Genomic DNA, 57,671 nt, shown 5'->3' with positions numbered 1-57,671 from the left:
GGCATCGTTGAAACAAGCAGAAATTGCAACAAGCAAAGGACTATTTGTATCAAATAAAATATCTTTAACACTACCAACTGGAGGCAGGTTCTTTGGTGATACTGAAAATGATTGGTATCAATACATTGAAAACTACTCACTGAAAAATTCTAATACTAAAAATGAAGAAGAGTACTGGAATTGTATACCTGGTAAAACAAGTTGGTGTTTAGATAATAGTATTGATAATAATGATTTAGTTGCAGTTCGAGGAAGTTATATAACAAGTAAGGGTGAATCGTATGGTGAGGACGAACATTATTGGCATGCTAGTTTGAAAACGAATTTTTCTATTTCAAATGGATTTAGGCCAGCTGCAGAATTTTGACATATAGTCTAGATTCAACATAAGTTGATTTCAATTACTTGTAAATTTAGGGGAATATAAAAAAAGAAAATAAGATAGAAAATAGATTAAATGAGGTGCTTTTATGAAGGAGTATTATATTTTCGGAGCTTCTAAATTAGGAGGAATTGCATTAAGCCTTTTGGAAAATAGGTATAGTATAGCGGGTTTTTTAGATAATGATAGAAATAAGCATAATAAAGAATTCTGTGGAAAAAATGTTTATAATCCAGAGTTTATTTTTAAAGCAGAGCCTAACATCATTATTGCAAGTGAGCAATATAAAGAAATTGAAAAACAACTCATTTTAAATAATGTAAAACAATACAAAATATTTAGGTTTTCAATTGAAGATGTAGATATTGATTTTGACAGCAAAAAATATTGGGAAGAAAGATACAAAAGTGGCGGTAATTCGGGCGGGGGGTCATATAATCACTTAGCAGAATTTAAATCTAAGATCATAAATGAATTTGTGCGCTCAAATAATATTAATAATGTGTGTGAGTGGGGTGGAGGAGATGGTAACCAATTATCGTTAATGAATTATCCAAACTATATCGGTTATGATGTTTCTAAAACTGCTATTGAGATATGTAAAGATAAATTTAAAAACGACTTAACAAAGCAATTTATTTTATACGATGGAAAAAAAGTTTCATTTGAAAGATTAGAGAAAAACGATTTGGCGTTGTCATTAGATGTAATTTATCATCTCATTGAAGATGAAATATATGATACATATATGAAAAACTTATTCGATTCAAGTAGTAAATATGTTTGTATTTATTCTACTAACTACAATGACCATCATACAAGTCATGTTAAGGATAGAGAATTTCTTAGTCATGTGGAAAATAAATTCCCTGAATGGAAACTTATAGACTATATTGAGAATGAATATCTATCCCATAAAGTAAAAAATAGAAAGCTGGAATTTTCTAATTCAAATTTCTATTTTTTTGAAAAGTTTAGTGAAGAGAGGTAATTATTAATTGAATACTTTAGATGAAATTAATATTGTTTTTGCACCAGATGATAATTATGTAGATTATTGTTGTATTGCTATAAAATCAATTGAAGAAAATTATATAGGTAAAAACAAGATAAACATTTATATATTATGTTCGGAATTACTGGAAAAAAACAAAAAAAAAATTAAAAGTACTGTTGAACAGAATAATGCCTTTCAAATACATTTTAGAGAAATTGAAAACAGTGAAATAATAGAAAAGTTCCGAATTAAAGATCATTTCACAACTGCTATGTATTATAGAATATTAATACCAAATTTGTTAAGTGAACAAATTAATAAGGCCATATATTTAGATTGTGACGTACTAGTAAGGAAAAATATTAAAGAACTGTGGGATATTGAAATAGATAATTATGCTTTAGGTGCGGTTTCTACTTTGGATTTTAATAATTGCGGAAAGTTGGGTATAGACCTTAATTATGGTTATTTTAATTCTGGAGTATTGATTTTTAATCTGAAAAAATGGAGAGAAAAAAATTATGTTTCAATTATAATGGATTATTTAATCAATAACTCAACTCAATTAAGCTTACCTGATCAAGATGCTTTAAATTTTGTATTATTTCAGGATTGGATAGAAGTTCCGCTAAAATGGAATGTAAGAACAACCTTATATAATTTTAAAGAATTACAAAACGATTTTAAACAATATTTGTATGATCCAGCTATTGTTCACTTCACAACATATAGTAAACCTTGGCATTTATTCAATAATCACATTTTTAAAGAAGAATATAATAATGTAGCAAAAAAATCTGGTTACAGTTTAATAATATCAGACGAAATAAAGAATATCTTGTCTAAGAATATTGTTATTTTCGGTGCTGGAAGTTCAGGTGATAAAACTATGAAATTTTTAAAGGCATTCCAACTTGATTTGAAATGTTTCTCTGATAATGATAAGTCAAAATGGAACGATAAACTTAAAGGAATAGAAGTTATTAATCCGTTGGAACTTATAGAAACTAAAGATGAAAATGTAGTGATAATTTCAAGTATTTATGAACAAGAAATAAAAGAACAATTACTTTCATATGGCTTATTCGAAAATCAGCATTTTTATTGTGAAAAAAATCTCTTTTTAATTTGTTATAATTACAAAATAATTTAGTAGATAATTAGAGTTTGAATTTTAAAGAAGTATTTTTTAAAAAGATATAATACATTTTAAGTGAAAAAGGGGATGAACAAATGTGTAGTTTGGTACTATTCGGTGCTTCGAAATTAGGGTCTTTAGCGTATCAATTTATAGGGGACAGGGAAAACATAGTAGGTTTTATAGATAATGATCCCCAAAAATGGGGGACCACCTTTTTGGATTTGCCAGTCTATCCACCTATGGAGTTACTAAATAATGAATATAAAATAATCATAGCAAGTAGTTATAAAGATGAAATAATAATTCAACTAGAGGAAATGGATATTTTTTCATACAGTATTTTTGAAATATCGTATCAGAATTTGAATAGTACAAACAGAATGAAGATGAATAAGACAAACTTAAAGTATGAAGATACATTTTTATTTTATTACAGAGATAATATAATTAAATTTTATTTGCCTAATTTAAGGGATTATTTACAAAAAAAAATCTATGATAATTCTAACTTTTATGAAAATGTGATGTTAGAGGATATTCGAAACCGAGTTAAAGATTCCTCTGAAATCATAGATATAGGAGCTAATATAGGTAATCATACTATTTTTTTCAGTTCTGTATGTCAATGTAAAGTTCATGCATTTGAACCACAAACAAGTGTATTTAATCACTTAAAAAAGAATGTGCAGCTAAATAATCAGGGGAATAGAGTTGAATTATATAATATAGCCTTAGGAGAAAAAGAAGATAAAGGTAACATTAAAATTGTTGATAAAAATAATTTAGGTAGTTCGGAAGTTGAATATAATAATAATGGTGAAGTTACAATTAATACACTAGACAGCTTTATTAGTTTGTTCAAAAATATTGCTATAATTAAAATAGATGTTGAAGGTATGGAATTAAGTGTTCTAAAAGGGGCATTTAAAACTATAAAAAAATTTAAACCATTACTATATATCGAAACAAAGACTCAAGAGGAATTTGAAATTATTGAAAATTTCCTTAGCCCATTAGGTTATGAAGTAAATCAAAGGTTTAATGCTACTCCAACGATATTGTTTCTACCTATCAATTAAGATTATTAAATTCTTTTAGTCTCAGTTATTCTGGTGTTAGATTAAATTGCTAATAATTTAATTGGAATGAAGCACATTGAGAAAGAGCATTTTAATAAAATATCTTATTTAAGTTCATAAGAAGATAAGTAAGTACGAAATAGACAATGGGTGACAATTTCGTACAGGGATTTGAATTAAGATGACGAAACTAACTAGAAGTTTTAATGAGTGAATAATTATTTCTAATATACTAGGAGATATAAATATGAAAGATACCGTATTATTTGGCGCCTCTAAATTTGGGGAAAGTGCCCTTAAGATATTACAGGAAAGTAAAAAAATTATTGGTTTTATTGATAATGATGAGAATAAATGGAATACGATTTTTAACGGATTACCTGTATATGGACCAACTTTTATTAAAGAACATGATATAGAAGTTATCATTACAAGTACCTATGCTAATGAAATTGTAAATCAGCTTCAGGAACTGAATTTTTTCGATTTCTCAACCTATTCTATTCAACTACAAAAATCGAATTTAATAAATAGTAAGTTTGTAAATCATTCATTGCCAATTATATCAATTGGTAAATTACTCCAAGATATAGGGAGAGATGTATCGATCAACGATTTAACTTTTTTATCAGGTGGTTCGTCTGTAATGGATTATTTCTTTCTAAAAGCAGTAATGCAAAGATGCAACTTTCGAACTTATCTTGAAATTGGAACATGGACAGGTGAAAGCATTGCAGCTGTGGCGGAAATTGCAGATAAATGTTACAGCATCTCCCTTCCTGATGACAATGAAGCATTATTCACGACATTTAAAAGCTATTGCAATAAGGCTAATTTCAGTAGATATTTTTCAAATAATAAAGATAATATTGTACATTTCTATGGTGATTCTTTGGAATTCGATTATAGCCAAATAAAAGATGAAATTAATCTTGTTTTTATCGATGGAGACCATTCATATGATGCAATCAAACAAGATACTAAAAATATATTTGAGTTAGTTGGTTATGAAAATTCGATTATTGTATGGCATGATTTTAAAACGATTAGAAATCAGGTCATTCAAACTACATATGAAGCTATTCGAGCTGTATTACCACAAGAATACGTTAAAAATTTATTTGTAGTTCATAGTAGTATTTGTGGTGTCTATATTCCAGAAAAACTACAGAGCAAGTTTACTTTAGAAAGTGATTCTGAATCTCTTTACTCATTTGAAGTTAGTGTAAAGCCAAAACAAAATAAACTTTGAATTGGAGGAGTTGAGGATACAATATAAAATACTATTTCTAGTGAAATTGCATTACTATGTTTATATACAGTTTTGTATTCAAAAACGTATTATGAAATGAAACATCTATATCTTTTTTTTGAATAAAATGGTTGGCTGTGTACATTGGTTAGGATCATCTATAACTGTTAATGAGTATTTTATTGAAGAGAAGTTATAATAAAAAAATTTTTGAATAAATTGATTTTTCGGGGAGATCAGCAATCCAATTTTAAATTAAATTGTTACCGTATTGGTAATAAAAGATTTCCTCTATTTTTGGGGAATGGGTGGTGAAAAAGTGAGAATTATACACTTAACAAGTGGAAATATCGCGGGTGGGGCTGCAAGAGGAGCATATTTTCTTCATACATCATTAAAAGAACAGGGAATAGATTCTCGCTTTTTTGTAGTGGATAAGCTATTTGAAGATGAGTTTGAAGAAGTAGAGTATTTATTAACTAGTGTAAAGGATGATCTAGAACGATACCGAAATAGAAAGTTTGAGCAATTTGTATTAAGTGAATATCCTCAAAAAAACGGTTTTTTTAGTTTAGGTGAGGGAATTTTTGACGAGAAAATACTTGAACTTTCTCAAGAAGCTGATATTGTTCACCTACATTGGATTAATGACCAAATGTTGAGTTTAGAAGCGCTGTCAAAAATTAACACACCAATTGTTTGGACTTTCCGTGATATGTGGCCCTTTACAGGAGGATGTCATTATTCTCGTAGTTGTGAAAAATATAAAGTTAGTTGTGGTTCATGCAATATTCTTAATAGTTACATTAAACATGACGTTTCAAATTGGATTTACTCTAGAAAAATGAAAAATTATCACAATGTTCATCCTGTGGCAATTAGTAGTTGGTTAGCTGAGTGTGCGATTTCGAGCAGTTTATTGAATAATAAGAAGGTTCACATGATCCCAAATAGTATTGATTCAAATGTGTTTAAGGCATATGATAAAGTATCTATTCGTAAAAAGAATAATTTGCCGCTAGATAAAAAAATAATAGCATTTGGAGCTATTAATGCATATGCGGATGAAAGAAAAGGATTTAAGTTATTAATTGATGCACTGCAATTATTGGAAAATAAAAAAGACTATTATTTGATTACATTTGGCGGAAGCGATTCAGCGGTTTTAAAAGATGTAGGTTTTTCTTATACTGATTTTGGTATTGTAAATGATAACAATATTTTAGCTCAAATATATTCTTCAGCGCATGTTTTTGTTGCTCCTTCGATTGAAGAAGCATTTGGAAAAACAATAGTAGAGTCTATGTCGTGTGGAACACCAGTAGTAGCTTTCAATGCGACAGGTCCTGCTGATATTATTAAACATGGAGAAACTGGTTATTTATCTCATGCTTATGAAGTAGACGATATGGCCAAAGGGATAGAATTTATTGCACATCATCCAGACTATGAGCTTTTATCAGGAAAGTCTCGTCAAGAAGCAGTAGTGAATTATAGTCCAAAGAAAATGGCTAATTTATATAAAGACTTGTATCAAGAGGTACTTCAAATACCATTAAGTAAGAAAAAAGAAGAATCTTTAGAGGAAGAAATGGAACTTTTTAATATTCAAATGTACATTAAAAGATTCCAAAAATCCGTTGAAGTTCAATGGAATGAACAACAAAAATGGTATGTTTTTGATAATAAAAAAAATCAATTGTTAGCGAAAATAGGTGACAGGAAAGTAGCTATTTACGGTACGGGGGAATTCGGTAAGGAAGTATTAACTATATTGAAATTTTATAATATTCCTGTTGATGTGTTTATAGATAGTGATAAAGCCTTACAAGGTAAAATCGTAGAATCTTATCGAATTAACACCATTGAGGAATCTAAAAATTATTTTGTTTTTGTTGCTTCAACATGGTATACAGAAATTGAACAAGTACTTTGGAAGAATGCTTTTACACTTAATGATTATGCCATTTGTATGAAATAAATGAAGTTAGAGGTAAACTATTTATGAAAAAAGCATTGATCACAGGCATCACAGGCCAAGATGGTGCCTATTTAACAAAATTCCTTTTAGAAAAAGGATATAAGGTACATGGACTTGTTCGACGTGTATCTATTGAACGTTATGATCGAATTCAAGAGTTTCTAAATGATGATCGATTAACTTTGCATTATGGAGACATGACTGATTCAGCAAATATAATCCGTTTAATGTCCGAAATTAGACCGGGTGAGGTATATAATTTAGCTGCGATGAGTCATGTACATGTATCATTTGAAACACCTGAATATACAGCGAATGCTGATGGTATTGGCACATTACGATTATTAGAAGCTATTCGTATTTTAGGACTTGAGCAAAAAACTAGAATATATCAAGCTTCAACTAGTGAGTTGTATGGCAAAGTACAGGAAACACCACAGTCTGAGACAACACCGTTTTATCCTCGTAGTCCGTATGCAGCAGCAAAAATGTATGCATATTGGATTACAGTGAACTATCGTGAAGCATATAATATTTTTGCATGTAACGGAATATTATTTAATCATGAATCTCCCCTTCGTGGGGAAACATTTGTGACGCGAAAAATTACGATTGCTGTTGCTAATATTAAGCATAGTAATCAGGAGTGTTTATATTTAGGTAACCTTGATGCAAAGCGTGATTGGGGATTTGCAGGAGATTATGTTGAAGCAATGTGGTTAATGCTACAACAAGAAAAGCCAGAAGACTTTGTTATAGCAACAGGGGAAACTAGAACTGTTCGTGAATTTGTGGAATGCGCATTTAATGAAGCGGGTATTGATATTGAATGGCAAGGGGAAGGCATTAATGAAAAGGGAATTAATCGTGCAACTGGTCAAATTATTGTAGCCGTTGATCCACAATTTTTCCGCCCAACTGAAGTAGAATTATTACTTGGAAACCCAACAAAGGCAAAAGAAAAACTTGGTTGGGAACGGAAGACTTCTTTCCAACAATTAGTACAGATGATGGTTCAGGAAGATTTGAAAAGAATAAAAAACTAAAGCGAAGCGATGAAGGGGGAAAATAGTAGATACCTTTGTCGCTTTTTAATGTAGTTTGATGGTAGTTTGCCGATAATAATAATAGATTGAAATAAAAGGTGAGTATGCAATGGATAAACATTCAAAAATCTATGTAGCCGGGCATAGGGGATTAGTTGGATCTGCAATAACTCGAAAACTAAAAGCAGATGGGCATACAAATATTATAACTAGAACAAGCAAAGAATTAGATTTACGTAAACAGGTAGAAGTAGAAACATTTTTTACAGAGGAAGAGCCAGAGTATGTATTTTTAGCGGCAGCAAAAGTTGGTGGGATTTTAGCCAATTCTACATTTCCTGGTCAATTTTTATATGAAAATTTAATGATTCAAACGAATGTTATTGAAGCAGCTCGTAAAGTTGAGGTGAAAAAGCTTCTATTTTTAGGGAGTACATGTATTTATCCAAAAATGGCACCTCAGCCGCTTAAAGAAGACTATTTACTAACAGGTGAATTAGAATCTACAAACGAGGCTTACGCGATAGCTAAAATTGCTGGCATTAAAATGTGTAATGCTTATAACAAAGAATATGGAACTAATTTTATTAGTGTGATGCCAACGAATTTATATGGACCAAATGATAATTTTGATTTGCAAAGTTCACATGTATTACCTGCACTTATGAGGAAAATACATGAAGCTAAAGTGAATAAAGAGTCGACAGTTTCTGTTTGGGGATCAGGTGCTCCACTTCGTGAGTTTTTGCATGCGGATGATTTAGCTGATGCTTGTACTTATTTAATGGAACAATGTGATGCTGGACAGGTTGGAGAATTTGTTAATATTGGTATGGGAAAAGAAGTGTCTATAGAACAATTAGCGCTATTATTATGTGATGTAATTGGCTATGAAGGCAAGCTAGTATTTGACATAAGTAAGCCAGATGGTACACCGAGAAAGCTTACAGATGTATCTAAATTACATCGTCTAGGTTGGAAACATTCAATTGAATTGAAGGAAGGAGTTCAAGATGCATATAATTGGTATCTTGATAATGTCATAAAATGATGAGTAATCGACCGAAAATTAGTATCATAACAGCTTGTTATAATGCAGAAAACACAATTGAGCAAACGATTCAAAGCGTACTTGGACAAACCTATGAACATATCGAATATATTATTGTAGATGGGGCTTCTACTGATGGAACTATGGAGATTGTGGAGAAGTACCGAAACAAAATAGATGTAGTAGTCTCAGAGTCAGACAAAGGAGTATATGATGCGTTCAATAAAGGCGTACATATAGCTTCAGGCGAATATATTATGTTTTTAAATGCAGATGATTATTTCTTAGAAAATGATGTAATTAAACAGTTAGCTTGTTTCATAAAGAAAAAACAAGATGCTGTTTGTGTTTATGGAAATATTTATATGATAAATGAATCTACTGATTATAAAACTAAACATGGGCAAAATATTAGTCTAGATAAATTAAAAGAAGGAATTATGCCACCTCATCCAGCAACATTATTATTACGAGAAGTAATCTTAGCGCTTGGAGGATTTGATTTACAATACCGTATTGCGGCAGACTTCGATCTGATGGCAAAAGTTTTACAGAAGTATGAGAAGAAAGTGTATTATATTCCTATTTTCGTAACAATGTTTCGACTAGGGGGACTGTCTAGCAACGACAGCACGCAATCAATTGTACTAGACGAAACAAGAAGTATTATCAATAAGTATTTTCCAGTTAATAATACTTTAATTAATCAACAAGTCCCGGATACAAATGAGTCATTACTAAAAAAATGGCTTGAACAAATTACTTTTCATAATAAATCAATAAGCTATCCCTTAATGGAAAAGAAAATTAAATCTGTAGTTATCTTCGGTAGTGAGGGAATAGCTCTTTTAATAGCTCAGGATTTTAAAAATGCTGGTATACAAATTAAAGGGTATCTTGATAATAATGAACGTAGACATGGGATTATCATGAATAATATTGAGGTATATCACCCCGAGTGGCTTTTAAATACCGAAAATACAAAACAAATTGATGCTGTAATATTTGGATTTCAAGGGTTTCATGAAGAAGCAGGGAAAGAACAGCTCAATAGCTATAATCTAGAAAAAGAAATATATTGTGTAAGTTGGAGAGATCTAGTTCGTGATATTAATTAAGGGGTTATTTAGATGGATTATAATGTATTAGTAAAGAAACTAAAAGCTAAAAAAGTTATTTGTTTTGGTGCAAGTGACGCAGCGATAAAATTATTTGAATTAATGCCACTTTTAAAAGTTGAACTGTTTGTAGATAATGATATTAATAAACATGGTCAATTATTTTTAAATAAAGCAATTTGTCATCCAACTATTTTGAAAAGCATTCAAAAAGATGAGTATTTTATAGTTATTACAAGTTCTTATAGAAACGAAATCGCAATGCAGCTTAAAGAATTAGGATTTAGTGACGAACAGGATTTCTGCGATTATATGGATGTTAAAAATAGTCTTAATTTAAATCTTCATTTTGAAAATGGCCATTATTATTCTCCTATCCCTAATTTACATGAAATCAAAGAAAATGAACAAACCTTATTTTCAAAGAATAAGGAAATTGGCGGAGTTGAAATCAATGAAGAAGGTCAACTGCAGATGTTTTCTAGTTTTTTAGAGTCAATTGAATCATTTTATAAAATAATTCACGAAAAAGAAACGTTACGATATTATACGCCTAATGGATTTTTTGAATTTTTTGATGCGGCTACCCTGTATAGTACATTAAAAAGATTCAAACCCAAAAGAATCATTGAAGTAGGTTCGGGATTTTCTTCATCAGTAATGTTAGATACAAGAGATAAACTAAATTTAAACATGGAGTTAACTTTTATAGAGCCATTTCCAGATCGTTTAAATGGTTTGTTAACAGAAAAAGATAAAGAAAATTCAACAATTATTGTTTCAAAAGTTCAAGATGTTCATCTAGATATTTTTAGAAGTTTAGAGGCAGGAGATATATTATTTATCGACAGTTCTCATGTTTCGAAAATAGGTAGTGATGTCAACTATTTGATATTTGAAGTGCTACCTGAATTAAAAGAAGGAGTTATTATTCACTTTCACGATATTTTTTACCCTTTTGAATATCCTAAAGAATGGCTGGAAAAAGGATACTATTGGAATGAGGCATATGTTTTGAGAAGCTTTTTACAGTATAATAGAAGTTTTTCGATCATGTATTGGAATGACTTTATTTACGATAAGCAACAGGGAAAACTGAAAGATGAGTACTTATCAATGGGGGGCTCTTTCGGCGGAAGCTTGTGGTTAAAGAAATTGGACTAGACATTGCAAATTCCTCTGGAGGGAAGATACTATGAAAGTAGCGTTAGTATTAAAGCGTTTAGAGGTTGGCGGGATTGAAAATTTAGTTTTAAGAATTTCTGAACATCTTAGTAATGATCATGAAGTTTGTATTATTTGTACAGAGGGAAATGGAGAATGGGACCCAATTGCTGAAAATCTAGGATTACGACTAAAAAAGTTCTATATTTGGGATTTTAAAGATCCAGTAACTTTTATCGAAACTATTGCAGAGTTTATCATTGATGAATCTTTTGCAGCTATTTACATTAACGATACAATTATTGGAAGTGCAGTAGCAGGGCTAGTTGATTCTAAAACAAAAAAGATTACAGTGCTCCATGCGATAGATACAATCTCAATCTCTGTTGCAGTTTCTAATAGAGAAAACATGGATGGTTTTATTGCTATAAGTCCACGGATAAAAAGAATACTAGATAACGATGAGACGGAGAATTCGGTTCTAGTACCAAATGGGATTAGTAATGATTTCTTTGGAAAAATGAGTGACAGAGTGGAACAAGATAGTGAATTAAAATTACTCTACTGTGGACGCTTATCGCATAGTGATAAAGGTGTATTATTTTTACCTAAGCTTTTGGAGCTCTTTTCTTCCCATTCTGATGAAAAATTTAGCCTTACTATAGTCGGGGACGGCCCAGCACGTAGCGAATTGGAAAGAATGATTTATGAAAAAAAATTAAATGATTTTGTAACCATAAAAGGAAGTTTAAAGAAAGATAATATAATTCAAGAAATGAAAGAAGCCCATTTTTTAATCTTCCCATCTCTATCGGAAGGGTTTGGCCTTTCAATAATAGAGGCACAAGCTATGGGGTGTATTCCAGTAGCATTTTTAATAGATGGTGTAACGGATTATCTTATTAAAGATAATATAAATGGACTTTTATGTGAATATGGAAAAATTGAGAGTATGTATGAACGAGTAAGCGATACCTTTAAAAATAAGCAAAAAATGAATGAATTAAATAAAGCTGCGATAATGAATGCCAAACAATATAAAATTGAGAATACTGCTAATGAGTGGATAAAAAGAATCGATAAAATGCCTTTAAAAACAATTAAATATGATACAGAGAAAATTCAAGACAATATATTAGGAGTATTAAGCTTTGCGGCAGATTTTGAAACAAAGTGTGCTAAGCAAAAGTGGTTAAATAATTTTTATAATAAAGAAGAAGGAAATTTAGTTGTATTAAGAAAAAGAGAAATTCGAAATGTTGTGATTTTTGGGACCATGCATATGTCTTACTTTATTTATATTGACCTTTTAAAAGAAAACTATAATGTAGTTGGATTTATTGATAATAATAAAGTATTACCTGCTTCAATTAATCATATCCCAATATATGATGAAACATGGCTAGAAAAGGAAACTAGCTCATATGATTCAGTCATTGTCTCTATTGAGTCTTCATCAAGTAAAATTGTAAAACAACGTCTTAAAGAGAATTTTCCCGGGAAATATATATTTGAATGGAAAGAATTACGTTAGATAAATCACTCATAGGATTTAAATATTAGTTTTAGTTAAAGGGAGTTTGATTGAATTGCTTGCATCTGTGCTAATCAATAACTACAATTATGGTCGTTATTTAGAACATTGTATCGAATCAGTTCTCCATCAGACGTATAGAGACATAGAAATCATTGTCTATGATGATGGATCAACGGATGACTCGTTAGATATTCTTAAAGAATATAAGGATCAAATTACTATTATTCATCAAGTAAATTATGGGCAAACACCGAATATTAATCAAATGAACGCGGTACACCAAGCGTTTTTAAAATCTAATGGGGATGTAGTCTTTTTACTAGATAGTGATGATGTCTTTCATAATCAAAAAATAGAAGAAGTAATGAACGTTTTACATGAGTACCCAAATATTGATACGATCCAGCATCCTATGAGTGAGATGGATGGAGAAGGACAAGTTTTAGATATCGTTCGTCCAGTAATAAAACAAATCACTAACTATAAAAATTACATATCATCTACCAACAGTTTGTTTCATCTATTTGTACCAACAAGTGGTTTAGTTTTTAGACGTTCACTTTTAGAAAAATTGTTACCTTTAAAAGAAGACAATTTATCGACGATTTGTGTAGACACAAGACTCATGCTACATAGTGCATTAATCGGTCAAATTAAAACAATTAATGAACCTTATGCATATTATCGTATTCATGGTTCCAATGCTTTTAAAAAAATAAATGAAGTGAAGTTTTATCAACGGTATACAAATGAACTATATCAATTCTTTAATGCTATTTCTAAAGAATACGGGCATAAAGAAATTGAGTTTAATATGAATCAATATCTAGAGAACACTTTTTTCTATTCACTTATAGACGTGGAGAACAATATTCAATTTCTCCAAAATGATAGTTTAGTAGGTGAATGTTGGATATGGGGAGCGGGTGAAGCTGGCCAATCTATTTGCTATTCTCTAACAAACGAAGGACAAACTATTGAAGGGTTTATCGATGCTAACCCACAAAAGAAAAATACAACTGTATTGGGGAGAAAAGTGCTGTCACCCGAAGAAATGGTATTTTCAACAAAGACGAAAATTTTGATTTCACCGTATTATGCCTATGAACAAATAGCAAAATACTTAAAATCAATCGGTTTAATCGAAGGAATCAATTATAGATACCCGTATAAAAAAGAACATTCTTTTTAAAGAATGAAAGAGGAAATGTATGAAAAATATTTCAGTGGTTGTTCCTGCTTATAATGCGGAAAAGTATATATCAAAATCAATTGAGAGTGTTCTAAATCAAACATATTCTGTTCAAGAAATAATCGTAATTGATGATTGTAGCGTAGACCAAACATGCAAAGTAGTTAGAAAACTAATGGAAAAGCATAATCTAATTAAATTATTTGAGAATGAAGAGAATCAAGGGGTTTCTAGCACTAGAAATAGAGGAATTAACGAATCAACAGGTGATTGGATATTATTTTTAGATGCAGACGATGAATGTTCTCAAGAACTAGTTGAAACTTATTTATCTAAAATAAATGAAGTTACAGAAGATATTTCAGCAATTTATCCTGCTTATTATCAAATTGATGAAAATTCTCATGTGATTTCTCCAGTATTGAGTGGCAAGCGATTAAGCGGAGTTAAAGGATTTTGCGATATCTTAATAAGAAATCCTATTATTTCTCCTTCAGGTGTATTAGTAAAGAAAAGTAGATTAGTTGAAATGACTGGATTTAATTCATCTATAAAATATGATGAAGATGTTGATTTATGGGTACGTCTATTAGATAAGGATTGTTCAATCGAATATATTGATAGGCCTCTTTCTTTCATTCGACGTCATGCAAATAATACAACTTCTAGCATGAGTACTTCCCATAATGCAGAAAAGCTAATAATGGATCAATATGGTTTGGAATATATTAAGGAAAAACTTTATAAAAGAGATTATACAATAGAGAAAAATAGTTTAGATTTTGTGTTGTTTTTAATTCGTTATAAGCAGTGGGAACAATGTGAAGAACTATTAGAGAATACTCCAGTTTTAGAAGATTCATCATACTATATTACTTATTGTTTTCTGAAATCTATTGTTTATATTGAGAACAAACGATTCAATGATGCATTGGGCGAATATGAAAAAATACTTTTAGTAAATGTAGAGCATGGAGCAGCATTGAATAATTCGGCCGTTATTTATGCGATGAATGGTAATAAAGAAAAAGCAATTATTCATATGGAACAAGCTATGTTACTGTTTCCAGGGTATTTAGATGCTAGGCAAAATATGATGCTAATACAGAATGGCAAGACAGATGAATCCCAGTTTAGATTTACTTTACGTGAGCTAAGACCGGTATTGCTATCGTATAGTACAGATTAAAGAAATGTGGTGAAGTAAAAGTGAAGCTTATTCTCTTATCAGGTGGATCTGGCACAAGACTCTGGCCTTTATCGAACGATTCGCGTGCAAAACAATTTTTAAAAGTCTTGCGAAATGATGACACTGGTGAATTGGAGTCCATGGTACAGCGTGTGTATCGCCAATTGGCTGAGGTCGTTGCTGCTGAAGACATGATAGTTGCAACCAATGCTGCACAAGTAGACATGTTGCGCAATCAGCTTGGGGATATTCCAATTGTTATAGAGCCGGAAAGACGTGATACATTTCCAGCAATTGCTCTTGCGTGTACATATCTGCATTCAGCTTTAGGGATGAAGGAAGATGAAGTTGTAGGTGTCGTTTCAGTAGACGCTTTTGTTGATGTCGCTTTTTATCGACAAGTAAAGGAACTTGAAAAGCTTGTTACTTCAACAAAAGTGGAGATTGGTTTATTAGGGATAAAGCCAACATATCCTTCTTCTAAGTATGGCTACTTAATACCAACTCTATCAACAGAATATATGCAAGTAGATCGTTTTGTTGAGAAGCCATCAGAAGAAGCTGCAGAAGTATTAATTGAAAAAGGAGCTTATTGGAATAGTGGAGTATTTGCTTTTCCTTTAAGTTTAATATTAAATAGATTAATTGAAAAAGAACTTCCATGCTCATATGAAGAGCTATTGGACCAGTTTTCTAAATTGCCGAAAAATAGTTTCGATTATGAAGTAGTAGAGAATTTAACTAAAATTTCGGCATTAACTTATGACGGGTATTGGAAAGACTTAGGAACATGGAATACTTTGACAGAAGAAATGTCCGAGCAAGTTATTGGTAATGGAGGATTAAGTGAAGATAGCTTTAATACGCATATCGTGAATGAACTTGATTTACCTGTTATAGTACTTGGGATTTCAAATGCAGTAGTTGCTGTAAGTGCCGATGGTATTTTAGTAACGGATAAGCCTGCTAGCTCTCGAATGAAAGACATGCTGCATGATGGTTTATTTTCCAGACCGATGTATGAAGAACGTCGGTGGGGCTGGTATCGAGTGCTTGATTTTACGAAAAAAGAGGGACGCGAGGTTTTAACGAAAAGGCTTTGTGTTGAATCTGGTAAAAATTTAAGCTATCAATTTCATAACCATCGTTCAGAAGTTTGGACGATTATTTCGGGTGATGCGATTTTCATTCAAGATGGTGAAACAAAAATGGTTTTACCTGGAGATGTATTAACTATTCCACTGGGCTCGAAGCATTGTTTATATGCATTAACAGATACAGAGTTAATCGAGGTACAAATGGGGAGCTCGATCGTAGAAGAAGATATCATAAGGCTGGAAAAAGATTGGTCGACGATTGTTGAATCTATTCGTTGATAAAAAGAATACACAACTAGAACCAGTTAAGTGAAATTTAAAGTATGTACTGTTAAACGACTTTCAATCATCTGAAAGTCGTTTATTCTGTTATGCTTAACGTATAGAAAAAACGTTTATTTTACCGATAAAGTTAATATAAATATATATAAGAAAGCTACTATGTACGGAGGTTCTAAATGATTCGTTTTATTAAACTGCGGGAAGAGCATCTTGAGCAAGTTCTGGAATGGAGAACGCAGGAGGATGTCACTCGATTTATGAATACTGATATTGAAAAAGATATGAATAAGCAGAAAGAATGGTTTAAAAGAATCTCGCATTCTGAAACAAATGCTTATTGGATCATTGAAATAAAAGGACAGCTAGTTGGCGTCATTTGTTTAAATGGTATGGACCATGTGAACAAAAGAACAAGTTGGGGTTTTTATATTGGGGAAGAAAAGTATCGCTTATATGGAGGGATTATACCTCCTTATTTTTATAACTATGTGTTTTCAACTTATGGTTTTCACAAGATTACCGCGGAAGTAATGGAAGGTAATGACAATGTAATAAAGTTGAATTTATTGCATGGTTACCGAATGGTTGGAGTATATAAGGAACATATTTTTAAAAATGGTTCGTGTTACGACTTACATTTACTAGAGTTGTTAAAGGAAGATTGGATAAAGCTAAATAAGTTTCAAAAGTATAATGGTGTATTTGAACAATAAATCCCAAGATTGGAGAACAAATAAATGGAAAAATTATTAGCTATTATAAATGAAATAAGAGAAGAAGCGGGTAACAGTACTATTGAAACCCTAGCATCTTCTATGGATTTACGAGAAGATTTACATTTAGATTCTTTAATGTTAGCGGAATTGACGGTGCGACTTGAGGATGAATTTGATGTAGATATTTTCGAGGACGGCATTGTTCAAACGATTGGCGAAATTATTGTTAAATTAGAAGGCAAGTAATATGGAAAAAGCTTTTTTAGTACATAACGAGGTTGTATATACATATGAAAAGTTGTTAACTGATTTAAGTAATAGGGAAATTTGCTCTTCTTATTTATATGTGATGAACAACGAGCCATATGAAGTCTTTTTAACGATTGTTCATAGTTTATTATTTGATTATCCTATCGAATTGTTGGACGGAGATTTTTCTGAAAAAGAGATAGGTGAATTAGGTCTTCATGTTGAGGATGTATTAATGATAAGCGATGTAATGGAACGTATTCATTTTAATGATTTTGATGAAGTGGTGCAACGGATACAGGCAACGCAAAAGTGGAATGTAACTTTGTATACGTCTGGAACAACAGGCAGACCTAAAAAAGTGAGCCATTCTTTTCAATCCATTACAAGAAACGTAAAAAAGTATACTAAACTAGAAAATGATGTGTGGGCTTTTGCTTATAATCCTACTCATATGGCTGGATTACAAGTGTTCTTTCAAGCATTACTTAACCAAAATACATTGATTTATGTTTTTGATGAGTCAATGAAAAGGATACCTGAACTGATAGAGAAATACGGGGTCACTAATATTTCAGCTACATCAACATTTTATAGAAATGTTCTTCCTTATTTACAAGAGGATATATATTCTATGATTAAAAGAGTAACATTTGGTGGAGAAAAATTTGATGCCGTTTTAGAAGGGAAATTGAAAAATATTTTCCCAAATGCAAAAATGACAAATGTGTATGCATCAACAGAGGCTGGAAGTTTGTTTGCAGCACAAGGTGATACTTTTGAAATTAGAGAAGAACATTTGCTGTTAGTGAAAATTACAACTGAACAGGAATTATGTATACATAATTCTTTATTAGGATACTCAGATTCATTAGCTACAGATGATATGTGGTTTCATACGGGAGATCTCGTTGAAATGAGGGATGAAACGCATTTTACATTTCTATCACGCCAATCAGATATGATTAATGTTGGAGGATATAAAGTGAATCCACTTGAAGTGGAGGATTTACTAATTCAAGTGCCAGGTGTAGTTGATATTTTGGTAAAGTCTAAGAAGAATAGTGTTACAGGTGAGCTTCTTGTAGCGGATGTTATTAAAGCTGATGAGGTAGACGAAAAAGAGTTAAAAAAAGAAATAAAGCAATTTGCAGCTACTCATCTACAAGAGTGGAAAGTTCCTCGCATTATTAAGTTTGTAGATGAACTTCCTAGTACGAGAACTGGAAAGAAGGTCAGAAAATGAAGTGGATTATTGTGACTGGGGATTCAAGAGGTGTTGGGAGAGAAATTGTTCATCAAATACTGGATGAAACAGATTTTGGGGTTATTGGAGTTAGTCGATCAAGCGAAGAGTCAGCGGATGAGCTTTTGGCGAAATACCCGGATCGTTTTAGAGCGTTGTCTTATGATTTAACAAATGTAGATGGTATCAAGCAGTTATATATAGAAAAGATTCGTAAGATAGGCCATATATACGGGCTCGTTAATAATTCGGCGATGGCATATGACGATATCGTTTCTAATTTAAAAGTGGATCAATTGGAGGCGATGTTCCAAGTAAATGTCTTTTCAGCCATGCATTTATCCAAATATGCGATTAGAGATATGTTATTACATAAAACGCAAGGTTCGATTGTTCACATATCCTCTATTAGTGCGCATACGGGTTATAAAGGTTTGAGTATGTATGCAGCTACAAAGGGAGCAATGGAAGCATTTTCTAAAAATATTGCTAGAGAATGGGGAAGCAAGGGAATTCGTTCTAATTGTGTCGTTCCGGGCTTCATGGAAACTTCGATGAGCACGACATTGACGGAAGATCAAAAAGCACGAATTTATCAAAGAACATCTTTGAAAAAGGAAACGGATATTTCAAGCGTAGCAAGCACTGTACTATTTTTACTTTCAGAAAAAGCGAAGTCGATCACGGGAACAGTAGTGCATGTAGATAATGGCACGATATGAAGGTAGTGTGAGAGGTATGAAAACAATCGTCATTATTCAGGCTCGTATGGGTTCTACTCGTCTACCTGGGAAAATTCTAATGCCACTGGGAGAATTGGATGTCCTATCGTATGTAACGGCTCGTTGCAATAAAATTAAAGGTGTAACGGAAGTCATTGTGGCAACATCTACTTTGCCCCAAGATGATGCTGTGGAAAATTGGTGTAACGAGCATAATGTATCGTGTTTTAGAGGATCTGAGGATAATGTGTTGGATCGTTTTGTACAAAGTGCGAAGCGGTATGAACCTGATTATGTGATGCGCGTTACTTCTGATTGTCCCTTTGTTGATTTTGAAATGGCTAGTAACCTTATTGAATTAATGGAGCATGAAAGAAAAGATATTGTGTTAATTGATGGTCAGCTGCCCCGGGGACTAGCAGTGGAGTTGATTTCATATGAAGCATTACTTCGCATTTATAGAAGCGAGTTAGAAGAACGCCACCGGGAGCATGTAACCTATTATGCGTATGAATTTAGTGATCAGTTTGAAAGTGTTACGTATATTGCTCCAAAAAATCGTGTTGCGTCTGAGTTACGTATTACGTTAGATATGGATGCAGATTATGAATTATGTCAGGCGGTAGCAGGGCATTTTAATGATATTTATGTTTCAAGTGCTGATGTGATCGAATATTTATTAGAAAATCCTGAAGTTGCTCGATTAAATGCACATATTGAACAAAAGCCGGTGATGTGATGATAGAGGTTATTATTCGAACGGATGCCTCGATAGCAATTGGTAGTGGACATGTGATGCGTTGCTTAACGATTGCGAAACAATTACAAATGGCAGGATGTTCAGTCCGTTTTTTTATGAACGAATTGCCAGGGCATTTGATTGATTATGTGGAGCAGCAAGGCTTTCAAAATGTCAATGAAATGCAGGAAGCAGGTTTATGTATTATTGATCATTATGAAATTGATGAAGAATGGGAAAAAGAGATTCGTCCATTCGTGAAAAAAATTGTAGTTATTGATGACTTGGCAAATAGACCGCATGATTGTGACGTATTACTAGACCAAAATATAGTTCCTAATTATGAAAATCGGTATGACGAATTGGTTCCTGTACATTGTGTGAAATTATTAGGTCCGAATTATTTAATTATGAGAGAAGAATTTATTCGAGAAAGAAATAATCTAAAGCCTACAAATAGTGAGGTTAAACGTTTGCTCGTATTTATGGGAGGGGCGGACCCTACTGGAGAAACAATGAAAGTACTATGTGCTTTAAAGCAGCAGGTTTTAGAATATGTGGATATTGTAGTAGGAAGCAGCAATCCTCAAAAAGAAGAAATTAAAGCGATTTGTATAAGAGAAGGGTATCATTTTCATTGCCAGATAGATTATATTGCTTCTTTAATGGGTCAAGCGGATTTTTCGATTGGAGCAGGTGGAAGTGCAACTTGGGAACGTTGTTTCGTTGGTTTACCATCATCAAGTACAGTCGTTGCAGAAAATCAGCATATTACAACAGAAACAGTTGCTGGATTAGGTGCGGTTTGGAATTTAGGTTGGCATGAAAAAGTAACAGAAGAGACATATAGAGAGTTAATCGTTTCATTGGCGAGTAGAAAAGAATTTTTGGGGAATTTGAGTAGTATTGGATTGAAGTTAACGGAACAAACAGGTAGAACAAATTCCTGGTTAAAGCGGTTTTTGGAGGTAGAAAAATGATTCAAATAGGACATAAACAAATTGGCCGCACTGCAAAGCCATTTATAATTGCCGAAATGTCGGGCAATCATAACCAATCGCTCGACCGTGCTTTAAAAATAGTGGATTTGGCAGCTGAGGCTGGGGCTGATGCAGTGAAGTTGCAAACGTATACACCAGATACGATGACTTTAGATATTCATACAGGTGAATTTTTTATAACAAGTGATACAAATTTGTGGCAAGGTCAGTCACTCTATAATTTATATAAAGAGGCGTATACACCTTGGGAATGGCATGAAGCAATTTTCAATAGATGTAAAGAGCATGGGATGGTTGCGTTTAGCTCTCCATTTGATGAGACGGCAGTGGATTTTTTGGAAACATTAAATGTACCTGCATATAAAATTGCTTCATTTGAAAATATAGACATTCCTTTGATCGAAAAAGTTGCAGCAACTGGTAAGCCAATTATTATTTCGACTGGAATGGCATCTATTGCAGAATTAGATGAGGCTGTACAAGCTGTTAAATCCCAAGGAAATGAACAACTTATTTTATTGAAATGTACGAGCACATATCCAGCTACGCCAGAAAACTCGAATATTTCTACGATTCCTCATATGAAAGAATTATTTGGAACTGAAATAGGATTATCTGACCATACGATGGGTGTTGGGGTGTCGATTGCAGCTGTGACACTTGGAGCAGTTGTTGTAGAGAAACATTTTACTATTTCACGTGCAGATGGTGGCGTGGACGCGACATTTTCTTTAGAACCGCATGAACTTAAAACATTAGTAGAAGAGACGGAACGCGCGTGGAGAAGTCTCGGAACTATTTCTTATGGGCCAACTGAAGTAGAGAAGCCTTCCCTAGAATATCGTCGATCACTTTATATAGGGGAAAACTTAAAAGCTGGCGATATATTAACGAAAGAAAATATTCGAGTTATACGACCAGGACATGGACTTGCCCCAAAATATTTTGAGCTAATTGTCGGGAAAAAAGTGAATCAAGATGTGTTAAAAGGTACGCCATTAACTTTCGATATTTTATTATAAGGACTGATATTATGAATAAACGAACCACGTTTTTATCGTATGGAAAACAGTCGATTGATGAATCAGATATTGAGGCAGTAGTAGCAGTTTTACGATCGCCTTTTTTGACGCAAGGGCCAAAATTAGGGGAGTTTGAAAAGTCAGTGGCAGCATATGTAGGTGCAAAATATGCTGTTGCGTTTACGAATGGCACTGCCGCTTTACATGGCGCTTGCTATGCAGCCGGAATATCGGCTGGTGATGAGGTTATTACAACTCCGATTACATTTGCAGCTACGTCAAATGCGGTCCTCTATTGTGGCGGAACTCCAGTGTTTGCAGATATCGATGAACATACTTACAATATTGATCCAAAGGAAATAAAGAAAAAAATAACATCCAAGACGAAAGCGATTATGCCAGTCGATTTTACAGGTCAGCCTGTGGACTTAGATGAGATTATGAAAATTGCAGATGAACATCAGTTGGTCGTTATTGAAGATGGAGCCCATTCACTTGGCGCAATATATAAAGGGAAAAAAATTGGTTCTCAGGCGCATATGACCATGTTCAGTTTTCATCCGGTTAAGCCAATAACGACTGGTGAAGGCGGTATTATTACAACGAATTCAGAAGAGTATTATGAAAAATTAAAGCGTTTTCGAAGTCATGGAATTAGTAAAACTCTCCATTCGGTTGAACAGGGAGATTGGTATTATGAGATGGTCGAGCTTGGCTATAATTATCGAATGACGGAACTTCAAGCAGCTTTAGGCTTGTCTCAAATAGTTAAGTTAGATGGATTTATTGAAAGAAGACGTGAAATTGCTAGATTGTATAATGAGAAGTTAGGACATCTACGAGGGATTATTATTCCAAAGCAATTAGAAGAAACGGAGTCTGGTTGGCATTTATACTCTATTCAATTAGATTGTGAAAAGATAACCAAACCACGAAAAGCAATATTTGAGGAAATGCGTTCGCTGAATATAGGCGTTCATGTTCATTATATTCCAGTATACTGGCATCCTTATTACAGGGAACTAGGATATGAAAAGGGAATATGTCCAAAAGCAGAGGAATGGTATCAGCAGGCGATGACATTGCCGATTTTTCCAGGGATGATGGAAGAGGATGTAGAGAGTGTTGTAAGTGCACTAAGTGAAGTTTTGCAATAACTAAATCGAAGGCTAATATACTAAAAATGGGGTAGACATATGGCTGAAAATCATAGTATTAATATTCCAGCACATCATAATATATATAATGGTGTTTCAGGTAGAGAATTACGAATTGAATTCTCTCTTCCCGAAAAAGAAACAAATGAAAATACTGGTATTGCTATTTTAGTTCCAGGGTTTGGTGGAAATATTGATTCGAATGTTTATAAAAAAATGAGAGAAGAATTTGCTGATACTTATAATTTAGTAACCGTACAATGTGATTATTTTGGTAGTGAGTTCATGCAAGGGGCTGCTTCGTTTAATCTAACAGGTGATATCAATAATTTGTTTTCCCTACTTACTGATGAAGAAAAAAACACATTGAATAGTGATTATTCTAATTTATTTGAGATGTTTGCGACTAGAGATATCATGATTCCTGTTGTAGCAAAGATAGCAGAAACGGAAGATCATTTTAATGATATGGGTTATATGCAGTCCATTGATATTATTACAGCAATTGAAGCAGTAAGAATTATGTTAAAGGAAAATAAAGTGAAGTTTAATGAAAAATATGTTGTAGGCTATGGTCACTCGCATGGTGCATATTTACTTCATCTAAGTAATTGTTTGGCTCCTCATTTGTTTTCTCATATTATCGATAACTCTGCTTGGATGGAACCAGGCTATTTAAATGAAAACCGTCGCTTATTTCAACCCTACGGGCAAATGATACTACAAATTGACTTCGAATATCTAGCGGGAAAATATATCAATGATAAACGTGCGCTCAATTTAAATATTTTATATGATAGCTTCGATAACACTACAAAAATCATTTCTTTTCAAGGAAGTGATGATCATTTAATTAATCATAACGAAAAAGAGGCTCTTATAAAGAGTATCCCACATACAGACTTTATTTTGATGGAAGAAAAAGATGTTGATGGATTAATTTTTAAATCGAATAAGCACGGGTTGGATGCTGAATTTTTGAAAGCGTTTGATTATGGGGTAGAAAAGTTAGGACACCATGAGAACAGTGCTGAAGGTAAATTAGTATATGAAGTTTTATTATCTGAAACGAAAATTAAAGTGGACTATTTTTCTGGTCTACCGATATTTTCAAAAGAAGTTGTATTTAAATAGTAATAGATTGAAATAAACCTCATTGTATCTATAATTGTTAAAAGAGAAGAGCAAAAAATAAAAATCATTCGAGATGGACGGTGACAGTAATGACTGAAAAAACAAGACCAGTATTAGTTCCAGCATATTTGAAAGAGTTTCAATGTATAGGTTCTGCTTGTGAAGATACTTGCTGTGCTGGAGGATGGGCAGTAACAATAGACAAAGGAACATTTCAAAAGTACCGTGAGACAAGGCATCCTGATATGAAAGAGCTGTTAAAGAAAAATATAGCACGTAATCGATCTAGTACTTCAGTATATGATTATGCAAAGATTAAAATGGATGACGAGGGTGCTTGCACGCTTTTAGATGAGCGAGGCTTGTGTAAAGTGCACTCATTACTAGGACCAGAAATGCTATCAAATACATGTGCAATATATCCTAGATTATTAAATAATGTAGATGAAACAATCGAAAAAAGTTTAACTTTATCTTGCCCAGAAGCTGCAAGATTAGCGTTGCTTAACCCTAATGGAATAGATTTTCTAGGGGAAGAGGAACCTGCAAATACTAAAGGATTCATCAATAATAGATTACAAACTGTCCAAAAGAGTCCGCATTTCTGGGATTTACGTGTTTTTACGATACAAGTATTACAAAATCGTAGGCATTCAATTGAAATTCGTCTTATTATTTTGGGGTTATTTTTTCAAAAAATAGAGTCTTTAAATGAACAAGAATTAGCACATCAACTTCCGATAATCATAGAAGATTATTCAAGTAGGTTAGACAATGAACAATTTATCCAGTCGATTAAAGATATACCTACTAACTTATCACTTCAAGTAGGTATGGGGAGATCATTGATCAAATATCGGTTAATTGGTGGTTTTTCAAGTAAACGCTATTTAGATTGTTTGCATGATGTGATTAAAGGATTATCTTTAGAGGATGAGACACCTATCGAAAAGATAATCGAGAATTATAAACATGCAAACGAAACGTACTATAGTCCATTTATGCAAGAGCATGAATATATACTAGAAAATTATATGGTGAATTTCGTTTTTAAAAGTTTATTCCCAAGTGATCAGTCTACAATGTTTGAAAGTTATACGATGTTAGTTATAAATGTAATCTTAGTGAAACTCCATTTAATAGGTATGTCAGCAGTGCATAAAGGACTGTCAACAGATTTAGTTATTAAATTAATCCAATCATACACAAAAGTATTCGAACATAATGCAGAATATATTGCTAATGTCCGCGATTCATTGAAAGAAAGTGGTTATTCAACAATGGCACATATGGCTGTATTGATAAAAAGTTAATAAAAACCGTTGAAGTTTTAGATAAACTTCAACGGTTTTATAGTTATTTAAATAACCCTAATATATTACTTACATTTTGATTCGTTTGCTTAATGAGCAACTCATCACCTTTTTGACGAATCCCTTGTTTGACAAAGTCCATCATTTCAAGAGCCATGTCTGGGTCTCGGATGAGTGACTCTGTACGTTGTAAGCTAATTTCCGTATTCGCAACGTTCTCTTTATGATGCGTAAGAGCTTCGTAATCGGAACCAGTATTTGCTAAGTGTTTCGAAATAATCGATTGGGCATTTTCAACTTGTGAAATAAGCTTTTCTGCTTTTTCTTGCGTAGAAATTTCAGCAATTGCTAATCCAAGTTGTGCAGTACTTATATTCACAGTGTCGATTCTCATTTTTTGTCCAGCGTTAGCCCCTACATGTATGTAAAGAGGTCGCACGTTTCCAAGAATGTTTTGGGTATTGAATTCCAAATCTTCCGATGTATCATCAATCGATTTTAACAATTGGTTCAATTCCATCTCAACTGCAGTGCGATCATCATCTGTCATTGTGTCGGTAGAAGATTGGACTGCTAACTCTCGCATGCGCTGAAGAACACCACTAACATGTTGAAGTCCAGCATCTGTTACTTCTAATACTGAAATACCATCTTGCATATTTTGTTGTGCTTTTGCGAGCCCTCGAATTTGTCCACGCATTGTTTCCGAGATAGATAATCCAGAAGCATTATTGGCAGCGCGTGTTAATTTATCTCCACCAGATAATTTTTCAAGTGTTCGAGTTGTTGCGGATTGATTTTTTTGATATCTGTTTACAGAAAAGGATGTCGCCACTTGATTTTGTATTTTCAATTCATTCACCTCCATGTGAAATTTTCTGGGATTCATTTGTATTATCGGCATTATTACCAAAAGTTTTTGCAGGAAGTGAAACTTTCTAAAAATAAACCGATATAATTAAAAGAAAGTTGTAAATGTAGGGGGGAGTCATATTGAGAATTTCATCTCAAGCACAAGTAAAAGAAATGACAGTAGCAGTTCAACCTCAACCAGAAGCAATTGCAGAAGTTCCAAAAACAACAAGTGTAACAGAAAATTCTTTGAAACAAATGATGCGTGCAGAACAAAAAGCAAACGAAAAAGAATCTTTTCCAAAAGAAAAAGTACAAAAAGCAGTTGATTCTTTAAATGAATTTATGACGCTACAAAATCATAATTCCAAATTTGTTATGCATGAAGGTTTAGAACGCTATTTTGTACAAGTAGTGGATTCTCAAACAGATGAAGTAATTAGAGAGGTTCCACCTCGAAAATTACTTGATGCATTTTACACAATGCAAAAGTTTTTAGGCATGATTGTAGACGAAAAGATATAATATTAGGAGGTTGTTAAAATGGCAATTAATAGAGTCGGCGGTTTAGCATCAGGAATGGATATTGATGCACTAGTAGCTAAGCTAATGTCAGCAGAAAAGGCACCATTATACAAATTACAACAACAAAAAACGAAGTATGAGTGGCAACGTGATGCATATCGTGGTGTAAATACGAAACTAAAAACATATGATACGTATGTTTTTGATAATTTTAGGTTATCAAGTAGCATGGGGAAGAAAACGCCTACTGTTTCTGATACAACAAAAGTTGGCGTAACTGCTGGTGCTGGTGCAACGGGATCATTATCGATTGATGCAGTTCAACAAATGGCAACTTCTGCTCGTTTAAATGGTTCGTTGACTGGTACTACAAATAAAACATTAGCAAAATCAACGGATTCTTTAGCAGATGTGTTAGGGTTTGCAAATGTGTCTCCTATTCCTTCTGAGTTAAAATTAACTGTGAACAGTAAAAATGAGGATGGGACTCCTGTTTTAGATGAGAACCAACAACCTGTTACTAAAGAAATTACAATCGACACTTCGAAAAGTATGGATGAAATTATAACGAAGTTACGAGAAGATGGTGTCAATGCAGGTTTTGATGCAAAAACTGGTGCATTTGCTTTTGCACCAAAGGGTAAGGATGAGATTGTAGTAGATGCAGGTTCACAAGCTGCATTTTCTGCATTAGGAATGACTGTAGATCCGAATACAGGCGAGTCTAAAACTAAACCGCTTTGGACAGACGCAACATCGGCAATAGATAAAAATACAAAATTAGGTGAAATAGGTCTTGCAGGAGGAAAAATTACAATTGAAGTTCCTTCGGCAACTGGTGCACTAATATCTAAGACTGTTGAATTTAAGGAAACTGATTCTGTAGATTCATTTTTAAAAAGCTTAAATTCTGCTGGGGTTACAGCTTTAATGGGAATGGACGGTAAAATTTCGATCACAGCTAATGCCACGGGGACAGGAAATGTTTCTATGACAGCTGTCGAAGGCGATGGAGCTGCCTTATTAAATAAACTTGGTCTAGACGATCCAGCTAACTCTGTAGACGGAAAAAATGCAATGTTTACAGTAAATGGTGTACAAATGGAAGAACGATCTAACAAAGCAAATATTTCCGGCTATGAAATTACACTAAAGCAAGAGTTCAGTTCAGGTGCAGTTACTATCGAGTCTTCTGCAGATGTGCAAGGGCTAGTAGATAAAATAAAAGAATTTGTTAGCACGTATAATGGTTTAATTGCAGACTTAAACGGTCAATTAAAAGAAGATAAATACCGCAAATATGCTCCTTTGACATCTGAACAAAGAGAAAGTATGAAGGAAAATGAAATTAAGCTATGGGAAGAAAAAGCGAAAAGTGGACTATTACGAAATGATTCAATCATTCGTGAAGGATTAGCAAATATGCGTTCTATCTTCTCTGGTTCAATTGCAGGATTGAATGATAAAACAATTGATTCTTTTTCTGAATTAGGCATCGCAACATCAAATCAGGTTTCCGATAATGGGAAATTAATTATTGATGAGAACAAACTACGTGCTGCTATTGAAAAAGACCCAGATCAAGTAATTAGCATTTTCAGTAATACAGGGGAAGTAAAAAAAGAGTTGAATGCGAATGGTCGTATGGAAACAATCGATTCACGAGGTATTGCACAACGTATGAAAGATTCACTGACAGCCGTAATGGCGGATATTGAGAAAAAAGCTGGTAAGTCGACACATACAGATCAACAATACTCAATTGGGAAAAACTTGGTTGGTTTAGATACTCGTATCGATCGTTTAAATGTTCGTATGGTAAATCTTGAGGCGCGTTATTGGAAGCAGTTCACTGCAATGGAAACGGCGATTAACAAAGCAAACTCACAGTCAGGTATGTTTTCGCAATTTACGGGACAATAGGTTAGTATAGAGAGAAAAGGTAATAGAAAAAGGAGTTGTATCATATTGGCAGCACAATCGGTTCACCAAGCTTATAAAAATAATAGCGTGAGTACGGCTTCGCCTGGAGAGTTGACGTTAATGCTTTATAATGGATGTCTGAAGTTTTTAGGAAAAGCAAAAATTGCGATTGCTGAAAAGGATATTCAAGAAAAAAACATTAACTTGCAAAAGGCACAAAATATTATTCAAGAGCTCATGGTGACGCTTAATATGAATATTGAGATTTCTAAGTCTATGATGCAAATGTATGAGTATATGAATCACCGTCTCATAGAAGCAAACATTCAAAACTCCGTAGAAATAATTGCAGAAGTAGAGGGCTATGTGACGGAATTTCGTGATACTTGGAAGCAAGTCATTTCGATGAATCGCCAAAGACAGTTTACTGGAGATCAAATATAATGGGTGTATTGGAAAACTTTTTAGCAGCATCTGAAAAGCTTTATTCTCATTTAACGACGATACCTGGAGAAAATGAGCGAGATGATTTTATCGATCAAATTGATGTTCTTTTGGACGAGCGTGAAGTAACTATTCAAGCTTTGGCTAGCATGGATAAATTAGAGCTCCAAGCACATCCTCTAACGGATCATTTACATGAGTTGGATCGTGGGATTAGTGAACGTTTGGAAAAAGTAATGGATGCTGTGAAGGTTGATATTCGCGGTTTACAAGAAATGAAACGAAAAGAAAATTCTTATACAAATCCATATGCTGCTACTCAATCAATCGATGGTATGTATTTTGATAATAAAAAATGAAAAAAACGTCCACTTTCTTTTACAGAAAGTGGATGTTTTTTTATCCCTCAAACACATATTCCTTCAACAGTCCTTCAAGCTTCAACGCCAGTCCTAAACTACCGTCGACTTTCAATTTCCCAAACATAAATGCAGTTGTGCTATTTAAATCTCCGGTGATTAATTTCTTAAAGTCTTTTGTGCTTAATGCTAATGTACAGTTGGCTTCTGTAGACACATCTTCTGAAATTGTTGCAATTCCATTAGATAAAATGAGCTGACGTACACAAGCGTCGTCACCTGTTAAGTTGAATTGGTAGTGAATGTTTTCATTTTGAAAAGGTGTAGAATTTTCATTCATTGTATTTTCTATTAAACTCCAAATTTCTTGCATGTTTAAATGATCAATTGTTGCCATATGAAGCCATCTCCCTCAGAGTAAATGAATAGTTATTCATTTTTAATCATGACATATGTTTCATTATTTTACGAGTATTATTTTCAAGGAATTTCTTTACTAAAATAATAGTGAGATTATGTGCAATAAGTGATAATATGAAATAAGTAGTCTATTAGAAGGAGAGAGTAGCATGATAAAAAAAGTAGTTTTGTCCGGTATATTGTTTCTTTCATTTTCAGCAACTGCAAGTGCTAATACATTATATGAAGTGCAAAAAGGCGATACATTAACTAAAATAGCGAAAACGCATAAAGTTAGTGTGAATGATCTAAGGGCTTGGAACAAGATTAAGTTAGATAGCATTTATGTAAAGCAGAAAATTATTGTAAAAATGACAAGTGGAAAGGCTCCAGCTAAACCGCCAGTAGTTGTTAAACCAAAAACGGAAACTGTCGTGAAGGTTCCAGAGACTAAGGTAGAAAGCATCACGTATCCTTTAATAGATGAAGCAAAGCCTTTATCTGAAAAAGGACGAGCTGCTTATGAAGTGCTTCTTGGATTAGGTCCTATAATGGAAGGAATCCCTTATTTGTATGCTGGAAATACAGTAGAAGGCTTCGATTGTAGTGGATTTATTTATTATATGCATTCACAAGCTGGGTTGGATATTGTTCGAAAAAGCAGTGAATCTTATTTTTTAGAAAGTGCAACGGTAGCAAATCCTGTACCTGGGGATCTTGTGTTTTTCGAAAATACATATAAAGAAGGCATTTCCCATATGGGGATATACTTAGGGGACAATGAGTTTATACACGCTGGCACAAAAGGCGTTGAGAAAGCGAAGCTCGATTCGGTTTATTGGAAGGAACATTTTGTCGGTTTTAAAAGATTTCATTCTGTAAGTTTATTAGAATTATAAATGAGATAAGAAAAAAGGGGTTATTTTGTGAAATTTACAATTGCAAAAAAGATGTGGTTAGGATTTTCAGCAGTCTTATTACTATTAATATTAGTTTCTGTTTTTTCAACTTGGACATTGATAAATGTTAGTGATAAATATAAATTTTTATTGGATGATCAAACTGTAAAGGTTAGTTTAGTAAATGAGATTGAACTTGCCCAAAAAGAAGGATCAAGAAGTTCTCTTGATTACTTATTGTTTACAACTGACGCTTCTCGTAAAAGTATTCTTGAAAATCAAGAAGAAGTAAAAAAATATGCAGCAGAACTAAGAAGTAAATTATATTCTTCCGAAACATTAGCAATGATGGATGAATTGGATAAGAAAATTGGGGCATATGGTGCAAAAAATGAAGAAATAATCGTCGCTAAACAGAGCAAAGAAGATATGAAAGTTAAGAAACTTTCGGCAGACGCGAAAACAATAAATGCAGATATGATGAAAATTTTAGGTGATATTGAACAATTTATGCGTGATGATATGGAAGCTACGCGAGTAGAGGTACAAGGCTATGAAACTGGTGGCATTACTTTCATCGTTATACTAGCCATTGCCGGCATATTAATCGGTGTTGTTGTATCTTACTTTATTAGCAAAAGTATTGCGAATCCAGTTAAAAAGGTTACAGCAGGGCTTGCAGAGATTGCAAATGGGAACTTAGCAGTTGAATCTATTCATATTAAAAATAAAGACGAAATCGGTGATATGGCGACTACGTTCAACCGTATGTCTAGCGATTTGCGTAATATTGTAACAAGTGTTAGAGATTCTTCTATGCAACTTGCGGCGAATGCAGAAGAGCTTTCAGCAAGTTCAGAGGAAAGTTTAGCATCTTCTCAAATGGTAGCAAAATCAGCAGAGGCTCAAATGGCGACGAGTGAAGAACAAGTACGTCATATGGATACTTCTGTTAACTCCATGACGGAGCTGTCGCAAGGGGTTGGACAGATTTCAGTTGGTAATGAAGAAATGCTACATGCAGCAGATGATGTAACGAAATTAGTGAAAAAAGGTTCGGCAGTTGTATCAGATGTTGCAAACCAAATGGATACGATTCATACGACATTTAAAGATACGACTGAGATTATGAATAATATGGCGAAGCATTCAGAGGAAATTCAAACAGTTACTTCTTTAATCACCGCTATTTCAGAACAAACGAATTTATTGGCATTAAATGCGGCGATTGAGGCTGCTCGTGCTGGTGAATATGGCAAGGGCTTTGCGGTTGTAGCAGAAGAAGTTCGAAAGCTTGCGGAGCAATCGAAAAACTCAGCTTCTGAAATTGAAACGATGGTACAAGTGATTCAATCTGCTTCTAGTGATGCTGTGAAAGCAATTACAATTGGTGGAGACAGAGTAGAAGAGGGACTAGCGAAGACTACGGAATCGCTTCAAGTATTTAAAGAAATCGAATCGGCTGTTGGTGGTGTAGGTGTAAAAGTAGAATCTACTTCCGCTGCAATCGAACAAATTCAAGCAATGGCTGAATCCGTTTCAGAGGGATCGCTTGAAGTACAGCGCTTAGCTTCACTAGCTGCTGATGGTGCAAATGATACAAGTGCTGCAACGGAAGAACAGCTTGCTGCAAATGAAGAAATTTCTTCGAATGCACAAGCATTAGCAGATTTGGCAGAACGACTTCAAAATGAAGTAAGTCATTTTAAACTTTAATAAATAATAGATTTGGCTTCAATTCGTATATATAACGAATTGAAGCCTTTTGTAACTAGGGAGCCCCCTTATTTTCTCCCTAATTATGATACAAAGTTTCTCAAGTTGACACAAATCGTGCTATTGAAATATCGTATACTAGTTGTAGGGGATGATTATATGTATTCATTTATCATATATACACATGTCATAAGTGCAATTCTTTCCATCGGACCTTTTTTTGTTCTATTTCCTTTATTAAATAGGATGAAGGGGAAAAGTGAAGAGGCATTAAATAGTCAAATAGAAATTTTTCAAGCGGCGATACGAATTGTGAAGCATGCAGGGCATGTTTTGGTCGGTTCTGGTGTTTTATTAGTATGGCAAGGGAATTGGCCATGGACTACGTCTTGGGTCATTATGACGATTGTTGTTATGTTTGGATCGGTGTTTTTTTTAGCAAGAGCGTTTAGGCCGAATATTAGACGATTTCAGAATGGATTAATCGATGTAGACGAACTTGTGCGAAGGCTACGCCGTTCTGTGTGGCAATATATTTTTTTATTGTTGGTCATGCTTTGGTTTATGGTTGCCAAACCGAATATATGGTAAAAGACTTTTCTCTAAAAATGAGAAGAGTCTTTTTTTATGGAATTCTTGGGGGGAGCCATTCGATTATTGGTGCAGCCATCTAATCACGGGTCCACACTTCAAATTTACAAAAAGTTCACAAATATTTTTCCCGCATGCAAAATGCGATATATCGCTAATGAAAACGGTTACACTATAATAGAATATTCTAAACTGACTGATAATTATAAAAAAGACTGTTGACGAAGCATTTTAAAGACGATATGATAACAACAATATATAAAAGATTGTGTGAAAATTCACAAACTACTAAAGAATTAAAAAGTAAAAATGCGAAGCTAAATGGTACAAAAGCGGAAAGTATAGGAGCGATTGAAATTGAGAAGTGACATGATAAAAAAAGGCGTAGATCGCGCCCCACACCGCAGCTTACTTTATGCAACAGGTGTTAAAACAAAAGATTTAGATAAACCGTTTATCGGAGTTTGTAACTCATATATTGATATTATTCCTGGCCATATGCACTTAAATAAATTTGCAGAGGTCGTTAAGGAAGCTATTCGTGAAGCAGGAGGAATTCCATTTGAATTCAACACAATTGGTGTAGATGATGGAATTGCAATGGGACATATCGGAATGAGATATTCACTTCCGAGTCGAGAGCTCATTGCAGACTCAGCAGAAACAGTTATTAACGCTCACTGGTTCGATGGGGTGTTCTACATTCCGAACTGTGACAAAATTACGCCGGGAATGCTTATGGCGGCCGTAAGAACGAATGTCCCATCTGTATTTGTATCAGGTGGACCCATGGAAGCTGGAACTTCAGCAGATGGTAAGCAACTTTCGCTTACTTCCGTTTTTGAAGGTGTTGGTTCTTATAAATCAGGAACAATGACAGCAGAACAATTGCTAGATATTGAACAGAATGCATGTCCGACATGTGGTTCATGCTCAGGAATGTTCACAGCAAACTCGATGAACGCTTTAATGGAAATGCTTGGTGTTGCATTGCCAGGTAACGGGACGATTGTTGCAACTTCGGATGAGCGTCATCGCCTTATTAAAGAAGCAGCAAAACATCTTGTACGCATGGTAAAAGAAGATGTGAAACCGAGAGATTTGATTACGAAAGAAACGATTGATGATGCATTTGCACTTGATATGGCAATGGGTGGTTCAACAAATACGGTTTTACATACACTTGCTATCGCACATGAAGCTGAAATCGAATATAACGTAAGAGAAATTAATGAAGTAGCAAAAAGAATTCCTTATTTATCAAAAATAATGCCAGCTTCTGATTACTCTATGCATGATGTACATCTTGCAGGAGGAGTTAGTGCAATAATAAAAGAACTTTGTGAGATTCCAGGAGCTGTTCATCCGGAACGCATGACGATTACAGGGAAAACACTTTATGAAAATGTAAAAGAATCAGAGATTACAAATGATCAAGTAATACGTCGGAAAGAAAATCCGTATAGTCCAGTAGGTGGTTTATCCGTCTTATTTGGAAATATTGCTCCAGAAGGTGGAGTGATCAAAGTAGGGGCAGTTGATCCTTCCATTAAAGAATTCACTGGGAAAGCAATTGTATTTGAATCACAAGAAGCATCACAAGAAGCAATTGATAATGGCACTGTTCAAGCAGGCCATGTAGTTGTCATTCGATATGAGGGTCCAAAAGGTGGACCAGGGATGCCAGAAATGCTTGCTCCAACATCAGCGATTCAAGGTCGCGGACTTGGAACAAAAGTGGCCCTCATAACTGATGGAAGATTTTCAGGAGCATCTAGAGGAATTTCCATTGGACATATTTCTCCAGAAGCTGCAGATGGTGGACCAATAGCTTTAGTTGAAAATGATGATATTATCTCTATTGATTTAACAAATAGAACAATAGAATTGCAAGTGAGTGAAGAAGAGTTAGCAAGACGCAAAGAAAATTTAAAACCGTTTGAACCGAAAATCAAAAAAGGGTATTTAGCAAGATATTCAAAGCTCGTAACATCAGCGAGCACAGGTGGAGTTATGAAAATCTGAAAATTTCATACTATAAATCATTGATGAGGCAAAAGCTAAAGGAAACTTGTATTTACAGAGAGCTGGTGTAGCTGCGAACCGGCAATACAACCTTTAGCGACATCCCCTCGGAGTGGAGTGTTGAACGGGAAACCTTTTAGATACTTCCGGGTGTAGTGACTAACTACTCTCGTTAAAAATGGATAGTCGGCAACTGTCGGTTATCTGCGAGGTAGCGGTTGCGCTACGAACTAGGGTGGTACCATGAAAAGAATTTCATCCCTATACAAAAGAACTATGTTTTTTTGTGTGGGATGAGATTCTTTTCTTTTTTATATAGAGATAAAAAAAGTAACAAGAGTCTATACAGTTACTGTCTAGACTCCAGGCGCCTGCCGCTCGAGGTCGAATGTCAATTTGCTCCTGCGCGAGCTCGTCGCAGAAGAACTCTGTCGCGGCAAAGCGGGCGCCATACGCATTTCTGTAAATCTGGACGATTTGAGTAAAAGGAGGAAGTAATGATGAAAATGGGCTTAGAAGAAGCAGAACAAATGTATGAAGAACCCGAAACGGTTGAAGTTCCGAAACAGTTGGATGGAGCAGATGTTTTAATTGAAACGTTGAAAAGACATCAAGTTGAAGTAGTTTTTGGTTATCCAGGTGGAGCAGTGTTACCAATTTATGATGCACTACACAAAAATCCAATCAAGCATATTCTTGCACGCCATGAACAAGGTGCAATCCATGCAGCAGAAGGATATGCACGTGTGTCTGGGAAAGTCGGAGTTGTTATTGCAACATCTGGTCCAGGTGCAACGAATCTAGTAACGGGTATTGCCGATGCGATGATGGATTCGATTCCACTAGTTGTATTTACAGGTCAAGTTGCTACTACTGTCATTGGAACAGATGCTTTTCAAGAAGCGGATATTATCGGAATTACACAGCCAATTACAAAACATAATTATCAAATTAAAGATGTAGCAGATTTGCCTAGAATTATTAACGAAGCTTTTCACATTGCTTCCACAGGTCGTCCAGGACCAGTCGTCGTAGATATTCCGAAAAATATGGCAACAGGCATGTTTGTTTCAACGGAAGATTTAATTGAAGAGGTGAATCTTCCAGGGTATCAACCGACGACAACGCCGAATTTTTTACAAATTCAAAAAGCGATGAAAGCAATTTCAACTGCTAAGCAACCACTTATTCTCGCAGGTGCAGGTGTTTTATTTGCACAAGCAACGAATGAGCTTGTAAGTTTCGCTGAGAAATATCAAATTCCTGTAACGAACACATTATTAGGGCTTGGAAGTATCGTAGGAGATCATCCATTATTCCTAGGAATGGCGGGAATGCACGGAACGTACACGGCGAATATGGCAATCCAAACATGTGATGTGCTCATAAATGTCGGAGCAAGATTCGATGATCGCTTAACAGGAAATTTAGCTTACTTTGCACCGAATGCAAAAGTAATTCACATTGATATAGATCCAGCTGAAATTGGGAAGAACGTTCCAACAGAAATTCCAATCGTAGCAGATGCGAAAGAAGCATTATCTGCTTTACTCGAACAAGACGCTCCTGCTGGTAATACAGAAGAGTGGAAAGAAAATTTATATGCTTGGAATGAAGAATATCCTTTGTTTTATGAAGCGAGCGAAGAAAGAGGACTTCTACCTCAACAAGTGGTCGAGCTTATACATGAATATTCAAATGGGGATGCAATCGTAACAACGGATGTAGGTCAGCATCAAATGTGGACAGCACAATATTATAAATTCAATCATCCACATAATTGGGTAACTTCTGGTGGTCTTGGCACGATGGGCTTTGGTTTCCCAGCAGCAATTGGCGCACAGCTTGCAAAGCCAAACGCACAAGTTATTTCCATTGTTGGAGATGCAGGTTTTCAAATGACACTTCAGGAGTTGTCCCTATTACAAGAGTTACGAATTCCGGTAAAAGTAATCATTTTGAACAACGAATGTTTAGGGATGGTTCGACAATGGCAAGAAACATTTTATGAAGAACGTTATTCTCAATCTTTAATATCAGTACAACCCGATTTTGTGAAACTAGCAGCAGCGTATGATTTGAAAGGCTACAAAATCGAAACATTTGAAGAAGCAAAAACAATTTTAAAAGAAGCACTTGCTTCCGATGAACCAGTATTAATCGATTGCCGAGTAGTTCAAAAAGAATGTGTCTATCCAATGATCCCTCCAGGAAAAGGGTTACATGAAATGATTGGGGTGAAGCCAGAATGAAACGCATTATTACTGTAACGGTTTTAAATCAAAGTGGTGTCCTAAATCGTGTTACTGGCTTGCTCATGAAACGTCAGTTCAATATTGAGAGCATTACAGTAGGGCATACGGAACAGCCACAAATATCTAAAATGACATTTGTCGTACATGTGGAAGATGAGCAAAAGCTAGAACAGTTGTTAAAGCAGCTACAAAAACAAGTGGATGTATTAAAAGTGAATGACATTTCAGAGAAGTCGATTGTTGTGAGGGAGCTAGCGCTTGTGAAAGTTGTTGCACCACCAGCTGTAAGGTCGGAAATAAATAGTATTGTCGAACCATTCAGAGCTTACACAATTGATACTGGAAAAAATGTTGTGACTTTTCAAGTAACAGGTAATCCAGAAAAAATCGATGCGTTTATCGATTTGCTTAAACCATATGGTATTAAAGAGTTAACAAGAACTGGCGTTACGGCATTTGTTCGAGAAACGCAAAAGGTTCATACGCCACAGTTATCCATTTTACACTAATGCTAGACTGATGCTGAGTAACAAAGTTTATACTTTTTATATATTTTTTATAACCCAAATTCGAGGAGGAAATGACAATGGCAAAAATGTATTATAACGGAGATATCAATGAAGGAATTTTACAGGATAAAACAATCGCAATTATTGGTTACGGATCTCAAGGTCACGCACATGCGCAAAACTTAAAGGATTCAGGATTTAATGTAGTAGTTGGTATTCGTGCTGGAAAATCTTTTGATCAAGCAAAAGAAGATGGATTGGAAGTATATTCGGTAAAAGAAGCTGCTGAAAAAGCAAACGTTATTATGATTTTATTGCCAGACGAAAGACAAAAAGCGGTATATGAAGCGGAAATTCAAGCAGCATTAACTGCTGGAAAATCTCTAGTTTTCGCACATGGCTTTAACGTACATTTCGATCAAATTGTTCCTCCAGAAGATGTGGATGTATTCCTAGTGGCGCCTAAAGGACCAGGTCATTTAGTGCGTAGAACGTTTGAAGCAGGAGCAGGGGTACCAGGATTATTCGCTGTATACCAAGATGCAACTGGCAACGCAAAAGAAACGGCATTAGCGTATGCAAAGGGAATTGGAGCAGCGCGTGCTGGAGTGTTGGAAACGACATTTAAAGAAGAAACAGAAACAGATTTATTCGGAGAGCAAGCAGTACTTTGTGGTAGTACAACTGCAATTGTAAAAGCTGGTTTCGAAACATTAGTAGAAGCTGGGTATCAACCAGAGCTTGCTTACTTTGAAACTTTACATGAATTGAAGCTGATCGTTGACTTAATGTACGAAGGTGGAATGGCGACAATGCGTTCTTCTATCTCAGATACAGCAGAGTGGGGAGATTTTGTTTCAGGACCACGTATTATCGATTCTTCTGTAAAAGACCGTATGAAAGAAGTTTTAACAGACATTCAAGACGGAACATTTGCGAGAGAATGGATTAAAGAAAACGAAACAGATCGTCCAAAATACAATGCGATTAAAAAAGCAGAATCGGAACATCAAATCGAGGTTGTTGGTGCAAAACTTCGTGAAATGATGCCATTCATCAATGAAGGTAAAAAACAAGTGAAGAAAGAAGTGGTCAGCAGTGGGCAAAATTGACATATTTGATACAACTCTACGTGACGGAGAACAATCCGCAGGTATTAATCTAAATACGCAAGAAAAATTAGAAATTGCTCGTCAGCTTGAAAAGTACGGAGTCACTATAATTGAAGCAGGTTTTCCTGCTTCTTCTCCTGGTGATTTTGAAGCAGTTAAACTAATTGCAAATACAGTGCAAAACTCAATTGTTACAGGTTTGGCTCGTTCGATTAAAAGTGATATTGAAACGTCTTGGGAAGCTTTAAAAGGAGGAGCGCAACCACATTTACACACTTTTATCGCTACATCCCCAATCCACATGCAATATAAGTTAAACAAAACGCCAGAACAAGTAATTGAGCTAGCTGTTGAATCAGTAAAATTAGCGAAAAAATACTTTCCACTTGTTCAATGGTCTGCAGAAGATGCGACTCGCTCAGATAAAGACTTTCTCGTTCGTATTATGAATGAAGTCATTAAAGCTGGTGCAACAACGATTAACGTACCAGATACGGTAGGATATGCATCACCACTTGAGTATGGTGCCTTGTTTAAGTATTTAACAGAAAACGTTAATGGCATTGAAAAAGTGAAGCTTTCTGCACATTGTCATGATGACTTAGGTTTGGCAACTGCGAATACACTTGCAGCTATTGAAAATGGTGCAACACAAGTAGAAGGAACGATTAACGGAATCGGCGAGCGTGCTGGTAATGTTGCACTGGAAGAAATTGCAGTAGCTCTTCATATTCGTCAAGACTATTACCAGACGGAAACAGGGATTGTTTTAAAAGAAACGAAGCGTACGAGTCAGCTTGTTAGTAAGTTAACGGGTGTTGCTGTTCAACCAAATAAAGCAATTGTCGGAAAAAATGCTTTCGCACATGAATCAGGTATTCATCAAGATGGTATGTTGAAAAATCCAGAAACGTATGAAATTATTACACCTGCTTTAATTGGAGATGTAGCTACTGAACTTGTTTTAGGTAAGCATTCAGGACGTCATGCATTTTCAAGCAGAGCAGCAGAAATGGGCTTCCAATTAAGTGAAGAGAAGATAAACGCAGCGTTTGTTGCATTTAAAAAGTTAGCTGACCGTAAGAAGGAAATTACGGATGATGATTTATTTGTTTTATTAACAGATCAACAAGTACAAACATCCGAAGTAGAAGTGTATGAACTGGAGAGTGTTCAAGTACAGTACGGCACAGCAAATATTCCAACCGCTACTGTTCAAGCGAAAACACCAACTGGCGAAATCGAAGTTGTTTCTTCTACAGGAGCTGGTTCGGTGGAAGCAATTTTCAACACACTTGAAAAGCTTGTCAAAGGGACGGTACGTATTTTAGACTACCGAGTGTCTTCTGTAAGTAGAGGAAGAGATGCACTTGGGGAAGCTGTTATTAACTTAAGTTATAATGATGTCATTTCAACAGGACGCAATGCTTCACAGGACGTATTAGAAGCTTCTGCCAAAGCTTATTTAAACGCTATTAACAGACAAATTATAAAAGCACATTATCAGGAGAAAGTGCCAGTAGGACAATAAAGGAGAAAAGCGGAAGGCGCCGTTTAGCTGCGACTAGCAAATGGGGATGAGGTTAGGTCTGCAAAGTGCGCCACATCCTGTGGCAAAGCAGACATGACCCGCTTCGTGCGGGCCCAGGAGGCAGTTCTTCAGCCGCCGGAGTAATTTCACATTTGACCTCGAGCAGCTGGCGACTGAAGTCTAGACAAAAAAACAGGAGTGAATGAGATGGAGAAAACGATAACGGTATTACCAGGAGATGGAATTGGTCCAGAAGTGACAGAAGCAGCAGTTAAAGTGCTTCAAGCAATTGAGAAACGATACAATCATACGTTTCATCTTCAATATGCACTTATTGGTGGAGCAGCAATTGATGCTTGTGAAAATCCACTGCCAGAAGAAACGATTAACTTATGCAATCAAAGTGATGCGGTTCTTTTAGGTGCAGTTGGTGGGCCGAAATGGGATCAAAACCCATCTCATTTACGACCAGAAAAGGGTTTGCTAGCTATTCGTAAGCAGTTAGGTCTTTTTGCAAATATTCGTCCTGTTAAAGCAATTCCGGCATTACTTGATGCTTCTCCTCTAAAGAAAGAAGTGGCGGAGGCGGTTGATTTAGTTATCGTTCGTGAGCTTACAGGTGGCTTATATTTTAGCGAACCACGTAAAAAAACGAAGGATCATGCACTAGACACACTTGTGTATACGCGTGAGGAAATTGAACGGATTTTAGATACTGCATTCCAGTTAGCAAGAAGTCGTAGAGGGAAGTTAGCTTCCGTAGATAAAGCAAATGTACTTGATACAAGTAAATTATGGAGAGAAATTGTGGAAGAGAAAAAGCAAGGTTATCCAGATGTAAAAGTGGAGCATATGCTTGTCGATTCTACTGCGATGAAGTTAATTACAAACCCTTCTGCATTTGATGTTATTGTAACGGAAAATATGTTTGGCGATATTTTAAGCGATGAAGCATCGGTTATTACAGGATCACTTGGAATGCTACCATCTGCTAGTACTCGTGCGGATGGATTCGGTTTATACGAACCAATTCACGGTTCTGCACCTGATATTGCAGGGAAAAATGTCGCGAATCCAGCGGCGGCAATTTTGTCAGTAGCTATGATGCTGCGAGAAGCTTTTCATTTGGAAACAGAAGCATCTGCTGTAGAAGAAGCAGTATTTTGCGTATTGAATGATGGTAATTTCACAAGTGACTTGCAAGTTAAAGGAAAAAAAGCCCTTTCTACAACAGATTGGACAGCAAAAGTATTAGAAGAATTAGACTCGGAATTTGTCTCTGACAGCATTATGTTTTCGTATGTCTAACTAAAGGGAGAGAAACTAAATGGCAAAAACGATTATTGAGAAAATTTGGGAACAACATATTGTACATGAGGAAGCAGGAAAGCCAGATCTACTCTATATCGATCTACACTTGCTCCATGAAGTAACATCTCCTCAAGCTTTTGAAGGATTGCGATTAAATAATCGTAAAGTCCGACGTCCGGACCTTTGCTACGCGACAATGGATCATAATGTACCGACTCGAAATAGAGAACAGATTAAAGATTTAATCGCTCGCAAACAAATTAATACGCTTCAAGAAAACTGTGAGGAGTTTGGCATTCCACTTGCGAATATGGACCATCCAGACCAAGGGATCGTACATATTATTGGACCAGAGCTCGGACTAACACAACCAGGGAAAACGATCGTTTGCGGTGACAGTCATACATCTACACACGGTGCATTTGGTGCAATTGCTTTCGGTATTGGAACGAGTGAAGTAGAGCATGTTCTTTCTACTCAAACATTGTGGCAAGCAAAACCAAAAACGATGGAAATTAAAGTGACTGGTAAGCTTGGATTTGGAGTAGCTGCAAAAGATATTATTCTTGCGATTATTTCAAAGTTCGGAATAGATATGGGTACTGGTTACATCGTGGAATATACGGGTGAAGCTATTCGAAATCTTACGATGGAAGAGCGTATGACGATTTGTAATATGTCGATTGAAGCAGGAGCTCGTGCAGGTTTAATAAGCCCTGATAAAACAACTGTTAACTTCTTAAAAGGTCGCGAGCATGTTCCAACAGGGGAAGCATTTGAAAAAGAAGCAGCACGTTGGTTAGCTTTAGCAACGGATGAAGGCGCAACTTACGATAAAACCGTTGAAATTTCAGCAGATGAAATCGAGCCTTTCGTTACTTGGGGGACAAATCCTTCCATGGGTTCAGGTATTACGAATCAAGTGCCGTTTAAACAAGACTTTTCTGAAGCTAGTGATCAGCAAGCACATGAAAAAGCACTTGCTTATATGGGGTTAGAAGAGGGTATGGCTTTAACTGATATCGAAATCCAACATGTATTTATCGGTTCTTGTACAAATGCTCGCTTAAGCGATTTGCGCACAGCAGCAAGTGTTGTGGAAGGCAATAAAGTGCATCCAACTGTTCAAGCAATTGTTGTTCCAGGTTCACAAACAGTGAAGAAACAAGCAGAAGAAGAAGGTTTGGATAAAATTTTCCTTGATGCAGGATTTGAATGGCGTGAATCAGGTTGTAGTATGTGTCTTGCGATGAACGATGATGTTGTACCAGCGGGTGAACGTTGTGCTTCCACATCGAATCGTAATTTTGAAGGTCGCCAAGGTGCGGGATCTAGAACACATTTAATGAGTCCAGCAATGGCAGCAGCAGCAGCTATCGAAGGACATCTTGTAGACATTCGAACATTTCAACTAGTTAATGCTTAAGGAGGAAACACTGTGGAGCCTATTAATAAAATAAAAAGCGTTATAACACCTTTGAACCAAAAAAACGTAGATACAGATCAAATTATTTCGAAAGAATTTCTAAAAAGAATCGAGCGCACAGGATTCGGTCAATATTTGTTCTATCACTGGCGCTTCGATGCAGAAGGCAATCCACTGTGTGATTTTATATTAAATGACAAGCGTTATAAACAGTCAACTATACTCGTTGCGCATGAAAACTTTGGATGTGGTTCTTCACGCGAACATGCTCCATGGTCGATTTTAGATTATGGCTTCCGAGTAGTAATAGCGCCGAGCTTTGCAGATATTTTTTATAATAACTGCATGAAAAACGGCATTCTTCCTATTAAGTTGGAGATTGGGGAAGTTGAAACACTTCTTCAAAAAGAAGTGTATAGCGTAGAAGTAAATTTAGAAGATCAAACGTTAACAGGAACAGATGGCGTTGTTTATTCGTTCGAAATTGATCCTTACCAAAAGAAAATGCTATTAAATGGTTGGGATGAAATTTCTTTGACGATTCAGTATGAGGAACAAATAAGCGCTTATGAGCAAAAAGTAAAAGCATAAAAAAATCGAGCTAATTAGGAGATGGTTTTGTTGGGAATTCATACGACACTGTAGGCTTATATCAAGCATTTGAAAAAGTAACGGAATTCGTTCATCGGACACCGTGTAAGCAATCGACTACCTTTAATGAATTAACTGGAAAGCAATTGTTTTTCAAAATGGAAAACATGCAAAAAACGGGTTCATTTAAAATTAGAGGCGCAATGAATAAAATATCGCAATTAACGGACGCAGAATGTGCAAAAGGGTTAATCGCAGCCTCTGCAGGCAATCATGCACAAGGAGTTGCGTACGCTGGAACGAAACGAAATGCACCAGTCACGATTTTTATGCCGATTGGAACTCCCGTTGCGAAAGTGAACGCAACAAAAGGATATGGTGCAACTGTCAAGCTTGTCGGACAAAATTTTGATGAAGCATATATTGCAGCAAGAGAAGAACAACTTCGTACAGGTGCCACGTTCATTCATCCATTTGATGATTTAGCGGTGATTGAAGGGCAAGCGACAGTTGTAATGGAAATGCTGCAACAATGTCCAGAGCTCGATACGATCGTTGTGCCTGCTGGTGGTGGAGGCTTACTAGCAGGTACACTGCTTGCTGTGAAATCAACAAGGCCAGAAATTCGTGTAATAGGCGTACAAACGATTAATGCACAAGCTATTGCATTTAGCGTTAATGGTAAGAAGGCATCTGTCACCCCTTTTCAAGGCAAGACGATTGCAGAGGGAATTAATGTGAAAGTGCCCGGCAAGTTAACGATGGATATTATTCAATCATTCGTAGACGATGTTATCACTGTGTCTGAGCAAGAAATTGCGTCAGCAATTTTACTTATGTTAGAACGAGAAAAATCGCTTATTGAAGGAGCGGCCGGAGCTGCTGTTGCCGCAGTGTTAAATAACCATATACCGTCTTCAGCTCAAAATATCGGAGTAATCGTTAGTGGAGGTAACTTGGATGTCAGCAAACTGGTTGAATGCCAACAACTAGCGTCGCAAGTTCCGTTAGCGAAATATATATAAGGAAGTCCACTAGTCGATGAAGGCTAGTGGATTTTTTTTCGTGGAAAATGGATGAGCTTGCGATTTGAGCTGTTGAATTTGTGATTCGTTCAATTCTTCACTAATTAAGTTACTTGACATCATTAACTAACTAAAATATAATTACTTACGAAAAGTAACTAATATAAATGGAGGCTATAAAAATGAAATATCATAATAAACCATATACGTATGTAGAATTAGTTGAACTAAAAGTATTGGACCTAGAGCGATCACTAAGTTTTTACGAAAATGTTATTGGATTTAAAGTATTAGAAAAAAACGCGAATAAAGCATTGCTTACAGCAGACGGAAAAACGGCATTAGTATCTATTGAGCAGCCTGCTAATATTGAGCCAAAGCAACGAAAAACGACGGGCTTGTATCACTTCGCATTATTATTACCAAGCCGACAAGATTTAGGCGCAATACTGAAGCATTTTATCGAGCTACGCATTCCAGTTGGTTCTGCAGACCATTTAGTAAGTGAAGCTTTATACTTAAACGATCCCGATGGAAACGGAATTGAAATTTATCAAGATCGCCCGGATACAGAGTGGACATGGAGTAATGATTTTGTAACTATGGCGACGGATCCAATTGATGCACAAGGAGTATTAGCAGCTGGAGCTAGTAAAAAATGGACTGGGTTACCAGAGGACACTGTTATGGGACATATTCATTTACATGTAGCTGATCTTGCAACAGCTGAAGCATTTTATCGTGCACTTGGCTTTGCATTAATTACACCATATCCAGGTGCGTTGTTCATGGCAACGGGAAAATATCATCACCATATTGGGATGAATACATGGAATGGAGAAGGAGCACCTGCAGCAGCGGAAAATATCGTTGGGATGGAAGCATTCACATTAGTGTACCCAGGCAATGAAGAGCGAAATGCAGCAATTGAAAACTTAAAAGCAATGGACGCGTCAGTTGTGGAAGAAAACGGAATTTATATCACAAAAGATCCTTCACAAAATAAAGTTAAATTAATCGTAAAATAATGAAAGGAGAGTGTCTCTGAAATGGGAGATACTCTCTTTTTATTTATAACGCCTTCAGTGCACCACCATCTACTACTAAATTTTGTCCAGTCATATATGTATTTGCCTCTGAACATAAAAATGCAATAATATTTGCAAATTCCTTAGGGTCTCCATATCTACCTATGGGAATTGTTTGTTTTATATTTTCTTGTACTTCTTCAATTGATACATTCTTTTTATCTGCTATGATTTGATCAAGCTCTGTAATACGATCGGTCTGAATTCTTCCAGGGCCAACTGTGTTGATGAGTATATTATGTGCAGCGTATTCACGTGCAATACTTTTCGAAAGACCAACCATCCCTAATCGGAATGTATTCGACAAAATAAGACCATCCAAAACCTCTTTTGTTGAGGACGAGGAGATGTTGACGATTCTGCCGAAATTTTGTTCTTTCATATAAGGAAGGGCTAAACGAATCGAACGAATATAGCTTAATAGATTTTTTTCAAAAGCAGTGTACCAATCGTCGTCAGTTACTTGTGCAAAACTGCCAGGACTAGGACCTCCTGCATTATTTACTAAAATATCGACTCCGCCTAATTTAGCGGTTGCTGTTTCGAAAAGTCGATAAATGTCGTTTTCGTTTGTCACATCACATACAGCGTAGTAGATTTCTAGATTGTTACTTGCAATCTTTAGCTCCTCGGCAGTTTTCTTTAAATCTTCTTCATTTCTGCTAGAAATAAGCACTTTTGCTCCTTCTTTTGCAAATTGAAGTGCAGTAGCTTTTCCTAATCCTTTACTAGATGCTGTAACAATTACTCGTTTATTTGATAAACCTAAATCCATATTCAACTTCCTTTCTTTCCATGCTTCTTATAATGTACATTGAATATTCAGATTTGTCTTATGTGAAGAATTGTAAAGGGACTGTTAAGACTATGAAAATTGCCACTTTCCAAGAAAGTCATATGCTATATTTCTTTTGGGAGGTCATGATACCTATGAAAAAGTGGTCTAGTATTCCAATACGAATGAAGTATTTATTAGCATTGAGTAGTTCTTTTTTAATGTTTGGCGTGATGGTCGTTATATTAGTCTTACAAGTTTTACATAATCAAAAACTATCTGATAAGCTAGAAAAATCTTCGGAGATTGTAGAAAATGCGGATATTTTGCGTGCAGAAGTAGCAAATTTATATATTGCAATTTCCCATTTTGCTGGAGATCCTTTACCTGAATACAACAAAGAATATGAAACTAAAAAGGAAAGTATTGAAAAGCTTGTAGTGAATGCAAGTAGCCGTATAGATAGTATAGATTGGAAGCTCTTCACACAAACGCTAAGTAGTATACAAACTACATTTGAAACAAATTTAAAAGAGTCGGTTGAAAATAAAAAAAGCGTGGCCAAGCGTAGGCAGCTACAGTCAATCAATGAAAAACAAATCCAATTAACGACTATGCTAGAAGTCGCGAGGCAAGAGGAATCTAAAAATAGACAAATCATTATTTCGAGTATGAATACAAGTCAAAGAATTATGATGATTGTCGTAGTAACTTCTTTTTGCATTGCTGCACTTATATCATTGCTTTTAGTAGTGTTAACGAATCGTCAAATACGTGAGCAGTTAGTATATGTTGCTTCATCTGCAAAGGAAATTTCGAAAGGGAATTTATTAGTTAAACCTATCGTGATTTCGACAAAAGACGAAATAGGGGAAGTTTCCAAAGCAATGAATGAAATGAAAAATAATTTAACGAATATTGTACATATGATTCAACAAACTGCTGAAAAGTTAAGTAAAGACAGTGCTATTTTAAATAAGTATTCCCATGATACGGTTGACAGTGCTAATATTGTCCAACAATCAATTTATCAGGTTAGTGACAATATGCTAGAACAAAAAGACGCAACAATTGAAATTAAAGCATTTTTAGAGGAATTTTCCCGGACGTTTTCTGAGGTAACTAGAGCGGCGGTAGAGTTGGATAAACATTCCGCAGTTGTTATAGAAGTAACAGATGAGAGTGCAGAAGCGATGATGCTTGCAGCAAAAGAAACTGCAAGATTACGCACATTGTTTAAGGCTGCTGATAAGGAGCGGCACTTATTACAGGAGAGAACAGAGGAAATTGCACGAATGACATCTATTGTGCAATCTATTTCGAAACAAACGAATTTGCTTGCTTTGAACGCTGGAATTGAGGCGGCACGCTCTGGTGAACATGGAAAAGGATTTGCAGTAGTCGCGGGAGAAGTGAAAAAATTGGCAGATGAAGTTTCCGTAACGGCATATACAATCCATGAAATTTCGAAGTCGATTACTTTGCAAGGACATGTTATGGAAAAGGTGTTTGCAGAAGGCCTCAAAACTTCTAAAAACAATGCTGTAACATTTCAGTTGCTCCATGAAAAGTTTGATACGATTATCGCTTTTATTCATGAATCGAAAAATCAAAACGAACATATGGCAAGCTCGATTATTGCGATTGAACAGGAAAAGGGCATTTCTGAAAAGCTTATTTTTGCTCTGACGGAATCCATTGAAGAAAACACGACACATATGGAACAAACACTCGCATTGCTTCAGACAAATGTGGAAACGATTGGATTTTTTTCAGACCTCGTAAATGAAGTAAGGGAACAAGCGACTATTTTGGAAACTTCAACAGCACGTTTTAGTATATAAAAAATCGCAAGTAGTCATTTAGACTGCTTGCGATTTTTGATGTTTTGTCCTTTGTAATGATTTTGTAACACAACTGTAAAATTAAAACGTTCTATTCCGTGTTAAGATGAATTTAGTTAATTTATCAGAAAACTTAAGCCCTTTGGAGGACCACAATGAACTTAAAGTCTATGACACATAAAATTATTACTATATTTGGATTATCAATTATTTTAGTTACAGCACCTTTCGTAGGAAATGCTGAAGCATCAAGTGCCGTGAATTCAACAGAATTAGAAGCAACAGCTAAAAACTTAATAGGTACTAAATATCGTAGTGGCGGGACAACTATAGCAGGATTTGATTGCTCAGGCTATGTAAATTATGTGTTTGATGATGCAGGAGTTAATCTTCCAAGAGATTCATCTAGTATGTATGGCACTGGAACAAATGTAGATAAGAGCGATTTAATTTCTGGAGATTTAGTTTTCTTTAACACAACAGGAAAAGGCGTATCACACGTTGGTATATACATAGGTGGTGGCAAGTTCATTCATTCATCTACATCAAAAGGTGTAAAAATTGATAACTTGAACGATCCATATTACTGGGGTAGCCGTTATATTGGCGCTAAACGAGTAGCGAATGTAACAGTAGCTTCAAACTAAACATACACATAAATGCTTTACCGTATTTTATACGGTAGGGCATTTTTATTTTCTCTTTACAAATAGATTGAAAAGTTTGTGATACTTTATCATAATGGAAGAAAGTCGAACATGAAACAAATGATTACTGTAATGGAAAGGAGAAGCATATAAATGATTTATAAACGAAACGAATACTTTCGATATACATTTGGTGAACCGTGCGAAGCAACTTTTCGGTTAATAAAAGATGCAAATGAAGGCTCAACGGCAGAAATGTCGAAGCAGGGAAAATGCTTCCTTATTGACATAAGTCCAAGTGGTTTACGAGTTTTTTCAGAATTACATATTGCAATCGATAAAATAAAACATGTCGAAATAAACTTCACATTAGACGAAACACCGATTTCGATGTTAGGAGAATTTATCTGGTCACGTCGAAAGATGGATGGAGTCGAATATGGTATACAGTTAGTAGGTGATGCTGAAAGTGAACAATTGATTATTAGCGAGCTTAAAATGCGAAGTAAAAAAGAGCATGATTCAGAAAAATGAGAAATAGGACAAATTTCGACAAATAATAAAAAACTTTTTTATAAAAAGAAGGATATTTGAACCGGCGTGTAGAAACATATATATAGAGTTACAATTAAAGGAGGAGTTAACATGCTAAACTTTAATATTCGCGGAGAAAATCTTGAGGTGACTCCTGCAATTCGAGAGCATATCGAGGGGAAAATCGAGAAAATAGACCGTTATTTCAGTGAAGAAATCCAAGCAACTGCTAATGTAAATTTGAAAGTGTACCACGACAAACATACAAAAGTGGAAGTAACGATTCCAATGAAAAACTTAACTCTACGTGCAGAAGAAAGAAATGCAGATATGTATGCTGCGGTAGATTTGATCGTAGATAAATTAGAACGTCAAATCCGTAAATATAAAACAAAAGTAAATCGTAAATTCCGTGAACGTGAGGGAGTTGCAACTTATTTCGCTACAGTAGATGCACCAGATGCTCCAGTAGTTTCGCCTGATGAAGAAGAGTATAATATTGTACGTACAAAGCAATTTGATCTTAAACCAATGGATCATGAAGAAGCTGTACTACAAATGAATATGTTGGGGCATAGTTTCTTTATCTTTACAGATGCTGAGTCAAACGGCACTAATATCGTTTACAAGCGTAAAGATGGAAAATATGGTCTAATCGAAACAAACTAATAAGTATGTCAAAAGAGGTTGATCCTAAAACAAAAGTTTTAGGATTACCTCTTTTTTTGAAAGTATAGAGAAATGTTCCATGAACACAGGGGTTACGGTGGAGTGGATTTCGTTACAAGCATGCGCTTTCCGTGGGATGCGGCTTCAATCTCCTCATCGCAAAGACACTGGTCAAATAAAGTTTAGCCAGTGTCTTTCTTGCGGGGCTTTCAGCTCGCAATGTTCCCACAAGAGTCGCCGTTTTTCAATAAATCCATCCTGCTTATGGGGGTGTATGCATGTTCTTTCTATTTAAGCTCTTTCATGTAAGAGGAAGAAGTTCAGAGCTACTTTTCGTACGAAGTAAATTTGTCATCTACTTCTCCACTTTATGTTCAAATATAGAAGTGCCGATTTATTAAAATCTTCAAAGAGTCGCCAAAATTGTATCTTTGGCGACCCACTTACTAAATAGAATGAGACTTGCTTCTCCCATTGTCAAAAGTATTTAACAACTTGGCACAGAAGTTTCTGGCGAGTAAAAGCAAACATTTGCCATATGATGACCGAAAAAAGCTTGTTGGAAGCGGTGCAGCCAGTTCCAACAAGCTTTTAAAATTTTCCCGTTCATAGTATAGCCAATGGGAAGCTGGAAGCGAACCACTAAGATGCTTTTGTTTGAAAGGACGAAGCCTCTTTTTCTTATGGAATATGAAAGCATAAAAATGCAACAGTTTGCACCACAAACTCTCGAATGGTAAAATGGAGAGTAAGACTGAATGGGAAGTGAAAATAGATGCTTGGTGTATTAAATAAAGTATTCGATTTAAACAAACGTGAACTAAAACGACTAGAAAAAGTCGCAGATAAGGTAGAAGCTTTAGCAAAAGAAATGGAAACTAAAACAGATCAACAGCTGCAAGAAAAAACGGTAGAATTCCGCACACGTTTTGAAGCTGGAGAAACATTAGACGATTTGCAGCCAGAAGCATTTGCTGTTGTTCGTGAAGCTGCAAAACGAGTATTAGGTTTATATCCATTCCGAGTACAAATTATGGGTGCTGCTGCACTTCATGAAGGAAATATTTCAGAAATGAAAACCGGGGAAGGTAAAACACTTACTTCCACTTTATCAATTTATCTAAATGCAATACCAAATCTTGGTGCACATATTGTTACAGTCAATGAATATTTAGCGAGTCGTGATGCCGCAGAGATGGGACAACTATATGAATTTTTAGGCATGACGGTTGGCTTGAATTTGAATTCATTATCCAAGGAAGAAAAGCGTGAAGCTTATGCTGCCGATATTACGTATTCAACAAATAATGAACTTGGTTTTGATTATTTACGAGATAATATGGTGTTGTACAAAGAAGACAAAGTACAACGTCCGCTTCACTATGCCGTAATTGATGAAGTTGACTCTATTTTAATCGATGAAGCGAGAACGCCTTTAATCATTTCAGGACAAGCCTCAAAAGCTGCATTATTATATAAACAGGCAAATGCATTTGTGCGTATGCTGACAAAAGAAGAAGACTATTCGTATGATGAAACAACAAAAGGTGTAACACTAACAGATGTTGGTGTAGAAAAAGTAGAGAAAGCTTTTGGTATCGAAAACTTATTTGATCTGACTCATGTACGATTAAATCATGCAGTGAATCAGTCATTAAAAGCACATGTTTCGATGCATTTAGATGTTGATTATGTCGTACAAGAAGGCGAAGTTGTCATCGTTGACTCATTCACTGGACGTCTGATGAAAGGACGTCGTTATAGTGATGGATTACATCAAGCGATTGAAGCCAAAGAAGGATTAGAAATTCAAAATGAATCCATGACAATGGCAACAATTACGTTCCAAAACTTTTTCCGTATGTATGATAAGTTGTCGGGTATGACAGGTACGGCGAAAACAGAGGAAGAGGAATTCCGTAATATATATAATATGAATGTTATCGCAATTCCAACGAACCGCCCAATCAGTCGTGATGATCGTGCTGATTTAATCTATGCTTCGATGAATGGTAAGTTTGAAGCCGTAGCTTTGGATATTGCTGAAAAGCATAAAAAGGGACAGCCTGTATTGATTGGTACGGTTGCAATCGAAACTTCAGAAATTATTTCGAAGTTATTAACAAAACACGGCATTAAGCATAATGTATTAAATGCGAAAAACCATGAGCATGAAGCAGAAATTATTACAACAGCTGGGCAAATGGGTTCTGTTACAATTGCTACGAATATGGCTGGCCGTGGAACAGACATTAAGCTTGGTGAAGGTGTTATAGATGTTGGTGGTTTAGCTGTAATTGGTACGGAGCGTCATGAATCACGCCGTATTGATAATCAGTTACGTGGACGTTCTGGTCGACAAGGAGATGCAGGGGTCACCCAGTTCTATTTGTCTATGGAAGATGAGCTAATGCGCCGTTTTGGATCAGACAATATGCGTAATATGATGTCGAAGCTTGGAATGGACGATTCACAACCAATCCAGTCGAAAATGGTTTCTCGTGCAGTTGAATCTGCACAAAAACGTGTTGAAGGAAATAACTTTGATTCACGTAAACGTTTATTGCAATATGATGATGTACTTCGACAACAGCGCGAAATTATTTACAAAGAGCGTTTAGAAGTGCTTGAAACGGAAAATATGCGTTCGCTTGTAGAAACGATGCTATTTGATGTGATTGAGCGTCTAGTAGGTGCTCATACAAACTCGGAAAATACTGCAGAGTGGAATTTAAAAAGTATTGAAGATTATGTGCATGCCAACTTATTACCAGAAGGTGTCGTGGCAAAGCAAAACTTTGAAGGCTTAACTGCTGAAGAAATAGTAGGGAAAATAAAAACAGAAGTCCTACATTACTACAATATAAAAGAAGAAGAAATGACTTCAGAGCGTATGCGTGAATTTGAAAAAGTTGTATTGCTTCGTTCAATAGATACAAAATGGATTGATCATATTGATGCAATGGATCAACTGCGTCAAGGGATTCATCTTCGTGCTTATGGACAAACAGATCCACTTCGCGAGTATCAAAGTGAAGGATTTGCAATGTTCGAAGCAATGGTCGAATCAATTCAAGAAGACGTTGCTAAATATGCGATGAAAGCAGAAATTCGCAATAATTTAGAGCGTGAAGAGGTTGCTAAAGGTCAAGCAGTGAATCCAAAAGAAGACGGAGAAACTGTGAAGAAAAAGCCTGTCCGCAATGAAGCGGCAGTAGGACGTAATGTACTATGCCCATGCGGAAGTGGAAAGAAATATAAAAACTGTCACGGTGCTGTACAGTAATCGAAAAATTCGGAGGAACAAATAATATGTTAGAAATTGCAGCGATACGAAATGAATTAGATAGAACAGCTAAAAAATTGATCGACTTCAGGGGGTCTCTTTGACTTAGAAAACAAAGAGGCACGTATTCAAGAATTTGAAGAATTAATGACGTTTCCTGACTTTTGGGATAATGCACAAGAAGCCCAAAAAGTAATTAGTGAATTAAACGCATTAAAAGCTGTAGTAGAACAGTATCATGAACTAGTTTCAACGCAAGAAAATTTAGAAATGACACTTGAGTTGATTAAAGAAGAGCCAGACGAAGAATTACAAGAAGAGCTTGGCAATGAGTTAAAAGAATTCACTTCTGTGCTTGCCGAATTTGAGCTCCAATTACTATTAAGTGAGCCTTATGACAAGCATAATGCCATATTAGAGTTACATCCGGGAGCTGGAGGAACAGAATCTCAAGATTGGGGTTTAATCTTGCTGCGCATGTACCAACGTTGGGCAGATAAACGAGGATTTAAAGTAGAAACCTTAGATTATTTACCAGGAGATGAAGCCGGTATTAAATCGGTTACGCTTCTTATAAAAGGTCATAATGCATATGGATATTTGAAAGCAGAAAAAGGTGTTCATCGACTTGTGCGTATTTCACCATTCGATTCATCTGGCCGCCGTCATACATCGTTTGTATCTTGTGAAGTAATGCCAGAGTTTACGGATGATGTAGAAATTGAGATTCGTACGGAAGATTTGAAAATTGATACGTATCGTGCAAGTGGTGCCGGTGGTCAGCATATTAATACGACGGATTCAGCTGTTCGTATTACGCATGTACCAACGAACACAGTAGTAACTTGCCAAAATGAGCGTTCACAAATCAAAAACCGTGAGCAAGCGATGAAAATGCTAAAATCAAAATTGTATCAATTGAAAATAGAAGAACAAGAAGCACAATTACTAGAAATCCGCGGAGAACAAAAAGAAATCGGATGGGGAAGCCAAATTCGATCATATGTATTCCACCCATATTCTATGGTGAAAGATCACCGTACAAACGAAGAAAGTGGAAATGTACACGCTGTTGTTGATGGTGAAATTGATTCTTTCATTCATGCTTATTTACGTTCGAAAATAAATTAACCAAAAAGAAATTCCACTGTTATATTATTATAGTAGTGGAATTTTTTTTATTTGAAATTTTCGGAAATTTGCCGAAGATATAAATATAGGGGGATTAGGATGAACATTATTGAACTGAAAAAAGCAGACTTAATAAAAAAGAATTTTATTTTAATTACGGTATTTGGATTTTCTGGTTTGATAGGGACAATTGCTCAAATTGTATTAAAGCAGGAGCTAGGAGTCATTTTATCAATTGCGGTTCCATTTTTACTAGCTATTTTATTTTATTTATTCGGCAAAATTAACGAAACTGGAGCTAAAATTTTCCCATATATTGTTTTACTTGCTGCATTGTCAATAACAATCGGAACAACGATTTCAGATGGAGCCTCAATTGCTACAATTGTATTATCATTTTTTATAATGGTTTTAGGAAGCTTGCATAATAGTAAACCTATTTTCATCATAGGTGCAATTTTTTCTTATTCAGGAATGATATTCAATGTATTCATAGATGACAGAGAAGTATTTGGCAATGCAACGTCTAATATATTTTTGGTGCAGTTTTTAATGTCGTTAGGAATGTTTTTACAAGTAAAACAAAGCAAGGAAATGTTTGCAAGTGTTGAGAAGTTAGTAGTGGAGGCTGCAGAAAAAGCTACAAAAGAAGAACTGTTAACACAAAAACTAGAAACTGCTGTGTCAACAATCACATCGAATTTGGAACAAATCCGTTCAAATACATATGCTTCCAATAATGCACAAAAAGAAATGCTACTAGCCGTAGATGAAGTAAGTATCGGTTCACAAAAGCAATCAGACCATGTAATTGAAATCGTTAAAAATACAGAAAACACATCTGATTCCGTAAAAGAAATGGTTACACATTTAGCTAGCATTGTCGATCAAGCAGAAACTGCTGGAAAAAATGCCGCAGATGGATCTGTCATAATGGGGACGATGAAAGAAGAAATCGACAAATTTACAGTGTTCTTTGTTGAATTGAACAAAACATTCCAAGAGCTTTCAGAGAAGATAAATGAAACAAATGCTTTTGCAGGAGCAATCCGACAAATTACAGAACAGACGAATTTATTAGCTTTAAATGCCTCCATTGAAGCGGCTAGAGCCGGAGAACAAGGAAAGGGCTTCGCTGTTGTAGCGGAAGAAATCCGAAAACTAGCTGGAGTTACTGATCAAACGCTTGAAAAAATCGATGGAAATTTAAATGAAGTAAATAAATATAATGAAGCGGCACTTGTAAAACTTGATAATGGTATAACGCAAGTGTACAAACAAGTACAAACGGTAGAACAATCGAATAAATCATTCCAAAATTTATATAATACAATGCAAGTGTTACAAAAAGGTTTAGCAGATTTTACGAATGATGCAAATTCTATTGCCAAAAATAGTGATGCTATTAGTACGAGCACAAATGAATTTGCAGCAATCATTGAAGAAAGTACTGCTGCGATTGAAGAATTGAGTGCAACGCTTATTCATATTGCAGAAGATCAAGAAGTAATTGCAAATTATATTGATGAAACATATGAAGAAGCACAATCCATTCAAAAATAACGGAAAGAGATGCCCAACAAATATGGTTGAGCATCTCTATTTTTTCGCACTTCATTCCTTTACTAAACCACACCGATAAAGTTCACAAATGCTTTTTCTGTTGCTATACTTGTTCAGTCGAACACAAGATTTTTTTAACAGAAAGAGGATAAATCATGGAAATAAACAAAAGATTACAAAGAGAACTTCCACCTTTTATGGAGCAAGGAAGAGATTATTTATATGTTATGGTCGGAGCCGCAATTATTGCGATTAGTTTTAATGTGTTTTTGTTTCCAAACCAAGTAGCATCAGGTGGAGTTAGTGGAATAAGTACAATTTTACAAGCAGTATTTGGATGGACACCTGGACTTGTACAATATGCATTTAATATTCCATTGTTTATCGCTGGACTCTTTTTTCTAGGGGCAAAGTTTGGCATTAAATCATTTGTTGGAACATTAACACTTCCAGCTATCGTATTGTTTACTTCTAGCTGGGAACCTTGGACGATGAATCCACTTTTAGGGGCATTATTTGGTGGGATTGGAGTAGGATTTGGGTTAGGCATTGTATTCCGTGGCGGAGGTTCTACAGGATGAACTGATTTAGCAGCTCAAATTATTACGAAATATACTGGCTTTTCGCTAGGGACAAGTGTTTTGTTGATCGATGGAATCATTGTTTTTAGTGCGGCTATTGTATTTGATATTGAACAAGCACTTTATGCCTTAATCGGGTTATTTGTAACAACGAAAACAATTGATATTGTACAACTTGGATTTAGCCAATCAAAAATGGCATATATTATTACGAATAAACAAGAAGAAGTGAGAGATGCTATATATAGAGAAA

Annotated in this window: 50 protein-coding genes and 2 pseudogenes (2 of these 52 cut by a window edge); 49 read left to right on the top strand and 3 right to left on the bottom strand. The window is 35.3% G+C overall.

Annotation, left to right across the window (positions count from 1 at the left end):
- From RUH95_RS09245 to fliB, 24 genes are all read left to right on the top strand, one after another.
- Positions 1-367 carry the 3' end of a motility associated factor glycosyltransferase family protein gene (locus RUH95_RS09245; RefSeq protein ID WP_313892573.1) on the top strand. It extends 2,423 nt beyond the left edge of the window, so 367 of the gene's 2,790 nt are visible here — the last part of the coding sequence; the start codon falls outside the window, past its left edge; the stop codon is at positions 365-367.
- 103 nt (positions 368-470) lie between these two features.
- Entirely contained in the window at positions 471-1,373 is a 903-nt protein-coding gene (locus RUH95_RS09240) for a methyltransferase domain-containing protein (protein ID WP_313892572.1), read from the top strand.
- A gap of 7 nt (positions 1,374-1,380) precedes the next feature.
- The gene (locus RUH95_RS09235) at positions 1,381-2,532 is read left to right on the top strand and encodes a glycosyltransferase (protein ID WP_313892571.1); all 1,152 of its coding nucleotides are present in this window, start codon (positions 1,381-1,383) and stop codon (positions 2,530-2,532) included.
- A gap of 80 nt (positions 2,533-2,612) precedes the next feature.
- Positions 2,613-3,599, top strand: a complete 987-nt coding sequence (locus RUH95_RS09230; RefSeq protein ID WP_313892570.1) for an FkbM family methyltransferase — start codon at positions 2,613-2,615, stop codon at positions 3,597-3,599.
- A gap of 247 nt (positions 3,600-3,846) precedes the next feature.
- The gene (locus tag RUH95_RS09225) at positions 3,847-4,851 is read left to right on the top strand and encodes a class I SAM-dependent methyltransferase (protein ID WP_313892569.1); all 1,005 of its coding nucleotides are present in this window, start codon (positions 3,847-3,849) and stop codon (positions 4,849-4,851) included.
- Between the two features lie 304 nt (positions 4,852-5,155).
- Complete coding sequence (locus RUH95_RS09220) at positions 5,156-6,832, top strand: glycosyltransferase (protein WP_313892568.1); 1,677 nt, start codon at positions 5,156-5,158, stop codon at positions 6,830-6,832.
- Between the two features lie 23 nt (positions 6,833-6,855).
- Positions 6,856-7,878: a GDP-mannose 4,6-dehydratase gene (gmd, locus tag RUH95_RS09215; protein WP_313892567.1), complete on the top strand. Its 1,023-nt coding sequence runs from the start codon at positions 6,856-6,858 to the stop codon at positions 7,876-7,878.
- Positions 7,879-7,987: 109 nt separating this feature from the next.
- The gene (locus RUH95_RS09210; RefSeq protein ID WP_313892566.1) at positions 7,988-8,929 is read left to right on the top strand and encodes a GDP-L-fucose synthase family protein; all 942 of its coding nucleotides are present in this window, start codon (positions 7,988-7,990) and stop codon (positions 8,927-8,929) included.
- The gene (locus RUH95_RS09205) at positions 8,926-10,047 is read left to right on the top strand and encodes a glycosyltransferase (protein WP_313892565.1); all 1,122 of its coding nucleotides are present in this window, start codon (positions 8,926-8,928) and stop codon (positions 10,045-10,047) included. The genes RUH95_RS09210 and RUH95_RS09205 overlap by 4 nt, the downstream gene beginning before the upstream one ends.
- Positions 10,048-10,059: 12 nt before the next feature.
- Positions 10,060-11,211 carry a class I SAM-dependent methyltransferase gene (locus tag RUH95_RS09200; RefSeq protein ID WP_313892564.1) on the top strand — a complete coding sequence of 384 codons (1,152 nt, stop codon included), beginning with the start codon at positions 10,060-10,062 and terminating at the stop codon, positions 11,209-11,211.
- 31 nt (positions 11,212-11,242) lie between these two features.
- Positions 11,243-12,745 carry a glycosyltransferase family 4 protein gene (locus tag RUH95_RS09195; protein WP_313892563.1) on the top strand — a complete coding sequence of 501 codons (1,503 nt, stop codon included), beginning with the start codon at positions 11,243-11,245 and terminating at the stop codon, positions 12,743-12,745.
- Between the two features lie 46 nt (positions 12,746-12,791).
- Positions 12,792-13,940, top strand: a complete 1,149-nt coding sequence (locus tag RUH95_RS09190; protein ID WP_313892562.1) for a glycosyltransferase — start codon at positions 12,792-12,794, stop codon at positions 13,938-13,940.
- 19 nt (positions 13,941-13,959) lie between these two features.
- The gene (locus tag RUH95_RS09185) at positions 13,960-15,129 is read left to right on the top strand and encodes a glycosyltransferase (RefSeq protein ID WP_313892561.1); all 1,170 of its coding nucleotides are present in this window, start codon (positions 13,960-13,962) and stop codon (positions 15,127-15,129) included.
- Between the two features lie 20 nt (positions 15,130-15,149).
- Positions 15,150-16,505, top strand: coding sequence for a sugar phosphate nucleotidyltransferase (locus RUH95_RS09180; protein ID WP_313892560.1), 1,356 nt, complete (start codon positions 15,150-15,152; stop codon positions 16,503-16,505).
- Between the two features lie 179 nt (positions 16,506-16,684).
- Positions 16,685-17,221, top strand: coding sequence for a UDP-4-amino-4,6-dideoxy-N-acetyl-beta-L-altrosamine N-acetyltransferase (gene pseH, locus RUH95_RS09175; protein WP_313892559.1), 537 nt, complete (start codon positions 16,685-16,687; stop codon positions 17,219-17,221).
- A 24-nt stretch (positions 17,222-17,245) separates the two neighbouring features.
- A complete protein-coding gene (locus RUH95_RS09170; protein ID WP_313892558.1) occupies positions 17,246-17,470 on the top strand; it encodes an acyl carrier protein in 225 nt (74 codons plus the stop codon).
- 1 nt (position 17,471) lies between these two features.
- A complete protein-coding gene (locus tag RUH95_RS09165; RefSeq protein WP_313892557.1) occupies positions 17,472-18,719 on the top strand; it encodes an ANL family adenylate-forming protein in 1,248 nt (415 codons plus the stop codon).
- A complete protein-coding gene (locus RUH95_RS09160) occupies positions 18,716-19,441 on the top strand; it encodes an SDR family NAD(P)-dependent oxidoreductase (protein WP_313892556.1) in 726 nt (241 codons plus the stop codon). The genes RUH95_RS09165 and RUH95_RS09160 overlap by 4 nt, the downstream gene beginning before the upstream one ends.
- A 16-nt stretch (positions 19,442-19,457) precedes the next feature.
- The gene (locus tag RUH95_RS09155) at positions 19,458-20,180 is read left to right on the top strand and encodes a cytidylyltransferase domain-containing protein (protein ID WP_313892692.1); all 723 of its coding nucleotides are present in this window, start codon (positions 19,458-19,460) and stop codon (positions 20,178-20,180) included.
- Positions 20,180-21,160, top strand: a complete 981-nt coding sequence (pseG, locus tag RUH95_RS09150; RefSeq protein WP_313892555.1) for a UDP-2,4-diacetamido-2,4,6-trideoxy-beta-L-altropyranose hydrolase — start codon at positions 20,180-20,182, stop codon at positions 21,158-21,160. The genes RUH95_RS09155 and pseG overlap by 1 nt, the downstream gene beginning before the upstream one ends.
- Positions 21,157-22,203 carry a pseudaminic acid synthase gene (gene pseI, locus RUH95_RS09145; RefSeq protein ID WP_313892554.1) on the top strand — a complete coding sequence of 349 codons (1,047 nt, stop codon included), beginning with the start codon at positions 21,157-21,159 and terminating at the stop codon, positions 22,201-22,203. Before pseG ends, pseI begins: the two co-directional genes overlap by 4 nt.
- Positions 22,204-22,214: 11 nt before the next feature.
- Complete coding sequence (pseC, locus tag RUH95_RS09140; RefSeq protein WP_313892553.1) at positions 22,215-23,360, top strand: UDP-4-amino-4,6-dideoxy-N-acetyl-beta-L-altrosamine transaminase; 1,146 nt, start codon at positions 22,215-22,217, stop codon at positions 23,358-23,360.
- Positions 23,361-23,399: 39 nt separating this feature from the next.
- Positions 23,400-24,494 (top strand): DUF2920 family protein, encoded by a 1,095-nt coding sequence (locus tag RUH95_RS09135; RefSeq protein ID WP_313892552.1) that lies wholly within the window; start codon positions 23,400-23,402, stop codon positions 24,492-24,494.
- Between the two features lie 89 nt (positions 24,495-24,583).
- A complete protein-coding gene (fliB, locus tag RUH95_RS09130) occupies positions 24,584-25,807 on the top strand; it encodes a flagellin lysine-N-methylase (protein ID WP_313892551.1) in 1,224 nt (407 codons plus the stop codon).
- Positions 25,808-25,850: 43 nt separating this feature from the next.
- On the opposite strand, the gene RUH95_RS09125 is transcribed toward fliB, so the two are convergent.
- Positions 25,851-26,669, bottom strand: coding sequence for a flagellin N-terminal helical domain-containing protein (locus RUH95_RS09125; RefSeq protein WP_313892691.1), 819 nt, complete (start codon positions 26,667-26,669; stop codon positions 25,851-25,853).
- 131 nt (positions 26,670-26,800) lie between these two features.
- Between RUH95_RS09125 and RUH95_RS09120 the strand changes: the two genes are divergently transcribed.
- Genes RUH95_RS09120 through fliT form a run of 4 tightly spaced genes read left to right on the top strand, consistent with a single transcriptional unit; the run spans position 26,801 to position 29,910 of the window.
- Positions 26,801-27,184: a flagellar protein FlaG gene (locus RUH95_RS09120; protein ID WP_313892550.1), complete on the top strand. Its 384-nt coding sequence runs from the start codon at positions 26,801-26,803 to the stop codon at positions 27,182-27,184.
- An 18-nt stretch (positions 27,185-27,202) separates the two neighbouring features.
- Positions 27,203-29,107, top strand: a complete 1,905-nt coding sequence (fliD, locus tag RUH95_RS09115) for a flagellar filament capping protein FliD (RefSeq protein WP_313892549.1) — start codon at positions 27,203-27,205, stop codon at positions 29,105-29,107.
- Positions 29,108-29,152: 45 nt separating this feature from the next.
- On the top strand, positions 29,153-29,551 hold the full coding sequence (gene fliS / locus RUH95_RS09110) for a flagellar export chaperone FliS (protein ID WP_313892548.1): 399 nt from the start codon (positions 29,153-29,155) through the stop codon (positions 29,549-29,551).
- Positions 29,551-29,910, top strand: a complete 360-nt coding sequence (gene fliT / locus RUH95_RS09105) for a flagellar protein FliT (protein ID WP_313892547.1) — start codon at positions 29,551-29,553, stop codon at positions 29,908-29,910. The genes fliS and fliT overlap by 1 nt, the downstream gene beginning before the upstream one ends.
- A gap of 40 nt (positions 29,911-29,950) precedes the next feature.
- On the opposite strand, the gene RUH95_RS09100 is transcribed toward fliT, so the two are convergent.
- On the bottom strand, positions 29,951-30,307 hold the full coding sequence (locus RUH95_RS09100; RefSeq protein WP_313892546.1) for an SCP2 sterol-binding domain-containing protein: 357 nt from the start codon (positions 30,305-30,307) through the stop codon (positions 29,951-29,953).
- Positions 30,308-30,479: 172 nt separating this feature from the next.
- Here RUH95_RS09100 and RUH95_RS09095 point away from each other — a divergent pair, with 172 nt between their 5' ends.
- The 13 genes and pseudogenes from RUH95_RS09095 to RUH95_RS09035 all read left to right on the top strand — a co-directional run bounded on the left by RUH95_RS09095 (position 30,480) and on the right by RUH95_RS09035 (position 46,328).
- Positions 30,480-31,208, top strand: a complete 729-nt coding sequence (locus RUH95_RS09095; RefSeq protein ID WP_313892545.1) for a C40 family peptidase — start codon at positions 30,480-30,482, stop codon at positions 31,206-31,208.
- Between the two features lie 27 nt (positions 31,209-31,235).
- Positions 31,236-32,924 (top strand): methyl-accepting chemotaxis protein, encoded by a 1,689-nt coding sequence (locus tag RUH95_RS09090; RefSeq protein WP_313892544.1) that lies wholly within the window; start codon positions 31,236-31,238, stop codon positions 32,922-32,924.
- Between the two features lie 159 nt (positions 32,925-33,083).
- The gene (locus RUH95_RS09085; RefSeq protein WP_313892543.1) at positions 33,084-33,515 is read left to right on the top strand and encodes a hypothetical protein; all 432 of its coding nucleotides are present in this window, start codon (positions 33,084-33,086) and stop codon (positions 33,513-33,515) included.
- A gap of 357 nt (positions 33,516-33,872) precedes the next feature.
- Complete coding sequence (gene ilvD / locus RUH95_RS09080; protein WP_313892542.1) at positions 33,873-35,540, top strand: dihydroxy-acid dehydratase; 1,668 nt, start codon at positions 33,873-33,875, stop codon at positions 35,538-35,540.
- A gap of 530 nt (positions 35,541-36,070) precedes the next feature.
- Positions 36,071-37,792: an acetolactate synthase large subunit gene (gene ilvB, locus RUH95_RS09075; RefSeq protein WP_313892690.1), complete on the top strand. Its 1,722-nt coding sequence runs from the start codon at positions 36,071-36,073 to the stop codon at positions 37,790-37,792.
- Positions 37,789-38,304, top strand: coding sequence for an acetolactate synthase small subunit (gene ilvN / locus RUH95_RS09070; protein ID WP_313892541.1), 516 nt, complete (start codon positions 37,789-37,791; stop codon positions 38,302-38,304). Before ilvB ends, ilvN begins: the two co-directional genes overlap by 4 nt.
- A gap of 77 nt (positions 38,305-38,381) precedes the next feature.
- Positions 38,382-39,416, top strand: a complete 1,035-nt coding sequence (gene ilvC, locus RUH95_RS09065; protein ID WP_313892540.1) for a ketol-acid reductoisomerase — start codon at positions 38,382-38,384, stop codon at positions 39,414-39,416.
- A complete protein-coding gene (locus RUH95_RS09060) occupies positions 39,403-40,947 on the top strand; it encodes a 2-isopropylmalate synthase (protein WP_313892539.1) in 1,545 nt (514 codons plus the stop codon). Before ilvC ends, RUH95_RS09060 begins: the two co-directional genes overlap by 14 nt.
- Before the next feature lie 207 nt (positions 40,948-41,154).
- Complete coding sequence (gene leuB / locus RUH95_RS09055) at positions 41,155-42,255, top strand: 3-isopropylmalate dehydrogenase (RefSeq protein ID WP_313892538.1); 1,101 nt, start codon at positions 41,155-41,157, stop codon at positions 42,253-42,255.
- A 19-nt stretch (positions 42,256-42,274) separates the two neighbouring features.
- Positions 42,275-43,684, top strand: coding sequence for a 3-isopropylmalate dehydratase large subunit (gene leuC / locus RUH95_RS09050; protein WP_313892537.1), 1,410 nt, complete (start codon positions 42,275-42,277; stop codon positions 43,682-43,684).
- 12 nt (positions 43,685-43,696) lie between these two features.
- The gene (leuD, locus tag RUH95_RS09045; protein WP_313892536.1) at positions 43,697-44,275 is read left to right on the top strand and encodes a 3-isopropylmalate dehydratase small subunit; all 579 of its coding nucleotides are present in this window, start codon (positions 43,697-43,699) and stop codon (positions 44,273-44,275) included.
- A gap of 92 nt (positions 44,276-44,367) precedes the next feature.
- Positions 44,368-45,300, top strand: a pseudogene (locus RUH95_RS09040) (threonine ammonia-lyase); the annotation flags it as partial.
- A 182-nt stretch (positions 45,301-45,482) separates the two neighbouring features.
- Positions 45,483-46,328: a VOC family protein gene (locus tag RUH95_RS09035; protein ID WP_313892535.1), complete on the top strand. Its 846-nt coding sequence runs from the start codon at positions 45,483-45,485 to the stop codon at positions 46,326-46,328.
- A gap of 43 nt (positions 46,329-46,371) precedes the next feature.
- Here RUH95_RS09035 and RUH95_RS09030 read toward each other — a convergent pair whose 3' ends face one another.
- Positions 46,372-47,163: an SDR family oxidoreductase gene (locus tag RUH95_RS09030; protein ID WP_313892534.1), complete on the bottom strand. Its 792-nt coding sequence runs from the start codon at positions 47,161-47,163 to the stop codon at positions 46,372-46,374.
- Between the two features lie 155 nt (positions 47,164-47,318).
- On the opposite strand from RUH95_RS09030, the gene RUH95_RS09025 reads away from it, so the two are divergent.
- From RUH95_RS09025 to RUH95_RS08990, 8 genes and pseudogenes are all read left to right on the top strand, one after another.
- On the top strand, positions 47,319-49,007 hold the full coding sequence (locus RUH95_RS09025; RefSeq protein WP_313892533.1) for a methyl-accepting chemotaxis protein: 1,689 nt from the start codon (positions 47,319-47,321) through the stop codon (positions 49,005-49,007).
- Positions 49,008-49,162: 155 nt separating this feature from the next.
- Positions 49,163-49,654, top strand: coding sequence for a C40 family peptidase (locus RUH95_RS09020; RefSeq protein ID WP_313892532.1), 492 nt, complete (start codon positions 49,163-49,165; stop codon positions 49,652-49,654).
- 153 nt (positions 49,655-49,807) lie between these two features.
- Entirely contained in the window at positions 49,808-50,188 is a 381-nt protein-coding gene (locus tag RUH95_RS09015; RefSeq protein ID WP_313892531.1) for a PilZ domain-containing protein, read from the top strand.
- Positions 50,189-50,299: 111 nt separating this feature from the next.
- Positions 50,300-50,857 (top strand): ribosome hibernation-promoting factor, HPF/YfiA family, encoded by a 558-nt coding sequence (hpf, locus tag RUH95_RS09010; RefSeq protein WP_313892530.1) that lies wholly within the window; start codon positions 50,300-50,302, stop codon positions 50,855-50,857.
- A gap of 775 nt (positions 50,858-51,632) precedes the next feature.
- Positions 51,633-54,143: a preprotein translocase subunit SecA gene (gene secA / locus RUH95_RS09005; RefSeq protein WP_313892529.1), complete on the top strand. Its 2,511-nt coding sequence runs from the start codon at positions 51,633-51,635 to the stop codon at positions 54,141-54,143.
- A gap of 26 nt (positions 54,144-54,169) precedes the next feature.
- A protein-coding gene (gene prfB, locus RUH95_RS09000; protein WP_313892528.1) for a peptide chain release factor 2 occupies positions 54,170-55,274 on the top strand; the annotation gives its coding sequence in 2 pieces (ribosomal slippage) (positions 54,170-54,244 and positions 54,246-55,274; 1,104 coding nt in all).
- Between the two features lie 99 nt (positions 55,275-55,373).
- Positions 55,374-56,837, top strand: a complete 1,464-nt coding sequence (locus RUH95_RS08995) for a methyl-accepting chemotaxis protein (protein ID WP_313892527.1) — start codon at positions 55,374-55,376, stop codon at positions 56,835-56,837.
- A gap of 197 nt (positions 56,838-57,034) precedes the next feature.
- Positions 57,035-57,671, top strand: a pseudogene (locus RUH95_RS08990) (YitT family protein) (it continues 191 nt past the right edge of the window).

The sequence above is a fragment of the Psychrobacillus sp. genome (genome assembly GCF_032154225.1).
Taxonomy (GTDB): domain Bacteria; phylum Bacillota; class Bacilli; order Bacillales_A; family Planococcaceae; genus Psychrobacillus.
Note: the sequence above shows the minus strand (reverse complement) of the source record. Positions and strands in the feature narration are given on the sequence as shown.

What these genes read in the sequence shown, in the direction of transcription:
- RUH95_RS09205 (WP_313892565.1), top strand. Translation starts at nt 8,926, where the DNA reads ATGATGAGTAATCGACCGAAAATTAGTATCATAACAGCTTGTTATAAT.
- RUH95_RS09030 (WP_313892534.1), bottom strand. Translation starts at nt 47,163, where the DNA reads ATGGATTTAGGTTTATCAAATAAACGAGTAATTGTTACAGCATCTAGT.
- fliB (WP_313892551.1), top strand. Translation starts at nt 24,584, where the DNA reads ATGACTGAAAAAACAAGACCAGTATTAGTTCCAGCATATTTGAAAGAG.
- fliD (WP_313892549.1), top strand. Translation starts at nt 27,203, where the DNA reads ATGGCAATTAATAGAGTCGGCGGTTTAGCATCAGGAATGGATATTGAT.
- RUH95_RS09085 (WP_313892543.1), top strand. Translation starts at nt 33,084, where the DNA reads ATGTATTCATTTATCATATATACACATGTCATAAGTGCAATTCTTTCC.
- RUH95_RS09135 (WP_313892552.1), top strand. Translation starts at nt 23,400, where the DNA reads ATGGCTGAAAATCATAGTATTAATATTCCAGCACATCATAATATATAT.
- ilvN (WP_313892541.1), top strand. Translation starts at nt 37,789, where the DNA reads ATGAAACGCATTATTACTGTAACGGTTTTAAATCAAAGTGGTGTCCTA.
- pseH (WP_313892559.1), top strand. Translation starts at nt 16,685, where the DNA reads ATGATTCGTTTTATTAAACTGCGGGAAGAGCATCTTGAGCAAGTTCTG.
- leuB (WP_313892538.1), top strand. Translation starts at nt 41,155, where the DNA reads ATGGAGAAAACGATAACGGTATTACCAGGAGATGGAATTGGTCCAGAA.
- RUH95_RS09035 (WP_313892535.1), top strand. Translation starts at nt 45,483, where the DNA reads ATGAAATATCATAATAAACCATATACGTATGTAGAATTAGTTGAACTA.
- RUH95_RS09210 (WP_313892566.1), top strand. Translation starts at nt 7,988, where the DNA reads ATGGATAAACATTCAAAAATCTATGTAGCCGGGCATAGGGGATTAGTT.
- ilvC (WP_313892540.1), top strand. Translation starts at nt 38,382, where the DNA reads ATGGCAAAAATGTATTATAACGGAGATATCAATGAAGGAATTTTACAG.
- RUH95_RS09015 (WP_313892531.1), top strand. Translation starts at nt 49,808, where the DNA reads ATGATTTATAAACGAAACGAATACTTTCGATATACATTTGGTGAACCG.
- RUH95_RS08995 (WP_313892527.1), top strand. Translation starts at nt 55,374, where the DNA reads ATGAACATTATTGAACTGAAAAAAGCAGACTTAATAAAAAAGAATTTT.
- fliT (WP_313892547.1), top strand. Translation starts at nt 29,551, where the DNA reads ATGGGTGTATTGGAAAACTTTTTAGCAGCATCTGAAAAGCTTTATTCT.
- RUH95_RS09100 (WP_313892546.1), bottom strand. Translation starts at nt 30,307, where the DNA reads ATGGCAACAATTGATCATTTAAACATGCAAGAAATTTGGAGTTTAATA.
- RUH95_RS09095 (WP_313892545.1), top strand. Translation starts at nt 30,480, where the DNA reads ATGATAAAAAAAGTAGTTTTGTCCGGTATATTGTTTCTTTCATTTTCA.
- RUH95_RS09225 (WP_313892569.1), top strand. Translation starts at nt 3,847, where the DNA reads ATGAAAGATACCGTATTATTTGGCGCCTCTAAATTTGGGGAAAGTGCC.
- RUH95_RS09020 (WP_313892532.1), top strand. Translation starts at nt 49,163, where the DNA reads ATGAACTTAAAGTCTATGACACATAAAATTATTACTATATTTGGATTA.
- RUH95_RS09240 (WP_313892572.1), top strand. Translation starts at nt 471, where the DNA reads ATGAAGGAGTATTATATTTTCGGAGCTTCTAAATTAGGAGGAATTGCA.
- RUH95_RS09170 (WP_313892558.1), top strand. Translation starts at nt 17,246, where the DNA reads ATGGAAAAATTATTAGCTATTATAAATGAAATAAGAGAAGAAGCGGGT.
- RUH95_RS09160 (WP_313892556.1), top strand. Translation starts at nt 18,716, where the DNA reads ATGAAGTGGATTATTGTGACTGGGGATTCAAGAGGTGTTGGGAGAGAA.
- RUH95_RS09185 (WP_313892561.1), top strand. Translation starts at nt 13,960, where the DNA reads ATGAAAAATATTTCAGTGGTTGTTCCTGCTTATAATGCGGAAAAGTAT.
- leuC (WP_313892537.1), top strand. Translation starts at nt 42,275, where the DNA reads ATGGCAAAAACGATTATTGAGAAAATTTGGGAACAACATATTGTACAT.
- RUH95_RS09165 (WP_313892557.1), top strand. Translation starts at nt 17,472, where the DNA reads ATGGAAAAAGCTTTTTTAGTACATAACGAGGTTGTATATACATATGAA.
- pseI (WP_313892554.1), top strand. Translation starts at nt 21,157, where the DNA reads ATGATTCAAATAGGACATAAACAAATTGGCCGCACTGCAAAGCCATTT.
- pseC (WP_313892553.1), top strand. Translation starts at nt 22,215, where the DNA reads ATGAATAAACGAACCACGTTTTTATCGTATGGAAAACAGTCGATTGAT.
- hpf (WP_313892530.1), top strand. Translation starts at nt 50,300, where the DNA reads ATGCTAAACTTTAATATTCGCGGAGAAAATCTTGAGGTGACTCCTGCA.
- RUH95_RS09025 (WP_313892533.1), top strand. Translation starts at nt 47,319, where the DNA reads ATGAAAAAGTGGTCTAGTATTCCAATACGAATGAAGTATTTATTAGCA.
- pseG (WP_313892555.1), top strand. Translation starts at nt 20,180, where the DNA reads ATGATAGAGGTTATTATTCGAACGGATGCCTCGATAGCAATTGGTAGT.
- gmd (WP_313892567.1), top strand. Translation starts at nt 6,856, where the DNA reads ATGAAAAAAGCATTGATCACAGGCATCACAGGCCAAGATGGTGCCTAT.
- RUH95_RS09230 (WP_313892570.1), top strand. Translation starts at nt 2,613, where the DNA reads ATGTGTAGTTTGGTACTATTCGGTGCTTCGAAATTAGGGTCTTTAGCG.
- RUH95_RS09200 (WP_313892564.1), top strand. Translation starts at nt 10,060, where the DNA reads ATGGATTATAATGTATTAGTAAAGAAACTAAAAGCTAAAAAAGTTATT.
- RUH95_RS09195 (WP_313892563.1), top strand. Translation starts at nt 11,243, where the DNA reads ATGAAAGTAGCGTTAGTATTAAAGCGTTTAGAGGTTGGCGGGATTGAA.
- RUH95_RS09155 (WP_313892692.1), top strand. Translation starts at nt 19,458, where the DNA reads ATGAAAACAATCGTCATTATTCAGGCTCGTATGGGTTCTACTCGTCTA.
- ilvB (WP_313892690.1), top strand. Translation starts at nt 36,071, where the DNA reads ATGTATGAAGAACCCGAAACGGTTGAAGTTCCGAAACAGTTGGATGGA.
- secA (WP_313892529.1), top strand. Translation starts at nt 51,633, where the DNA reads ATGCTTGGTGTATTAAATAAAGTATTCGATTTAAACAAACGTGAACTA.
- RUH95_RS09220 (WP_313892568.1), top strand. Translation starts at nt 5,156, where the DNA reads ATGGGTGGTGAAAAAGTGAGAATTATACACTTAACAAGTGGAAATATC.